This is a genomic window from Thalassobacillus pellis (assembly GCF_016908295.1).
Lineage (GTDB): Bacteria > Bacillota > Bacilli > Bacillales > Halobacillaceae > Thalassobacillus > Thalassobacillus pellis.
Genome location: NZ_JAFBDO010000002.1, coordinates 1 through 56,996, shown reverse-complemented (window position 1 = coordinate 56,996; position 56,996 = coordinate 1). Strand labels below are relative to the sequence as shown.

Here is a 56,996-nt window from a genome sequence, read left to right as displayed (position 1 = left end):
CATCAGACTAAGCATCGTCAACAACCAAACCGTTTGCTTTTTAACCATCATCCATCCCCCTAAATTAATTTTTCGGCATGACTGATATCCTGTGAGTAGGTACAGCCAATACGCGTGAAACAGCTTCTACAACCCATTGCTTCACTTCCATATGATCCACTCCTTTTGCTACCACCAACACCCCTTTGACATCTGGTTTTTTAGTCTGTATCAGTAAAGGAAGCTCCTGATCACCTTGCCTTACTAAGACCAGCTGCTGCTCCCGGGAATAATCCTCAATTTCTCTTTCCCCGCCATTTTTATCTGTTTCTGTTGTTGATTGCTTTCCAATTATCAAGTTCTTATCATATAATTTTTCCTTCGTTGCACCTAAGTTCACCATCACCTCCACTTCGCTGACACCTTTGATATTTTCTAATAATGGTGCCAGCTCTTTTTCATAGCTTTTTTCAAGTTCAGCTATCCCTTCATCTGTATCTCCTTCCGGTACTGAGTTACTGGAAGTATTGATGTTCGGCGATTTATTCATATCGATTTGGCTCTGGGAAGGGGAAGGTCCTTGAAAAATGTTGCTGACAATTATGAGTAACAGGCCAACTAAACCAATCAAGACGATATAGCCTTTTTTATTTAGTTTTTTTCCATCGTCTTTCTTAAGGATAGAGAAGAGATTGTTCCATGATTTACCCATGTTCGCCCTCCCATTGAATCTGTATTTGCTCTTTCTCTACCTGCCATAATTTTGCCAGGTATTCAATAATCGCTTCATCCGCCTGGTTGTCCTCCTTCTTGACTGGTGCATCCAGATTGATCTCCACACGGTCTATGGAATCCACTGTTCTTTCCTCCGATAAAGTAACAAGGACTGTTTCGAGTTTATCAATGTCCTTTTCACCTTTTACGAAAGTGAGCTCCAGGTCAGTCAATGCTGCCTGATATTCATCTGCGAGTTGATCTGCAGCTTGTGCTTTCATCTGGACAACCATTTGCTCTAATATATATGCATCCTGTGACGCTTCTATTTCATTTTTCTTCATTTCAATCGATTTTTTCATATCCTCTTCGGTCATTTGCTGTTGAGAAAAGACTTCTGACTGCCTGCTGATCAACTGATTAATGTCGGTATTAAACAGTTCAAAAACCGGGTTAAGAAACAGTAGCAGCAAAATCAGTGAAATCGTCAATCGAGCGTATTTTTGCATCTGTCCTGACGGAAGAAGGAAATCGATGACCATGGCAAGCAATAAAAAAATTACAATTTCCGTAACCCATTGAATGACATAAGACATGACTTTCCCCCTTATCGAACCATCATAGTCAAATTGCTGGAGGCTACGAGTATAGCTATTAGCAGAAAGAACATGAAAGTGACTGTGAGCAGACAAGCAAATATATAAAGGATATGCTTGCTGATAATGGACATGCTTTTGACGACTGGTCCATCACCGATGGGCTGGAGAATAGCGGCGGCAATCTTAAAAGTCAATGCGATGGCAAGCACTTTTAAAGCAGGAAATAAAGCCAGACCAATAATGATCACCACGCCGACCAGTCCGACAGTATTTTTCAGCAGCAAAGAAGCACCTAATATGGTATCGGTCGCATCTGTAAACAGCCGGCCGATAACTGGTACGAAGTTGCCAGTGACAAACCGAGCTGTTTTCATTGCTACTCCATCCTGAATCGCAGTAGAGGCCCCCTGGACAGAGATAACCCCGAGAAATACTGTAAGAAAAGTACCGAGGAGAGCCAGTCCCACATTACGGAGCAGTTGTGCCAATTGATCGACTTTGTATTTATCAGTCAGTGAACTTGTCATCAACAGCAATGCGGACAGGTAAAATAGTGGGAGTACAACATGAGATATCAATATACCGCTGACCTGGATCAACATGATAATTATCGGGTGAAAAAAAGAAACGGATACGAGGTGTCCAAAAGTAGCCATTATACCGAGCAGTAGAGGAAGTAATCCAATAATGAAGGACCCCATCGCATCAATTGCATCACTGGTGTAGGTTACAGCTAGATGGAAGCTGTTCAATGCAAGCATAATAAGTACGAGATAAACAATCATATAGGCGATTTTACTTACTGCTGTCTGTTCGAAGGCATTTTGTAAGGATTGCAGGACCGTAATAAACAATGTAAGGAAAATAAGGCTCCCTAATAACTTTCCATTAGCGATTAATTCATGAAATAAATACTTCAGAAATCCCATCATCCAATCGGTGATGGAAAAGTCAGGATTTTGCTTGAGAAGTTCCTGCAGGCTAGATTGCCGCAGCTCCGGCAGATAACCTCCGTATTCCTTAACTACCATCTGCCAGTAATGATTCAGCTCTTGAAAGTCAATGTTTTTAAGTAAAGGCTCAGGATTCACTTGTTGGGAAGGATTTGGCTCTGCATAGGAAACGGTGGTGCCGCCAAACAAGATTAGGAATAGCAGGATTAACATACATGAGGAGGACCTTACCATTTCAAATCCATCCCCCTTCTTCTTCATTATCCAGGGAAAAACCCTAGAATTGCTTCAATTACAGCTGTCAGTATAGGAATTGCTAAGAGTAAAATGAACACCTTGCCAGCCAATTCGATTTTAGATGCAATAGACGACAGCCCCGCATCCTTTGTGAGATGTGCTCCAAACTCTGCAATATAGGCGATGCCAATGATCTTCAAAATGGTTTCAACATAAACACCATGAATATCCGCTTTCCCAGCCATATAATCAATCAATAAAAACACATGGGATATCTGCTGGATCAATACGAAAAAGATGATTAAACCTGTAAACAAAGTCAGCATGAACGCCAGCGATGATTTCTGTTCCTTCAGCAAAAGTATCAAAATGCTGGATACAATACTTATCGAAACAATCTGAATAATGTCCATGCAAAACTACCCTTGAAATAGAAACACGGATTTAATCTGCTGGAATAAGTCAGCCAGTCCATTCAAAACGATGAATAAAACGATGATGAAACCGACTAATGTGACTACTTGGGCTATTTCCTCTTTACCCATTTGTTTCAGTATGCTATGGATCATTGCTACGATGATCCCTATCCCTGCAATTTGAAATAGTATCGATGCATCTTGTATCACGATGGATGGCCCCTTCCTTAGATGAGTAAAAGTACGAGCAGCAATCCTGTCAAAAATCCCAGTCCTTTAACAGTCTTGTTATACTGGTGGTAGATTCCGACCGCTTCCTCGAGTTCCATTTCCAGATGGCTAAGCGCTAACTGCACCTGTTTTTTCTGATACAGTAAATCATGCTGGCCAAGGGTCTGGCCAAATTGTTTCAGTATTTCTTTTTCATTATTTTCGAGTGCCGTATAGGCCCAATGGCGATCTAATTCATCAATCCATATTTGGGAAAAGTCTGAAGTAGAACGACTCTTTGCCTCTGCTATGGATCGGAAAAACCATGCAGTAGGTTCATGCAGCTGTTTGGACAGGTAGGCACATGCTTCGAGCAATGGTGTTTGACCGTATACCATTTCCGACTCCAGCATCTGCAGGGCATGTTTCCATTGCCGTATTTGCCTTGGTCGCTGCTTGAACTTCCTTGCAACTTCAAAGCCTACCCAGGTAGTTGCCGCGAGTAATAATATCGCCCCTATCCATTTCATTCGAAATCCCTCCTGATGTCACTTCAATGGGATATCCTTCTCCATTGAGCAAGGATGATTTTTTAAACGCCTTGCCTGAACTTCTTGGCTGCAGTAAGAGATATCTATCAAAGACCTGGTTACTCAATAATTGGTCAATTGAAGGTCGTTTTTTTATTTCTTCAAGACTGTTTCCATGAACTGTACAAAAAAGCGTCACACCGGCATTAATGGCTTCGTGAATAGCTATAACATCTCTTTGGTGACCAATTTCGTCAACTACCAATACATCCGGAGACATGGAACGAATCATCATCATCATTCCAGTGGATTTAGGACAGGCATCCATAACATCCGTCCTTCTCCCAACATCTAACTGCGGAATTCCGTGGATACATGCTCCAATTTCGGACCTTTCGTCAATCACAGCAACTTTTTTGGCTTCCATACTTCCCCAACCTGAACTGATATGTCTTGTTATATCCCGTAATAAAGTGGTTTTGCCCGTTTGCGGCGCACCAATTATTAACGTGTTGAGATAGCGATTGTTTTTTAAAAGACCATACATTAAAGAAGATGCTATTCCCTTTTTCTCTCTTGCGATTCGGATATTGAATGAGGAGATGTGACGGATCGCATGAATGTCGCCATCGGTTGTATTCACTTTCCCTGAAAGACCAATCCGGTGCCCGCCTTCTATGGTGATGAATCCCTCTCTCAATTCATCCTCTAACCTATATAAAGAAAACTGACTAATCTGGTTGAGAATATGGTTCTTTTCCTGCTCTGTCACCAACGTCTTGTCCAGCCATTCAAAATTATTCTGGTAGATTAATTCAATAGGTTGTCCTACTCTTAACCGAATCTCCTGTATCTCGTTCCACTTCACCATCTTTCTTATAATGAGCTGAATATTTTCCGGGAATAGATTAATGATTTCATTCATTGGAAAACGACCTTTCACCTGGTTCTTTACTGTAAATGTATGCAAGATAAACTCTTATATGACCACACCGTCACTAGAGATGTTTGGTGAGTTATTGAATTATCAGTGCAAAAATCATATAAAAAAACTGTTCCTTAAGTTTCCGGAACAGTCTCCTAAACGTTGCAGTCATTCTTCTATAGAGCGAAACAACCTGCCGAGATGTCGAATCCTCCTTCTGGGATATAGGAATAATCCTACCTGCCTCCTAAAAAAAGAAAAAACACCTCAGAAATACCTCTGAAGTGTTTTTTCTATTGAGGGTTTTTTAGAAACCCAACGATTACAAATATGAAATTTAACCTCTGGAAACATACTTTCCATCAGCAGTATTAATAACAAGTACATCGCCTTCGTTTACAAAGAAGGGTACCTGAACGATCAGTCCAGTTTCAACGGTTGCTGGTTTTGTCCCTCCACTTGCAGTATCCCCTTTAATACCGGGCTCTGTTTCAGTAACTGTCAACTCTACATTGTTTGGAAGTTCTACACCGATGACTTCACCTTGGTAAGTCATAATGCTGACTTCCATGTTTTCTTTCAAGAATTTCAGTTCATTTTCAATTTGGTTTGTCTGCATCTCCAACTGTTCAAACGTGTTGGTATCCATGAATGTATGAGCATCCCCAGATGAGTACAAGTATTGCATTTTATTGTTTTCAATATGGGCACGCTCAACTTTTTCACCCGCACGGAATGTCTTTTCCTGAATATTACCATTTCGTAAGTTACGCAGCTTTGAACGGACAAATGCTGCTCCTTTTCCTGGTTTAACATGCTGGAAGTCCACGACCGACCAGATGTCCCCATCCACTTCAATCGTCAATCCTGTTTTGAAATCGTTAACTGAAATCATATCAATTTGCCTCCTGTTTAACTGGGTTATAACGTTATTAACTCTTTTGGCGACTTACTTAAGCGTTCATTGCCTGTTACTGTAATAAGTGCGTCATCTTCGATTCTGACGCCTCCAACCCCTGGCACATAAATACCTGGTTCTACTGTTACTACCATACCCGCTTCTAAAACTTTTTCATTTCGATAAGTTAGGCCAGGACCTTCATGGACATCAAGACCGATACCATGACCTGTTGAATGCCCGAAATAGTCTCCATAACCCTTTTCCTTGATGTAATCACGTGTCAGGTCATCGGCTTCTTTTCCGGTAATCCCTGCTTTTAGCCCATCCATACCTCTTAATTGTGCCTCAAGGACTGTATCATAGATCTTTTTCTGTTCTTCACCGATTTCACCAACTGCAACAGTCCTGGTAATATCAGAACAATAACCTTTATACAGCGCACCAAAATCCAATGTAACTAGTTCCCCGGATTGGATCTCTTTTTCAGATGCCACCCCATGAGGAAAAGCCGAACGAAGACCAGAGGCAACAATAATATCGAAACTCGACGATGAAGCTCCTTGTTTTCGCATGAAGAATTCCAGTTCATTGGCAACTTCGATTTCTTTTACCCCCGGCTTGATTACACCTAAAATATGATCAAATGCAGAGTCCGCGATCTTGATTGCATCCTTCAATATACTAATCTCTTCATCCGTCTTAATCAAGCGCAGCTTTTCCACTAGTCCAGCAACCGGTACAAGTTCAGCGCTTATGTGCTTTTCGTATTGCTGATAAACCCCGTATGTAAGGTGATCTTTTTCAAAACCAAGCTTCTGAATGCCGAGTTTGCTTACCTGTTCAGATATCGCTTCGATAATCGGCTTTTTATGTTCTACTATTTCAAATCCTTTTGCCTGTTCTCCAGCCTGCTCGGTATAACGGAAGTCAGTAATTAGAATAGATTTTTCTGCTGTTAGCAAAACAACCCCTGCTGAACCGGTAAAACCTGTTAAATACCGGCGGTTTTTATCATTAGTGACCAATAAACCATCCAGTTCCATGTCCTGGATACTTTGTCTGATTCCTCTCAACTTATCCATATTAACTACTCCCTTCGCTATCTGTTTCCTCCATTAATGCTAATGCAGCCAAACGGTATCCAGAAATACCGATCCCAACGATCTGCCCCCTGCAGACAGGTGCCAGCATAGAATGATGCCGGAATTCCTCACGAGCATGAACATTGGAAATATGGACTTCTATGACCGGGGCTTGAACAGCACTGATCGCATCTCGAAGGGCGATGCTTGTATGGGTATATGCTGCCGGGTTAAAGATGATCCCCTCATATTTCCCGTCTGCCTGCTGAATCAAGTCTACAAGCTCTCCTTCGTGGTTGGATTGGAATGCTTCCACTTCAAACCCTTTTTCGGCCGCTGTTTTTTTAACCAGATGAACAATTTCCTCAAGCGTCTGGTTACCGTATACCCCCGGTTCCCTTTTCCCTAACATGTTCAGGTTAGGACCATTCAATAACAACAAACGATTCATGGCTCTCTCTCCGCAACTTTCATAAAATGTTCACACAAATCAATCTTATCATAATCATTAATTTTTGCGTAATCATTTCGCTGTGGAGACATCTGTTTCTGTCTGATTAAAATCATGGTATTCATATGAAATGGAATACCCGACAAAAGCACCGTATAAAACAAAAAGGCAAATAGTTGTGACGATCGTATCACTGCTTAAATCTGTCAGAAAAGGAACGGCAGGGAAAATCGGGTTCAACAGATAAAAGACTAGTCCCCACAAAACTACTCCGAACAGGACAGCAGGCATAAGACCATTCATTTTTTTGAATAATGAAAAATACAATAAAGCAACCCCTATGGAAATTATACCGACACCAAAAATCGCCAGCACCTCTCCCAATAGTGAACTTGTCCACTCTGTCTGCCAGAATGAACGGAACAGGAATGATGCAGCCGAAACCTCCGTAAAGTTAAAATAGTAGGCTACTGCACCGAAGGTGCTCCATAAAACCCCTCCAACAAATCCGGTAAATAAAGCCTTGTTGAAAACGCTCACCGGCTTTTCTCTTTGATTTTGTTCAAGTCTTTTTTCATCCATGAATACCCACCTCCGTTCACTAGTTTTCCCCGGACAGCTAAAAAAATCCTATACGACTTGACTTTTGTATGAGTGGGTCGAAATTCCTCATAATAAGGAGAGCGGAATGTGCAAACTTTACGTAAAACATACTAGTGATACCTTGTTATTTGCTGTAAAATAAAAGAAAGAAAGTTTCTAAATTACAACACGAGGTTGGTGTTTGCATGACAGATAAGAAAACTGCCACATACGGGGGCCAGGCGGTTGTCGAAGGCGTGATGTTCGCCGGAAAAAGCAGCTACGTGACAGCTGTCCGTAGAAAAGATGAAAGTATTGAATATTTTGAAGTAGAAAGGAAAGAATCTAAAGTAGCGAATCGTCTTAAAAAGATTCCATTTTTAAGAGGGTTGGTTTCACTCATACAAGCGAGCGCAAACGGCACGAAACATTTAAACTTTTCAACAGAAAGATATGATGTGCACCCGGACGAAGATGAAAGTATCCAACAGGAGGAACAAACTTCCAAGCTGGCAATGATCCTTGGCGTCGGAGCACTCGGTGTCTTATCGTTCTTCTTTGGTAAGCTGATTTTTACAGTAACACCCGCCCTGGTTGCAGATTTATTCGAACCGATCATATCTTCAAGAGCTGGGCAAGTGGCATTGGAGAGCTTCTTTAAGCTCATTCTGCTCCTCGCATATATTTATTTTATTTCGTTGACACCGATCATTAAACGTGTTTTCCAATACCATGGAGCAGAACATATGGTCATCAACGCTTACGAGAGTGGTTCTCCTTTGACAGTTGAAGAGGTACAGAAACAATCACGCCTTCACTACCGATGTGGTTCAAGTTTCATTTTATTTACTGTCATCGTAGGCATGTTTGTGTATATGTTTGTTGCTACAGATCCATTGTGGTGGAGGATCGTCAACAGAATCTTTCTGATACCGGTGGTTATCGGAATTTCTTTTGAAGTATTGCAACTGACCAACAAGGTTCGAAATGTCCCAGGTCTTAAGGTACTGGGCTATCCTGGATTGTGGCTTCAGCTGCTTACGACAAAAGCACCAAAAGACGACCAGGTTGAAGTAGCCATACATTCTTTTAAAAAAGTGCTCGAAAATGATGAAAACCTTCGAAAAAGTGGTATAGAGAATAGTAGGGTGATCTCATAAGCGATTCAATCACAGAAGGGAGGAACAACTCACATGCCACGCAGTCGCATGATGCCTGTCATTTATGTTTTAATCGGTCTTGCTGTCGTAGGTGTCGTAACAAGGTTAGTCACTGACACCATGGGCTTTCTCACCAATATTCTGATAATGGTTGGTTTTGCAGCGGTATTATACCTCGTCATCAGCCGTTTTGTTTTGAAAAACAGGACCTCTGACGAGATGAAAAAGTATAAACAAGCTGTCAGACAATCGAAAATGAAATACAAGGGGAAACCAAGCAAACCAAAAAGCAGCCCTAAACCAGTTTATAACCCTTCCCCTATTGCAAATAAAAAGAAACGAAAAGCACAAGCAACGCACCTGCGCGTAATCGAAGGAAATAAAAACAAAAAGAAAAACCGAGCCTCATCCTGAATGCGGCTCGGTTTTCCTATTTTCTCCAATGACCTAAAAATTTCTCGGCATGCTCCCTGCCTAAATCGATCAATTGCTCTTTTTGTAAATCTGTCAATTTGAAATCGGTAGTATCAACTGACGTGACAGGGATGAAGATGATATCAGCCCGTTTCGCTTTGGAGATATACCTTGCATCGTGGGCTTGTTTCATTGTAGAGAATAAAGCATGAAACATTTCGATCGAATTGGTAATTTTCCGTTTAGGAAAATGGCTTGGAGGATTACTCAGCTTCATGCCGAGGATTGGCCTGATGCGTATCCCGTCTCTCTTTTCTAAAGCCCAGACAGGAAAATTACTTAGCAATCCTCCATCGACAATCAATGATTTCATCGAAAATTTCCCCTGTATTTTTACGGGCATAAAAAAGTATGGAAGTCCAGCACTCATCCTTACTGCCTTAGCGACAGGAAATCTATCAGGATCAATATTATAGTAGCTCTCTAAATCATCGGGAATTACAAGTATCCTCCCCAGTGTTAAGTCTGAACAAATAACCTTTAATGATCCATGAGGCAGGTCCCGAAATGTATAAACTCCCTTTGCCGCCAGTTGGTCATATAACCACCGTTCTAAGCGCTCTCCTTTATAAAGGCCCATTCTTATATATAGCAAAAGCCACTTGGAAAATGGAAGGATACGGTCCAGCATGGGAGGGTCTACGAAGGTTTCGAAGTCGAGCTGCCTAAGTACTTGCTCCAATTCATCAAGCTTGTAGCCGGCTGCCAGAAGACTGGCTGTGATTGCACCGGCAGAAGTTCCCGCCACACGTTTGAAGGAGTATCCTTTATTTTCGACTGCCTGCAAAGCTCCTACAAATGCAAGCGCCTTAACGCCTCCGCCTGAGAATACTCCATCAATCTTCATAAGCGCCCTCCTCATGATGTCGTTTGTTCATATATAGAAAGATGAGGAGGCTTATAGAACCAAAATCCTTCAATGGGTGCATGTCTATGAATAAAAAGACACACCTTTCAATAGGTGTGTCCTGTCACGATCATGATGTTTCCTTTTCGTTATTCTCCTGTACTTTTCTAAGTCCCTTCACTCGCGATTTGTCTTCCTCAAAATATTGAAGTAAATCACCGATTCTGTCGATGGAATTCCAGCTCAAATGGTGTTCAATACCTTCTACATCTTCGTATATTTTATCTTTGTCTACACCGATCGTTTCCAGAAACTGTTCTAGCAGTTCATGGCGGTATACAAGTCTTTTGCCGATCTTTTTACCTTTGGCGGTAAGTACAAATCCTCTATATTTTTCATAATTCAGGTATTGATCGCGATCTAATTTTTGAACCATTTTAGTCACGGAAGATGGGTGGACATTCAATGCCTCGGCTATATCAGAAACTCTTGCATAACCCTTATCTTCAATGAGCATATATATCTGTTCAATGTAATCCTCCATGCTAGGTGTCGGCATGCTAATCCCCCAATACTGTGCCATTTTGGTAACAGTTGTATTCATGAAAATGATACAACAGTTTGCAGCCTGTGACAAGAATCATCACGTGAAGTAACTGATGGTGCTATCGGGGAAAAACTCTTTGGTATAGGCTGAAATTGTATCCTTCAGTTTGTCTTGGGTTTCCGTGGGATATACATATTTTCCAATGCCGTACCTTCCCCACTTATATTTACGTTCTTCTTCATTCATTTCAAGCTTTGATTTGGGATAACGCTGTTCAATCACCCGTTTAGCGGGCTTTGTGAAACGATGCTGGATAAGTTCGAAGGTAAGATTCTCTTCGTCATAGTCAACATCCTTCAATTGGTCATGAAGCTTTTGAAACATCTGATAATATCCTTCTTCCCATCCATCATGAACATAAATAGGTGCTACGATAAAACCCGATGGATATCCCGCTGCTAACACCTTCTTCGCTGCTTCAATTCTAAGATCCAGCGGGGATGTACCCGGCTCCATATATTTAATAACAAAATCGGCATTTATACTGAACCTGAATCTTGTATGACCGTTATGTTCGGCATCAAGTAAATGATCAACGTAATGATATTTTGTCACAAACCTTAACCTTCCGTATTTCTGCTGGCCGATATACTCGACGGCTTTTTTCAAGGAATGCGTCAGATGGTCAATTCCAACAATATCTGAGGTACAAGCCGCTTCAAACCTTGTTAACTCTGGCTTTCTTTCATCCATATATTTTTTAGCCTGATCGAATATTTCTTCAAGATTTACATAGGTCCGTATATATGGCTTGCTCCCCAAAGTCGTCTGCAAGTAGCAATAATGACAATGACCCATGCATCCGGTAGCTAAAGGGATGGCATATTCGGCAGAAGGCTTGGAGGTATCAAATTCCAATGTCTTTCTGACGCCTATAGCCAGCGTGTTTTTGGCGTTTTTATATTTTTGAAACTCATTTGCTCCGGGAATCCCTCTAACCTGATTGTGAGAAGTTGTTTCCCTTATTTCAATCCCCATTTCCGAAAATTTGTCATGGAGAATTTTTCCTTGCTCAAATTCTAGTGCCCGGGGTTCTATATAAACCAGCTCAGGGATAAATGGCTTTATCATGACAGGTCTCCTTTTTCTTTTTAGTATGGGTTAAAACAAGGGAAGCGATTAATGGAAATTAAAAAAGCCCTGCAGGAAAATTTATAATCAAAAGGAGACGTTTAAAATTTGTTGTTGGTTCTCAGGAATCGCTTGCCGGCGGATGCTTGCCGCGGGCACAGTCTCTCGCTATTCGTGGAATTAACCATGATATAACCGTTAATCTTTATAAACTTTAACTGCCGCCAATATAAAAAGGGCTGTCCCATAAATCTGTAATTAGACTAATTGAGGCACCTTTTCTGTTTTATTGATAATGTAGCAAGTAGGGCAGGAAAACGATTCCCTTTCCACGGCGAAGATGGCAAGTCTCCTCTGACTTTGCTCCTGGGGGCATCGTCAGCCTTACCTCTCCCGTAGGAATCTCATCTTTTCCCTGCCCAGACCGGCAATCACAATGCAAAAAAATTCTTTTTTTACATACGAAAAAACCACGATGAAAATTAATTTCATCGTGGTTTTTCACTGATAAGCATAAACCGACCCTCGCCGTGACGCTCTTTATCACTCGAAGATCGGCTGCTTTTTTAAAAACACATTAAATAAACATTCCGTTTCCAGGGGCCTTGTATATTTCTGCAAGGCTTGTTTTGGCGTTTAAAGTCCACATTTTAGCTGGGCATTACAATTTGTACATGTGTTGCACCCGCCAATATCCTCTACTTTACCTTTACGGCATACTGGGCAAGTATTACCGACCTCAGAACCGATCGTGACATCCGTTTTGGTTAATTCCTGGACCGTATCCATCAACACAACACGAGGTTTCTTATCTTCATCAAATTCCAATTCGGTTTGTTCCCCTTCAAAGTCATTCTCTTCTGCCTTAAGGGTTAATACCTGAGAATCTCGGCTGCCATCGACGTAAACAGTTCCGCCTTTAGCACCGCCTCGATATAGGCGCTGATAAACACTTTCTACCTGTTCAACAGAATAGCCTTTTGGTGCATTGACCGTTTTAGAAATAGAGCTGTCCACCCAGCGCTGGATGACACATTGTGTGTCCGCATGGGCCTCTGGAGATAACCCCATTGCCGTTACAAACCAATCCGGCAGATTGTCGGGGTCCTGTTCCGGGTGTCCGTCAAGGTATTCCCGAACAATATCTGCTTTCACTTCGATAAATTTCCCTAAACGTCCACTTCGGTAATAGGAGAAGGAGAAATAAGGTTCCAATCCAGTAGATACCCCAACCATTGTTCCTGTACTTCCAGTCGGTGCCACAGTCAGTAGATGGGAGTTACGAATTCCATATTCCAAGATATCATTACGGATATCTTCTGGCATTTGTTTCATATAGCCGGTATTAATAAACTGCTCTCGCAAAGCTTTTGTGTCCTCATTGGTTTCCCCAATTAAAAACGGGAAGCTGCCTTTTTCTTTCGCCAATTCAACAGAGGCACGGTAAGCAGTAGTGGCAATCGTTTCAAAGATTTCATCGACTAGCGCATTACCCTCTTTTGAGCCATACTCTGTTTCACAATAAATCAATAAATCGTGAAGCCCCATTACACCTAGTCCGACACGACGCTCTCCAAGTGCCTGTTTCCTGTTTTCTTCAAGGAAATACGGGGTTGCATCGATAACATTATCCTGCAGACGCACTCCTGTTTCTACAGTCTGCTTCAATTTCTCATAGTTAATGGTTTTATTTTCCTTATCCGCCATAGCCGCAAGGTTGACTGCCGCAAGGTTACAGACAGAATAAGGAGCGAGCGGTTGTTCCAGATTGTTATCGTAAAGGCTTTTTATCCTTTACTTCTTACACTTCCTATTCGTGTAAGTTCAGCATATCTTTTCATTACCCCAGCATATACTGACTGTTTGGGTAACGCTCCGGCCTCGTGGGTGGATTATATTCTCGTAAGCTCCGAGGTTCACCACCTATGCGTTGCCCCTGACCGGCTTTTTACAGCCTGCCTTCGGTTCGGATTCCCTTCTCAGGGTTCCCGCTTTATTCCGGAGTTTTTAACGTGAGGCAAACTACGCTGCGCTACCACACGGATTTGTTGCTACAACTTTTTGGCCATAAGCAGTAGCATTCGTTTTGTCGTTGGCGTTATCGATGAAGAAAATACCAGGCTCGGCAGAATAAGTTGCACAGATATTAATCAGATTCCATAGCTCCTTCGCTCTCATCCTGCGATGAATGCGTACATCGTAACCTTTTGCCTCCCACTCTCTGACATCGCCTACTTGATGCCAATGCTCGTTATATTCTTTCATTTCTTCGGCGGAATAATTTTCGACATCAGGAAAACGGAGCTGATAGTATTCATCATTTTCAACTGCATCCATGAATTCCTTAGTGATACAAACAGAGATATTCGCACCAGTCAGGAAGTCGGAATTGTGGACGGTATACGTTCCTCCTGTTAACAGCTTCTCCTCTGCTTCGCGAATCGACTGCTCGGTAAACCCGCCATAACCAGGCATACTTTTATAATTTACAACACTTTGATACAAGTCACGTTCTGTTTCTGTCAAAGGAGTGAACTTCAATTTTTCCTGAGCGAGATGCTTTATTTGCTCGTCCTCTGTATTTTCAATAAGGAACCGGAGAATTCTCGGGTTCTGCATTTTTGAAATAATGAATTCCAAAACATCCGGGTGCCAATCGGCGAGCATAATCATTTGTGCGCCACGTCTAGACCCGCCTTGCTCAACGAGATGTGTCAGTTTTGCAATATCGTCGAGCCAGGAAACAGATCCGGAAGATTTACCATTCACCCCTCTGGCAAGTGCATTTCTTGGTCTGAGGGTTGATCCATTTGTTCCAACTCCGCCACCGCGTGACATGATTTCCATTACTTGTTTTCGATGATCAGAGATTCCTTCACGGGAATCCTGAACAAACGGCATGACATAACAGTTAAAGTAAGTGACGTCCGTGTTAGCTCCTGCCCCGTATAATACACGTCCAGCAGGAATGAAATTCAAATCTGACAGCTCCCGATAAAACTCTTTTTGCCAAGTTTCCTTTTTCTCAGGAGCTGTTTCCACAGCAGCCAAACCAGTTGCATTCCGCATGGCAATCTGCTCATAGAAAATTTCCAGCGGTTTATCAATTGTATCAAGGTTACGGGTGACCATTCCTGTTTCCCGCTCTTTTTCTTTATCAAGGACATTGACGAATTCCTGCTCAACTTTTACTTTTGCCTGCTTTTTTTCCCAGTCGATTGATTCAATGAACCCTAAACCTCTTGCTGGAAAATTAGGATCCTCTTTGACAGTCAATACGACAAAATCCCCTTCCCCTAGTGTCAAACGCTCAGTATCTTTAAAAGCATAACGATCGAGCATGACCAGCCGGGATACACCTTTATGGGAGATTTGCATATCTGATGTGATTTCATGTACTTGAGGGAATTGACGAATATCCTGATTGAGTCGTTCTACATTAATTTTGGTATGAGATTCGGCAACAGTCGACATTTGAATCTCTCCTTCACTATTTATTTTATCTCTGATTGATGGTATTCTTCTTGTTGTCGGTATTTTATTAATCTATAAGTAAGATACCACACTGAGAGAATCTTAATCAATATATTGTGTTTAAATTTATAAAAAAACACCAGATATTGTGTTCAGAACGAAAAGAAAGCAATTTGTCAATCATAAAATCCGGCAATAACAGTAGAGAAAGGGAGAAAACAGAAGATATCTCGGTAATTTAATCTCTATTCAACCTTTTTTATCATTTGCAATTTTCGACAAAAATAGCGCCTGTTTTCTAAATAGAATACGCAAAAAGTATTCGTATCTCACGCCTTCCGGGGTAAAAACATTTTGAAAAGTTATGCTATCATACATATAATAGAATAGGTAATAGAAAAAATGGGGGTATATGCTAGATGGAATTATTGATTGGATTAATTGTCATTTTAATTGCGTTCGGATTGTATAGATACTTTAAAGCGCGGAAAATAATGACCACTCTGACAGAAGACGAGTTTCGTCAAGGTTACCGGAAAGCTCAATTGATTGATATTCGGGAACCGAAGGAATTCAAAGGCGGTCACATTCTTGGTGCACGAAATATACCACTTTCCCAGATGAACCATCGATTGACTGAGCTTAGAAAGGATCAACCAATCTATTTGTACTGTCAAAGCGGTGCCAGGTCAGCCAGAGCTGCAATGCTTCTCCACAAAAAAGGCTACAGGGATATCAACCAGCTGAAAGGCGGCTTTAAACGCTGGGGCGGTAAAATAAAAACAGGATAAAAAATCTTTTGAGTGGCCAACTACTGGCCACTTTTTTAGGTAAAGAAAAAGGGTTCCTTAACCAGACGGTTAAAGAACCCTTTACTATATCTTTTTTATATTAACCTTCTTTAATATAACGTAAAACCGGTTTCCGTGCTGCTGTTGTTTCATCCATCCGCTTCACAATTGTGGTATGAGGCGCCTCCTGGACAATTTCCGGATCTTCTTTAGCCTCATTTGATATCTGTAGCATTGCCTCAATAAAAGCATCCAGTGTTTCTTTTGACTCTGTCTCAGTCGGCTCTACCATCAGCGCTTCTTCTACATTTAATGGGAAGTAGATAGTCGGTGGATGGTATCCGAAGTCAAGCAGTCTTTTGGCTATATCCAATGTCCTGACCCCTAGTTTTTTTTGGCGTTTACCAGAAATGACGAATTCATGCTTACAATGCTGCGTAAATGGCAATTCATACTCTTCCTGTAAGCGCCGCATCATATAATTGGCATTCAACACTGCATATTCACTAACCTTTTTAAGCCCCTCTGCCCCCATAGTACGGATGTAGGTGTAAGCCCGTACGTTGATGCCAAAGTTTCCATAATAGGGTTTTACTCTGCCAATTGATTTAGGACATTCATAATCAAATACAAACTTATCACCTTTCTTTGCTAGCAACGGTTTCGGAAGGTACGGCACCATTTCCTCTGTAACACCTACCGGGCCGGAACCGGGACCGCCGCCGCCATGGGGTCCTGTAAAGGTCTTGTGCAGATTAAGATGGACGACATCAAAGCCCATGTCCCCTGGACGGGCATATCCTAGAATGGCATTCAGATTGGCTCCATCATAGTAAAGCTTTCCTCCAGCTTCATGAATGATTTCTGCCATTTCCAGAATATGTTCTTCAAATAAACCAAGTGTATTTGGATTTGTCAGCATCAGGGCAGCCGTATCATCTCCGACTACTCTTTTTAAATCTTCTAAATCAACGAGACCATGCTCATCCGATTTAACGGTAACTGCTTCAAAACCCGCAACAGTAGCTGAGGCCGGGTTTGTCCCATGGGCAGAATCAGGAACAATAACCTTCGTTCGATTATAGTCGCCATTTTCCTCATGAAAAGCACGAATCATCATCAAACCGGTCCATTCGCCATGCGCGCCTGCAGCCGGTTGCAGGGTGACAGTATGCATTCCAGTAATGGAAGCTAATGTCGTCTGCAAATCATACAACAATCCCATTGCCCCCTGGACACTTTCTTCCGGCTGGTGAGGGTGGATATGACTAAATCCAGTCAAACGTGCTACATCTTCATTCATCTTTGGGTTATATTTCATCGTACAGGAACCTAGTGGATAGAAACCAGAATCCACACCATGGTTCCGCTTCGACAGAGCGGTGTAATGGCGCATAATCTGCAATTCGCTAACTTCCGGCAAGTCAGCTGCCTCTTTACGTACATACACATCGTCCATTGGCAATTCAACTTCTGGTACATCCATTTCCGGAAGACTGAAACCAGTCCGGCTCTCTTGACTAAGCTCAAATATTAACGGAAAGTCTTGGTTAGCCATGTATATCCCCCAATTCTTTTACGAAATTATCCATTTCTTCTTTCGTGCGGATTTCCGTTACCGCAATCAGCATATGGCCTTCAAGCTCAGCATAATCCTGACCAAGATCATAACCTCCGATAATCCCCTTTTCCAACAGACGGCGATTAGCGGACTGGATATCCGTGTCCAGTTTTACGACGAGTTCATTATAAAATGCACCATCAAATGGAACCTGTATGTTTTGGTTTTTTAGCGCCTGCTTCATATAAGCTGTTTTCTGTATGTTGATCCATGACATCTTCTTAAGCCCCTGTTTGCCTAATGATGACATAGCAACAGAAGAGGCGAGAGCATTTAAAGCCTGATTCGAGCAAATATTGGAAGTCGCCTTGTCCCTCCGGATGTGCTGTTCTCTTGCTTGTAGTGTCAATACAAATCCACGTCTGCCTTCTTCATCAGTCGTTTGCCCGACCAGTCTGCCAGGCACTTTCCGCATCAGTTTCTTCGATGTCGCGAAATATCCACAATGCGGGCCGCCAAACTGTGCAGGAATACCGAATACCTGAGCATCCCCGACAACAATATCTGCACCGAATTCACCGGGGGGTGTCAGGTAACCAAGTGCAAGAGGATTACTCGATACAATCATCATTGCTTTCTTCTGTTCAGCCAGGATTTCTTTCACTTTATCCAGAGGCTCAATTTGCCCGAAGAAGTTCGGATATTGAATGACGACTCCTGCCGTATCCTCATCAATCTCCGCTTCAAGCGCTTCTAGATCTGTTAGTCCATCTTTGTGCCCGATTTCAACTATTTCAACTCCCGGGCCATTCGCATAAGCCTGAATGACCGCCCTTGATTCAGGATGGACTGTTTTAGAAACGATAACTTTCTTTTTCTTAGTCGTGCCTGCGCTCAAATTAACAGCTTCTGCAAGTGCAGTCCCTCCGTCATACATAGATGAATTTGCTACATCCATTGCTGTCAATTCACATATCATCGTCTGGAATTCAAATATCGCCTGTAATTCCCCTTGAGAGATTTCCGGCTGATATGGTGTGTATGCCGTGTAAAATTCAGATCGGGAAATGACATGGTCAACGATGGAAGGGATATAATGATCATATACTCCAGCCCCTAGGAAGGATGTATGGGATTTAGTATTGACATTCTTATCAGCCATCTGTGTCAATTCTTTCATGAGAGAAAACTCATTTGCCGGCGGCTTAATATCCAATTCCCCTTTAAAACGTACTTTTTCAGGAATATCGGCAAACAGTTCATCGGTGTGTTTGATACCAATCGTATCCAGCATTTCTTGTTTGTCTCTTTCAGTCATAGGCAAGTATCGAAATTCCATATGCTACTTCCACCCTTTCCTTTATCCACGCTTGTAAAATGGTGTTTTAACAACTACAGCTTTCAATTGGCGCTTTCTCACTTGGACTGTTACTTCTGTACCCAACTCCGTATATTCTTTGTTAAGCAGAGCCAGTCCAACATTTTTGCCAAGAGTCGGTGACTGGGTTCCGGTGGTCACAAATCCAATTTCCTTATCGCCATCCAGAACTTTATAGTCCGTACGCGGAATACCTTTATCAATCATTTCAATGCCGACAAGCTTACGCTCCAGACCCTCTTCCTTCTGTTGTACCAACGCTTCCTTGCCGATAAAATCAGCCTCTTTCTTCAGTTTAACCGCAAAGGAAAGTCCTGCCTCAAGCGGAGAAATCTCCGGGGACAATTCCTGTCCATATAATGCCAGGTTCGCTTCAAATCGCAAAGTATCCCTTGCTCCTAATCCGATAGGCTTAGCGCCTTCCGGTTCACCTGCTTCAAGGATTTTTCTCCAAAGAACGGGACCAGATGTTTTAGGAAGATAGATTTCAAAACCATCTTCCCCCGTGTAACCTGTACGGGATACGATAGCTTGATCATCGATTCCTTTGAAACTGACAGGAGACTCAAAACGGAAAAATTTGATTGTGGAAAGGTCAGTATCCGTCAATTTTTGCAAGATACGTTCTGCTTTTGGTCCTTGAAGGGCAAGCTGCACATAGTCATCTGATTTGTTCGTGATGGATACTCTTTCATCTTCATGCTTCTTAAGCCAGTCAAAATCCTTTTCAATATTGGCTGCATTAACAACTAACAGGTATTTTTCTTCTTCAAGCATATAAACAATCAAGTCGTCCACAGTACCGCCATTTTCATAGCACATAATAGTATACTGTGCTTTTTTTGGTTCGAGCTTGGAAACATCATTAGTGAGCATCTTTTGAAGAAACTTTTCACTTTCAGGTCCTTCTACCAAGATTTCTCCCATATGAGAGACATCGAATAACCCGGCGTCCGTACGTGTAGCTTCATGTTCTTCTTTAATACTTGAAAACTGTACTGGCAGATCCCAGCCGCCAAAGTCGATCGTTTTTGCGCCGTGTTTCTCATACTCTTCATATAAAGGTGTACGTTTTACTTCTGACATCCAATCACTCCCAATTCTTGATTTTGTAAGACAAAAAAAGACAGAAATCCCACCGTTACGTTCAAGGGATCTCTGTCCATTCACCAGAAAGTTTCACCTGTCAGGATCTAATCGCCCATAGACAAGGTTTGCTTCTTGGGTGGTTTACTAATGTAAACACTCTCCAGAGTTGCGTCACACAGAGGTCTTTTTGCCTGAGAGATTCACATGCTGTATGCTTGCTCCTTCGGCGCTACCAGGTAGTCTCTCCCCCTGCAGTCATTCGCAGTTGTATAATCTTTTCAATTGGGCATACTAACAAAAAAGATGTGAAAAATCTGTCACATTACCAATCATATTATAGCATATGGGCGATAAGGATTGAAAAGATAATTTTATAGGCTGATGTTATATAAAAAACAGGAGGGAACCGTCAAATGGAAGTGATTCGGGATGAGACATTCGGAGAACAATTAGCAGAACAGGTTTCCAACCCGGAGTCAATTTGCAGCTGGGAAAAATTCAAACTTGCTTATCAGGCGGCAGAGGACGCAACGGTCCCATCCTTTGAAGGACTTGTTGCATTAAGCCATCTTCCTCACCTTGAACTCTTACCGCACCAGAGAGATGCTGCTGAGGATATCATACACCGTATGCAAGGCCGGGCGATTCTTGCAGATGAGGTTGGACTCGGAAAGACAATAGAAGCTGGTCTTGTGTTAAAAGAATATATGATTCGCGGTATGGTTAGCAAAGTTTTAATTCTTACCCCAGCTTCACTCGTCAACCAATGGGTTACGGAACTCTATGAAAAGTTTCTTATACAGGCATATGCTCCCAGAAAGAAGCCTGCATGGAAAGAAGCCAACATAATCGTCACGTCGATTGATATGGCTAAAAGGGAACCGCACAACCGGGAAATACTGGATACTGCTTATGACCTTGTGATTATCGATGAAGCGCATAAATTAAAAAATCCAGCAACTAAAAACTTTCAATTCGTCAAAGAGCTGCAGAAAAAATACTGCCTGCTATTGACAGCCACCCCTATTCAAAATAAGATCACTGACATATTCAATCTTGTTTCCATTTTAAAGCCAGGATACCTGGGCGATTTATCGTCTTTTAAAAAGCAGTATGGTAAAAAGCTGGGTAATATGGAAGGGAATGTACATTTAAAGCAACTGGTGAATAATGTTATGATCCGTAATCGCAGGGAAGACACCGGTCTTTCTGACACAAAACGGATGGTGAAAACGGAATGGATCCAATTCACTGAAGAAGAACAACAGGTATACAATCAGCTGGAAAATATTAAAGGTACACATCCTTCCTTCACATATCTGACGCTTGCTAAAGAACTCTGTTCTTCCAGAGAAGCATGTTATATGTCCAGCAAACAGATGCTTGAAAAGATTGATGCTAATGAAAATGCAATCCATCTGAAGAATTTACTAGAAGGAATTGAACAGCTTCCCCATCATGCCAAAGCACAAAAAATGGTCGAAATCATTCAGCAAACGGATGAAAAGTTCATCGTTTTCACCGAATATCGAGCAAGTCAATTATACTTACAATGGTATTTGCAGCAGCATGGAATATCTTCCGTCCCATTCCGTGGGGGATTCAAACGGGGTAAAAAGGATTGGATGAAACAATTGTTCCGCGATCATGCACAGGTGATGATTGCAACCGAGGCAGCCGGCGAGGGGATAAACCTGCAATTCTGCCGAAATATGATCAATTATGACCTTCCATGGAACCCAATGCGATTGGAACAGCGTATCGGCCGTATCCATAGATTTGGCCAGAAACAAGATGTAAAAATTTATAACTTCGCTATCCGAAACACTATCGAAGAACACATCATGAATATGTTATATGACAAAATTCAATTGTTTGAAAATGCTATTGGAGAGTTGGATCATATACTGGAACAATTGGACATCAAAGATTTAGGCATGGAAGTGGAAGCAATCATGTCAGAGTCTACAAGCCACGGAGAAGCAAAGATTAAGCTGGACAATCTGACATCTGTCATTTCCAATACAAAAAGCCAATGGAGGTCATCCTCATGAGCGAAGCAGTACAGCATTACCAATTCATAAAGACTTTTTTTCAAGAATACGGGTGTCCGATTGTAGAAGATAATAGCGGCAGACTGGTCATCCAATTAACAGATGAAATGGATGAAGCGTTAATGAACAGACCTTTTTATTGGCACTATATTAAGAAAATGGGACGGCAAGGAGACCCGATGTCGCTTACTTTAATAACTGACCCGTCTTTGAGGGAAGAAAAAGGGGAATATATCCATTCAGGCGCACCTAGACTCCGCCAATTTTATCAATATCTGCTTGAAAATAATAAATACACGAAACTGTATGAAACAGTAAACCATTCACCTATACATGCCCCAATGATTCCCTGGCTTGTAGTTAATGTTAAAGTGCATTATTTTGGCAAACAGAAAAAGGATGAAACACACTCGGTCGGATTGAACCTCATTCATGGAACCATACTTTCCCCAGCTATGGAGAAATTAGAAAACATCGAGTTCGAACCGACCATTTCCGATTATACTTTTCCGATGACCCCATTGATTAAAGTGGCAAGTGGCTACCGAAGAATCCTTCGGTTTATTGAAGAGCATATCGAGGCACAGGACAAAACCTGGGTGCAAGAAACTTTAGTAGCCAGAGAAAAAGAAAGAAAATTAATTGAGGCATTCTTCACAGATAAGGATAACGAAGCAGAACGCCGCCAGCTGGAGAAAGAATTGGAAGATTTAATGGGACGCTTTACTCCACGCGTTACGATTGAGGTTATAAATGGCGGAATGTTCTATCTTACACAGGAAACTGCAAACACAATGATAAGTCATGAAAAAACTGCCCTCAAACGGACATGATTCCGCATTGAGGGCAGTTGTCATTTATTTTTACGAAATAGCATCTTTGCTGCCATTGGCAATATTCCAAACAATGTATGCTGCCTGGTATACCTTCCTTTTTGAGACTTACGCTTCACTTTCTCTTCTTTGGTAAGATTCATATAACGTACTAGTTCCTGGGTAACAAATTTCACATAATCATTCCCGGACATCCCAATCACTCCTGAATCATGGTTGTCCCTATTATGACCAGCAGAGCTTATTTCAATACATGGGTGATTTCATCAGCTATTGTTTCCGGTGATTTCCCATTGACTGATACCGCTACATCCGCTGTTTGTTTATACACGGTCTGGCGTGCATCAAATAAGTCCTTTTTAGCTTTAGCATCGGAATTGTTCCACAGTGGGCGCCCACTATTTCCTTGAAGTCTTTGGACAATTTCTTCCCAGTCAGCTTCCAAAAACACAACTGTCCCTTTTTTGAGAAGTTCCCTGTTTTCATTCCTCATAGGTACACCCCCGCCAGTAGAAACAATTAAGCCTGTTTCCGGAATATTTTGCAGTAATTCGGATTCTAGGAGGCGGAAGTGGGTTTCACCGAACTGCTCGAATATTTCCGGTATTTTCATGGATTGCTGTTTTTCAATTTCTTCATCCATTTCCAAACGCTTCATCGACAGCTTTTCAGATAAAATTTCCGCAACTGTTGTTTTTCCACTTCCCATAAAACCTATTAAGAAAATTGTCTTCAATTCTTTCACTCCTAATTTTTTAAAAATATTTGCAGGATTTTTCAATTTAATGTCGAATTATGTATCTTATAACTAATAAGTGAGGTGATATATGTAAGTGAAGACGTCCACTGCTACTCTTTCCACCCAGTTACTCATTTCCGCTATCCAATCCACAGCATCTGACATCCATTTCTCTCCATACCACCACAATGTAGATATCCACTTCCGTATCCATGGCAGACGAATATTCCATTCATCCATCACTAATCCAGTTTACGCTAAATTGTTATCTTACTACAAGTTTACATCCGGAATGGACATTGGAGAAATAAAAAAGCCACAGGATGGCTCGATTTCATTTCGGAATCAAGGTGAATTATATGCATTGCGATTATCAACCCTTCCTATAAAGGAAAACGAAAGCCTTGCCATCCGTATTCTCCCCCAAAGCGACATGCTTTCCCTTGATAAGCTCTTCCTTTTTCCCTCTCAGTATAATCACATTCAATCATGGCTCAACCATCAGAGCGGAATCATTCTCTTTACCGGGCCGACCGGCTGCGGAAAATCTACAACTTTGTATGCACTGCTGCAGGCGCTCATCGGGACCCACTCGTACCAGGCGATAACACTGGAAGATCCGATTGAAAAGAATTTGGAAAACATAATTCAGGTCCAAGTGAATGAACGTGCCGGTGTCAGCTATGATGCCGGGTTGAAAGCAGCCCTCCGCCATGACCCCGATCTGATTATGGTGGGAGAAATCAGAGATAAACAAACAGCGCATTTCGCTTTCCATGCTGCCCAGACAGGCCACCTTGTGCTGTCGAGTCTCCATGCAAAAGATGCTATAGGAACAATTCTAAGGTTAAAGGAGATGGGAATTAAAACCATCGACCTGGAACAAACACTGTTGTCTGTAGCTTCCCAACGCCTCCTCCCCCTTCAATGTGCCACTCATTTACCACAAAGAGCAGCTATTCTTGAGCTTTTAGACGGCGACACACTCTCCTACGCAATTAAGCACCATTCACTCCCCGATAATTATCCATTTCAATCATTCGATCATTTAAGGAGAAAAGCTTATGCGTACGGTTTTATTGCTGAAAAAGAGGTTATTTGAAAAAGTTGGATGGCAAGGGATTCCACAAAAAACACAGCTTCTTTTTATGAAACGTACCAGTCATTTGCTGGCAAAAGGGTATTCTTTATCAGAAGCCTTAGATATGCTTTCGTGGGATGCGCAGTTTCGGGACATAACGGAATCAATGCTCATTGAACTCCGTAAGGGGAATACAGTTGACGAAGCTGTCAAACAGGCTGGCTTTTCAGACAGAATAGTTTCCTTTCTTTTTTTCGCCAGAATCCATCGTAATTTGGACCAGGTTTTCCAGCAATGCAGCAATATGATTTTTCTTGAACATGAATATATACACAAATTCAGACAGATACTTCGATACCCGATGTTTTTAAGTTTTTTTCTCGTGATAATGTTGTTTATTGTCGACCAGACCATATTTCCTTCTTTTACCTCCCTGCTTAAGAACAATGGCCATTTACCCCTGTTTTTTACTGCCGCAGTCCACTTTGTCGACATCCTGTTGCTTATGTTAAATATAACCTTAGTCTCCTTGCTGGCAGGTGTGATTATCTGGATCGCCAAAAAAGACTCGCTCCCACTATTTCGTCGGCTCCAGCTATATGAGAAAACCCCTTTATTGAAAGATTACCAGCAATTGAAAGTCACTTTCTTATTCGCTACCCACTTCCATTCCCTGCTCGCTACAGGAATTTCTTTACAGGAGGCACTTCAGTTAATGGAAAAACAGGACCATTACCCGATACTTTCCTATTATGCTTCTCTCATGCTGGAGAGTCTGAGTCAAGGAGCAAGTCTTGCCCAATCCATTCAGCAATGCAACCTTCTTCGTGCTGAGCTTACCACTTTGTTTCATAAAAATGCAGATATGACTTTATTGACAAGAGACTTGGCAATGCTCGCAGATATACTGACAGAAATGACCAAAGACAAGCTGAATAAGATCTTAGGGATAATACAACCTTTATTTTTTATAATGATTGCAGGTGTAATATTGTTTATTTATGGATCAATCATGCTGCCGATGTATGAATGGATGGAAAACATTTAGAAGGGAAACCACAAATATGAACAATGAGAAAGGTTTTACTCTAATTGAAATGCTGATCGTTCTACTTATCATATCCGTGTTACTGATCATTACCATTCCCAACCTATCTGAAAATAATGAAATGGTGAATGAAAAAGGGTGTGAAGCACTGGTAAAACTCGCAGAAGCACAAGTACAGGCTTATAAGCTTGATAATGGCAGCCTGCCCGCTTCAATAGAAGAGTTAGTAACGGCGGGATATTTAGAACAGCAGAATTGCCCAAGTGGGGGAGTTTTAGGCTATGACGACGCTACCGGAAAAGTCACTGAGCCACCAGCAACCCCATAATGGCTTTACACTTATTGAGGCTATACTTGTTTTATCCATATGGTCAGTCTTATTGTTAATATTAATTCCTGTCCAGCATTCCATCATGGAAAAAAAAGAGCTTAAACAATTTCTTCATCAATTGGAAGATGATGTACTCCTGGCACAAAAATTGACGATGCATGATAATCGAATGTATGAGTTTTATATCCTCCCTTCCATGGACAATTATTACCTTTATGATCCGCTTAACCAAACAAAATTATTAGAAGCAAGAATACCAGCGCATATTAACCTTCGACTTATGACACTTCGGTCTCCTATCCGCTTTTCTTTTGATGGTACCATTAAAACTCCGGGTATTATGGAAATCAGGACAGATACGACCACATACCGTATTGTGTTCCCTTTCGGTAAAGGGAGGTTTTATATTAATGAAATATAATGGTTTCACATTATTAGAGACCATGTTTGCCTTCAGTATAATAACCATGGTTATCGTGACCATTACACCGGTGGCTATGAAGGTGAAAATGGAGGAGGCTGTACTTGCTGAGCGGAGAAATGCTTCATCTTTGATTAATAATGAATTGCAGGCTGCCATCTCAGAACCTGGCGTTCCTGTTGATAAACAAATAAAAGGGAAAAATATTACTCTCCTCATTAATTACTCTTACAAAGATAACCTCTTGAAGGTATGTGGTGGATGGAATAATGAAAAGAAAAAAAGAGAGCAATTATGCATATATGGATACAAAGAAATGTGACGGTTATACACTCATAGAGTCATTACTATGTCTTACTATGGTAAGTATTCTGTTTACCTTCCTCTTACCTATTTATAAGCTCATGGATTTACACGATTATGAAGAGGAATTAGACATCCAACAGTTTTTCACCTTTCTCGAAGAAGAAATATCCTACAATTCAATAACTGATATAAAGCCCAATGCAGTTTCTTTCACCTCAAACACAGGAGAAAATATAACCATTGAATTTTACCAGGGGTCCGTGCGCAGAACAGTAGATGGGTCAGGCCATGAGATACTCATTCACTCTGTACAGGGGATTAATTTCACCCTTTCTGGAAGCTTATTCACAGCAACTGTCACTTCGAAAGCAGGGGAAGAATATGAAAAGAAGAGTATTGTTAAAAACAATATTCCGTGAAAACGGATTTATATTTCCAGCTTCCTTCTTAATAGTCCTTCTACTGTTAGGAACCACTACAGCAGCAATCAGGTTATATGAAAACCACCAGAAGTTCACGAAATTACAGATTGAACAAATGGAACTGCATTCACTGGTACAGTCAGGGATTGGGAAGTTTAATTATGATTCACGGACCATGGAGGGTTTTCCATCAATAGGAGAGATCGTCTATACTTTTCCACACGGCAGGACAGATATTAGTTATGAAATTACAGAAAAGGGGTATTATCTCATTACGATTGCTGCTGCCACCGAAAAAGGCACGAAAACCACGATAATCAGAAAAGTGATGCCTTAAGAACATCCGGAGTATGTTTTATACTCCGGAAATTTTTTATGTATAAAAGCTTCAACTCACGTTCATAATAAAATTACCTCATAATTATTGGGCTATAGCCAAGCGGTAAGGCAGCGGATTTTGATTCCGTCATTCGTTGGTTCGAATCCAGCTAGCCCAGCTCAGTTTTTTAATCTGTCCTGTACACAGGGCGGATTTTTTTTCATATGAAAAGAGTGCCCCAAATGAGACACTCTTTCTTCTACGATATTTTAAAGGTCCAATCAGGTTTATGTTTAGTAATGCTATGAAGCCCCTCTACGTCGTATCCCACTACGAGCTTTTTACCATCAGTTAATATGGGCCGTTTGAGTAATTTAGGCTTTTTCATGACCAGGTCAATGAATTCATTCAAGGTCAACGAATTTATATCGACTTCAAGGGATTTGAATTCCTTGCTTCTAGTCGCAAGGATCTCATCTATACCTTCTGTTGTCAGGGACAATATTTGGGTCAATTCTTCCTTGTCTGGAGTTTCCTTGAAAAGGTGACGCTCCTTAAACTGGACACCTTGTTCCTTCAACCAGGACTTCGTACGTCTGCAAGAAGTACAACTAGGGTAACTGAAAAACTTCAACTGATCCATATACTTCGCTCCCTTTTGTTTTGTACCTATATTGTACAATTATTGTTTAACTATTGTATAATTATTTGCTTCACGTTTTCTAAATATTTTCAGTTTTTCATTTGTGTACGTTTTTTAACAAAATTACCTTCCTGCTATTAATTTCCAAAATAAACATTATAATTAAAGTAGAATGGAAGGGAGTAATGAAAAACATGGAAAACACGTTAAAAATAACAAATGTGTTAAGTGACCCGACAAGGTTTTATATCTATGAATACATCGTTCAAAAAAACAATGAGGTAACCGTACTGGAAATAGCAGAAGTATTCGAAATACATCCTAATGTAGCACGGCTGCATCTTTCCAAATTAGAGGATGTGAAGATGCTGATTTCCTCGTCTAAAAAGACAGGTAAAGGCGGAAGACCTAGCAGGGTATATCAACTATCTCATGAAGAAATCGGGCTCAGTTTCCCTTTCCGTGATTACAAACTACTCTCACAAATTGCAATTGAGGCTTTCTCAGAAATGGGAGAGGCTGGAAAACAGGCACTCTACAAAACCGGGGAAAAATTCGGCAAAGAAATGATGCAACGGAGCGGTGTTTCCTCTAGATCATCCCTATCTAAAGAAGAAAGATTAAAAATCATGAAAACAGCTGCCGAGATGATCGGTCTATACCCGGAATTTCGACCGGTGTCGGATTCCGTTTTCAAATTTCAAGTAAATAATTGTCCATTTAAAGATATAGCTAAAAAACAAAGTGATATTGTATGTCTGATGCATGAATTCTTTCTTAAAGGGATGTTCGAGGCATTATTCGAGGATATGATCTGGACAGAAGAGCATACTATAATGGATGGATGCGGAAGCTGTTTATATAAAGCAGAACTAAAACAAGCATAACAGGATTCATTTTACATTCACGCTTGGGTCGTTTATAATATCTATGATAGTTTCATCGAGAGAAGGAGGGGGAGAAGCATGGATCGCATGTTTCGCGTGCTTGCCTTTTGGACAGGACTATTCGCTGTCATGTTTTTTGTCGGCGAAATGATGGAATCGGCTTTATTATTCGTAGTTCAAACAGCATTTTTCATTACCGTAAGCTATTTGAAACTGTCAGAACGTATGTATATGTACATATTTGGTGCATACTTGACGGTGTTTATGATCGGATTTACGTATTACACCACCTTTATCCTGGTCCCTGGATTCCATTAAAAAAAATCCTGCTGCCCCTAGCGGTCAGCAGGATTTTTTTTGTAGTTGAGAATTATTTCTTTTGAAAAATTTTTCACTTGCACGCAAATGTCAAAAGCAGAACTGATTCCTTCCCCCATTATCAGGGAACGTATAGCCCTGTTACGTTTATTAACATAAGAAAAGGGGTTATTATCATCATGCTGAATCAACTTCCCCAAAATTCCCGTTTCCAACAGGAACTCCCTTTGTTTCATTAACGAAACAGTATGAATACCGAAACTTTCACATATTTCCTTCCATAAATCCCATTGGACGTGGTGGGTTATATCCATCGACCCGGGGGCTTCAAGGATGTTTTTAATAAGCTGATGGTTGCGATAGCCTCTCAAACTCCCTTCCCTTCTCGCCGGATGACTCCTTTCATCAGTTGTGTAACCATAATCAATTGTCAAGATGACCCCTGATTCTAAAATGGAACTGATAACTTCTGCACAATCTTCCATATAAACAGGCAATTCTGTCCGCTGCCCTTCCGATAAATGACCTAACGTATTTTCCATATAAACAGACATTTTCTTCTGGACAGGATGCATCACTTCGAAAAAATCAGATTCGTCATCTACGGCAATTCTTACCTCCTTCAAACTGTTATTTCTCTGTTCATATACTTTAACTGGCTGGGCATCAAGCCATTCATTCGAAAAAACAATTCCTTTGAAATGAGACTCCGCTCGATTGAATGAGGAGAAAGAGGAATGGATATGTATCTTCCCAGAAAGATCCCTGTTTTTTATTTTTCCCGCATGAAAATGGCTCTTTTCAATTATGTGATAGGAAAAATTTTTATCATTTTGTTCAAAAATATCGATGACATCCAACGCAAATGAACCGTCCCCGCCTCCTATTTCGCAGATAGCCAATGGAAGACCATGAAACTCATGGACATGGATGAAAAACTCTGCAAGTACGTGTGCGAAAACAGGATTTATTTTGCTCGAGGTATAGAAATCCCCTCTTTTTCCGATTTTGTCCTTAGCTGTTTGGTAATATCCTTTTTCAAAATGATATAATGCTAACTCGATAAAGGTATCATAACCGATTGAATGTTTATTGTTACTCTCAATCGCTTTCTTTATAATATCCTTCATTACTGTCCCCTTTTCCATCTTGATGACGTTATTGTAAATAAGGATAAATGGTTTTTATGAGCTTTTCATGAATAAATTTTGGGATTTCCCCCTTTTTATACATGAAACTTAGTTTAAAAATGGATTCTTACGTCTTTCTTCATCGATCACTGTCGCAGGTCCATGACCGGGATAAACTGCCGTTTTATCGGGCAGTGTAAATAATTGTTGACGAATACTAGTCATCAATTCCTCCATATCTCCTCCCGGTAAATCAGTCCTTCCGATTCCACGGTTGAACAAAGCATCACCTGCTATGACGAAGCCTTCCTCCTGAAAAACAAAAGAGACACTGCCAGGGGAGTGGCCGGGTGTATGGCGTACTTCAAAGTTAAAAGGACCTACTTTCATAGTTCCCGTTATTATATGATGTTCGGCTGCTCTTGCTGTCACTCTACCCATTTGAAAGAAAGCGGAACCATTAAACTCTGGTTTCTCCAGCCAATCTTCTTCCTCAGGGTGGATATATACGGGAATATTATAGTGATCCCTTATATCATCCACTCCTCCAATATGATCAAAGTGAGCATGAGTAAGTAAAATTGCAACGGGTTTTTTCCTTTCAGATTCTAAATACTCCACTAGTCGTCCGCTGTCCCCACCCGGATCTATAATCAGGCAGGAGTCGCCGTCAGAAATAATATAACCGTTGGTACCCAAGGGCCCAAGGGGCATTTGTACAATTTCCATAAACCTATTGACTCCTTTAAAAAGTTTTAATAAAATCATTAAGAATAACTCGACAAATACTTCCTTATACTATAAAATGTATGAGGAAGTAACGGATTCATATCCATTATAACATCCAGCTTTGAGCTATGGATACTACAGTGAAGGGTTTAGGGGGTGCTGATATTGGTAACAGCCATCATTCTATTACTGGTGACAATTCTTTGTGTGCTTGCCGTATTCCGTGAAATCAAAACTAAAAATTTCTTTGCAGTACTATTTGCAGGAGCTTCAGCATTGATTTTCGGCTGGTTCTCTGTAATGACTATTTACAGCAACTTATTTGGATAAGTGATGATTACAAAACCTTGCCTTAGCGGCAAGGTTTTTTTCATGGAATTCAATCATTTGTTCTGGACCGCATTTCTTCCGCACTTTCAATTAACTGTTGATTTTCATTATAGAAATACCGATACATAGCCAATGTAACAATCATCGCACTTAATGATACGGAAGAAAAGATACTGAGTGATATTACGAGTTGATATTTTATTGCCATCACTGGGGCTACTCCACCAAGAATCAACCCTGTCATCATACCAGGCAACTGAACAAGACCGATTGTTTTTAAACTGTCCACATTTGGAAGTAAAGAAGCATTCAATGTTTTTCGGATGATCAGATGGGAAGCCTGTTTCGGTTGAGCACCTAAAGCCAGTGCTGCCATTAAGCGACCACTGTTTTCCGTGAACTCACTTTTCATTCTTTCAAGTGCAAGTCCCATGGCAACCATGCTGTTCCCGATTACCATGCCGCTCATTGGTATGACCTCAGAGGGTTTGAAATTAACCATATCAAATACCAGCCATAAAGCAAGCACACTGCCTTCCACTACCAGTAAACCAAGAAAAATGACCACAAAAGCATTCGGCAGTTCCTTCCCCTTATTCCATGCATGGAAAGAAGCAACCAGTATCATGATACCGACCATCAAGGGAATACCAATAAAAGCATTCAAATCGAATAAATAGGTAAGTATGTATCCAATAGCAAATAACTGGATGGTTCCACGGATGGAAGACCAGACAATGTCCTTACTCATCCCCAATTGATAATAATAAGATAAAGTCAAAGGTACTAATACGAATACGATTAAAAATAATAACGATTGATTGGATACTTCCGGTGACATGACAAAGCCTCCTAGTCTTGTAAAAACTCCTGTAATGCTTTTGATTCAGGTTCCATCAGCAATCGGGAAATGTTACCGTCTTCAACTATCTTACCTTCCTTCATAAAAATCCCACGTTCTCCGAGCCTTTTAGCTTGTCTAAGATTGTGAGTGACCATGACCATAGTTAATTGATGAACTTCAATTAATTTTTCCAAGACTCCTTCGATCTCTTCAGATGTCCTTACATCCAGGGCACTGGTCGGTTCATCAAGCAGTAAAACTTCTGGTTTATTAGCTAAAGTCCTGCCTAATGACACTCTCTGCTGTTCGCCTCCAGATAACTGATCTACATCTCTGTGCAGATAATTTTCAGGCAGTTGAATTAAATCCATTAGTTCCTCCGCCCGGCTATCCTCCCACTCATCGAACAAAGAGGGACCATATTTCAGGTTATCCAGTACCGTTCCAGGAAATAAATTGGGTGCCTGCAATACTAATCCGATGTTTTTGCGTAATTGTGAAATCTCACAGGATTGAATCGGCTCACCCTTATAATAGATCTTACCCGAATCCGGATCACGAAGCCGATTAAATAAAAATAATGCCGAGCTTTTGCCTGCACCGGAAGGACCGAATAATATAATCTTTTCATTCTTTTTGATGGTAAAATTCAAATCGTTCAAAATATCCTTAGATACCCCGTGAAAATCAAATAAATAATTTTCCAATCCTATTCACCCCTCTTTTCTCATAATTAGTCTCCGTGAAAAACTAATGAATGATATGCGACCTGTGAAGCTTTTTTCAAGTTGCTTTTATATTGTGATAAAGGCAGGGGATTAATTCCCTTACCTATTTCAATCGTGTACCCTTCTTTGTTGAATACATCGATAAACCAATCCTTCATACCGGCATAGCTATCCACTGTTTGTACAGGTTCATAACCGCTTGCATTATTAAATCTCCGAACTGTCTCCCATGATTCATGTGGCTCCTTTGCTCCATATCCATAATATATGACCTCCCCCTGGGAATGAAAGCAAAGCACTCGGTCAAACTGCTCATACTCCGTTAACCGGGCCATGGCTATTGACTCCGGCTCTGTTAATGGTGCATATCCTGGAAAGTCCCTGAATGAAGGGGTTACTGGTTTTCTTTTTTGTTCTTCTTCCCAGCGGGCAGGGAATTGTTTATTCAAATCGACCCCACGTATGTTCGCTTTCCAGGAAGAATAGGTTGTATGACCATTATTGAGCATACGAACAAGGCTGACATATTCCTCTGCTTTTTTTTCACCATGAATAGAAAGATCCACCCCATCAGGGTTAACCATAGGAACCACTGATAAAGTGATGTTCTGAAAAATTTCCTCCAATGAACAGTTCGTAACCTTTTTAAATATATGTTTGTTGCTTACCAATCCCCTGATGATATCTACCAAAATCATCGATGTCATCCACTCATTACCATGAAAGCCTCCATTCCAATGAACCCTACGTGGACCATAACCTATTTTCAATTGGTATATCGGTTTTTTGAGGACAGATTCTCCTATCTTTTCTATAGCGACCGACTTATTTAAACTCAATTGATCGATATCCTGTTGGAATAAAGAAAAATCATAAGCGGTAATCACTCTTAGTCCCCCTTATTTTCTAATTAATTTCTTATTAGAAAAACTTGGCTTCTCGCCAAGTCCTTATGGCGAAAGCCTTAGTTTTAGTTATACTTTACTCCTTCGACAAAACTAATCTTACTTATAGTATAAAAAAAAGACACCCAATAGGTGCCTTATTTATCACTAACTGTTGTTTCCTTCTCCGATTGTTTTTCTCCCTGATCGAAATTGTAGAACCTGAACAGATCTCCATAAATCAGGCTATCTGATAAGGAAAGTTCTTTGTCTACTTTCTTTTTAACAGCAAGGCAACTTTCAGCCTCTGTATCGCTTACCTCTTCTCCAGTTTGGCGATCGTAGCAAACTTCGTTCTTATAGACATATTTGTCACTGACGAAGCTCCCGTCCCTCATGGCAATAAATTTTTTACGGTCCTCAGTAAACAAGTCAGTCCCGAAGGTCAGGTCATTCTCAGCTGGAATACCAAGTAAATGAAGCAATGTTGGTTTCACATCAACTTGACCGGCTATTTTATCATAGGTTTTCCCTTGATCATAGCCTGGGATATGAATCATAAACGGAACACGCTGGTTCTGGACGTGTTGATAACCATCAATCTCTTTTCCCAAAAACTGACTCATTGCGGCATTATGATAATCACTTATCCCGTAATGATCTCCCATTAAAACAATAATGGAATCTTCGTATAAACCGGCGTCTTTTAAATTCTGGAAAAACTTTTCCAATGCTTCATCTGTATAGCGTGCTGTAGGAAAGTAATGATTCAAAGTTCTCGAATTTGAATCATACAAATCCAGGTTAGATTTATCTTCCGGCAGTTCAAATGGGAAATGATGAGTCAAAGTAATGAATTTACTATAGAATGGTTGCTTCTGATCCTTTAAATACTTGATTGATTGTTCAAAAAAAGCTTTATCTTCTAAACCCCATCCAAACGTATTTTCTTCTGTTTCCTCAAAAGATTTTTCGTCAAAAAACTTATCATATCCTAAATTGTCATACATGACATCCCGATTCCAAAAGCTTTTGTTATTAGCATGGTAAACGGAGGTGTAATAATTGTTCTCATTCAAAATTTCCGGGAGTGAATTGTATTCATTGGCTGCATGGGTGAAGTATACTGCTCCACGTGGCAGCGGATATAAGGAGTTTTCAACGATAAACTCAGAGTCTGATGTTTTACCCTGGGCCGTCTGGTGATAGAAGTTAGGGAAGAAAATGGTATCTTTCCGCTCCTTCAGATCATTCATGAACGGTGTCACTTCTTTACCGTTAATTTTTGCATCCAGCACAAAATTCTGCATGGATTCTACGGAAACAAAAATAACGTTTTTCCCTTCTGCAACCCCGAACAAGTCAGATTTCTGATCACTTTCCGTATTTTCACGAATGTAATTCTCTACTTCACTGATTTCACTGCCATCCGCAAACACCCGTTGTGCCTTTGTTTTCGTATGCATGGTGGCATCATATAGATGATAATTAAATATTCCGATGTTCTTCACCAGATATTCCCGGTCAAATGCTCGCACAAACAGCATAGGTCGTTCCATTTCGGCAAGAACAACGTTCGTTGTCATCAGCAGGAATGTCACAGCAGTCACAGTAATTTTTCCTGCTTTAGAAAAATTGACTGACCAACTATCCATATTCTTACTCAAATACCAGATGATAACTACGTCAATGAAAATAAATATATCCTGGAAATGAATCAATGACAGGAGACTTCCTCCAAGATCCGCAGCATTATTTCCCTGAAACAAAACAGGAATCGTTATGAAATCGGTAAAATTACGGTAGAATACCAGATTCAAATACAATATCATTGTTCCAACCAATGCTGTCCAGCGCAAATACTTCATCTGACGATGCGGTTTCAGCCATACGCTGATCGCAAAAACAAGATAAGCACTCACAAATGGATTCAGAAACAGGATCAGTTCCTGCATTGGATTCTCAATACTTAAATTGAGCATGAATCTATATACCAAATATGTTTTCAGTCCAAAAAATATCGTTGCAAGGATGAATAAAGGTACTTTCCATCTAAAGGCTTGCATATATATATCCTCCTCTTACAAAGGCGCGAATCAAAAATAAAATAAGACATACCTTTGCTTTACAGTATCCATTTATCATTCTTATTAAACCATTCTTTATATATGACGAACATTCTACCATAAAAGTTTCATATTTTTGGACAAACTTCTTTTATCCTTGAAAAAACCCTTGTAACACCAGCCGTCAATAATAGAAAGTAATTATAATTCAATCACTGAAGAAAAGCAACGGTCCTAAGACGCAGGACATAAAAAAGCTATTACATAATTTCCTCTAAACATGTAACGGGAAGCATTTTCCGTATTAATGTAAACTCCTTAGCGAATCAAAAAAAAACACCACTGAACATGTAATATACTCAGAGGTGTTTTCCAAAGTAATGGGCTTGTAAGGCAGTTCCTATCCTATATGTTCTTTAACAAGGAAAGCGCCACCAATGACTCCTGCATCATTTCCAAGCTCTGCCAGTACAAATTCCGCAGCTTCGTTCGTACGTGGCAAAGCGAAGCGGGTAAAGGATTCCCTGAGCGGTTGTAGGAGCTGTTCTCCAGCCTGAGAAACACCTCCACCAATGACAATCTTGGAAGGATTACAGACAATGGCCAGATTAGCAATTGTCATCCCAAGAATGTCGGCTACATCATTTACAACATGAATAGCCTCCTTGTCTTTCTGAGCAGCAGCTTCAAAGATATCTTTAGCAGTCAACACTCCATTAGTTTCCTTGATTTCTTCTAAGCGTGTATCATTTCCTTCATTGATCCTACGCTCTGCCAATCTGACCATACCAGTTGCCGAAGCCACCGTTTCCAGACAACCAGTTTTTCCACAATTGCAAGGAGCGCCACCTTCGGGAATAACAGTGATATGGCCTATTTCACCCGCTGTTCCATTAGCGCCATTAATGATCGAACCATTTGCGATGACTCCTCCGCCTACTCCGGTGCCGAGTGTGATCGCTAGCAGGTTCTCTACATTGTTACCTGAACCTTTCCAGTTTTCACCTAAAGCAGCCAGATTGGCATCATTTTCAACATATACTGGTAAGTCAGTCAAATCCCTCAGAATTTTACCAAGCTCATAATCTTTCCATCCAATGTTTACAGCTTGGTGGACAAAGCCTGTTTCTGTATTGATGAATCCAGGTGCTCCTGCTCCAATTCCCATTACTTGCTCTTTCTCGAATCCTGCTCCCATGAGTTTATCATGAATGGAACGGGACATGTCCTTTGGAATATTTACACCGTTATCCTCTGTATCGGTCGGTATCTCCCATTTCTCTTTTATTTCTCCCACTTCCGTTATAAAAGCAAGTTTGATTGATGTACCACCTATATCAGCGCCTATGTAATATCTCTCCATTATACATTCTCCCCTTCATGTCTATCCCGCTCTCTGGCTGCTTCGTTTCTTAACAATAATAGTGCCAGTTGAAATTCTTCGTTAGAAATGCACTGGGATTTATATAATTCCTTAAGTTCTTCTTCCATCAACTCAAGATCTGCAAGTCGATCTCCAACGTAAATAATAGTACCGAACTTTTTCAGTAACTGCTGTATATCATATATAGTCTTCATTTAAAAATCACCTGCTTTGTATTATACCAATCCACTTAGAGAAATAAAATAAGAAAGTCCTCCAGACATGTTCAAAAAAAGACCCAAAAGCATTTTACCGCCAGGAGCGAAGGACCCTTCCCTTTCCGCGGACGAGCACCCGAGCTTCCTCGCGAAACCCACGCTCGGCGATCTCGGCTCCCTCGTTCTTCCGCAGGAGTGGAAGGGTCCTCGCTCCTTGGAATTTCTTTAAAACAGAAAAGTGGGGTCGGTAAAGAGCAATCTCCCCGTCACCATACGGTGGTTCATAGCCTGAAGTACGATTTCATCGAAGACTTCCTGAAAGATTTAAATCGTGTTAGACGATTTCAACTGATCGTGTTTCCGGAACCAACGCTTCAATCGTTACCAATTCCATTTCGTTTCGCTCTTTCTTTGATTGAAACAAACAAAGACACAGGAATTAGGGAAAAACACCAAAAAATTCAGGTTGTCGAGACTTTCTCGACAACCTGAGGGTTTGATTTTTAAAGAATCACACTTTTTAAATTGGCCATTGTTAAGTTTATAACAAGATACGGTTATATCATGTTTGATTGCACGATTTGGCTTCATCATTTGTCCGGATCTTTGGGATGAAGGAATGCTGGTCTTCTGTTTTTTAACGGGATAGGGGAACGGAGCAGTACATCTCTCAGCGCCCTTGCGTTGAAAGGAAAAAACGGCCAGAAATATGGCGTATTGAAAGTATTCATTCTCGCTAAATTCAATATCCATAAAGTAATACCTACTACATAGCCAATTACCCCGAATGCTGCTGTCAACAAAAGCAGTATTATTCGTATGAGCCTGTTTGCTAAACTTAGCTCATAACTAGGTGTAGTAAACGTTCCAATAGCTGCTATGGAAAGATACAGGACAACTTCATTCGTAAATAAACCAACTTCGACTGCAACCTGTCCGATTAAAATCGCTGCGACCAGACCTAACGCTGTGGCTAGGGCGCTTGGTGTGTGAATAGCTGCCATTCTCAGCATATCGATTCCGAGTTCAGCAACAATAAACTGGATCAAAAGAGGAATGGCCCCTACCTCTGTAGGACCAATAAACTTCAAAGCTTCTGGTAGCAATTCGGGCTGTACGGAAAATAGATAATATAACGGCAGTAAGAATAAGGCTGCCATAACTGCAATAAACCTGACTAGACGAAGATAGGCACCTACGACTGGTTTCTGTCGGTATTCCTCCGCATGCTGAAGGTGATGCCAATAAGTAGCCGGTGTAATCATTACACTCGGAGACCCGTCAATCATGATTAATATGTGCCCTTCATACAGATGTGCTGCAGCAGTGTCCGGACGCTCTGTGTATCGGACATTCGGATAAGGATTCCAGTGATGTTCACTTATATATTCGTCTACGGTTTTTTCAGCCATAGGAAGGGCATCAGTATCAATTTTCTTCAATATCGATTTCAGCTTCTTCACTCTGCTATCTTCTGCTATATCTTCTATATAACATATGCAGATATCCGTTTTTGACCTTCTGCCAATTTGCATATATTCCATCCGTAACGAGCGGTCTCTCACTCTTCTTCTTGTCAAAGCTGTGTTAAAAACAATGGTTTCCACATACCCGTCTCTTGCCCCCCTGACCACACGTTCCAGATCAGGTTCCTGTGGGCTGCGGACAGGGTAGGTTCTAGCATCAATGATGATGATTTGATCAAGCCCCTCTACAACAAGAAGGGTTGGCCCTCCCAGCATCCAATCAGTTGCAGCGATCAAGTCATCTTTTTTACCAAGCTCGACATAAGGAAGGTGCGTTTTCAATAATTTTTCCAGAGGTTCTGGTTCCAATTGCTCCGGCTCCAGACGAGAAAGAAGTTTCATCAGGAAGTGGAGAATTTCATCTTTGACAAAGCCATCTATCATAAACAAGGCCATATTACGTCCTGCATAATGCAGATCCAATTGGATGATATCAAAACTCTTGCCGACACCCAGACGTTCATGGATAAAGTCAATGTTCTTCTGATAATCCTTGAATACCGGCTGTTTTTCCTGCTGTTCCTTTTTCATACAATCACCCCATCAGCTATTGCTTTACTTTATTGTGTACTGATAAAGGTGAAACATGCATTTAATCCAGTGAAGCCTGAATATAAGCCATCAGAAGACGGTATGTCTGCCACAAGGAATCCGTATGAGTACGTTCGAAGGAATGAGAGGCATCTATTCCTGGACCAACCAGGCCATGTCTGATATCATACCCTGCTCTTACTGCCGCAGAAGCATCTGATCCGTAAAACGGATAAATGTCGATTTGATAATCGATTTGTTCTTTCTCAGCCAAAGAAACCAGTTGTTTTTTCAGCCCGAGATGATAGGGACCAGAAGAATCTTTTGCACAAATAGAGACATCATGTTCTGTTGATGTCTGTCCTTCCCCGATAGCCCCCATGTCTACTGCTATATAATCAACGGTTTCAGCCGGGATTCCCGCATTCGCACCATACCCGATTTCTTCGTTATTGGAGAAAAAGAAATGGGTGGTATAAGGAAGTTCTATATTTTCAGAAGTTATTTCCTCCAGCATATGAAGTAATACGGCTGCACTTGCCTTATCATCTAAATGACGTGACTTTATATAGCCACTGTCCGACATTTCATACCTGGGGTCAAAGGAAACAAAGTCTCCGACACGTATGCCTAGTTCTTCTATATCTTCTTTATTAGACACCTGTTCATCGATTCGAACCACGATATGAGCATCATCACGCTTTTCCTTAGGTAAGTCGTGATTTACATGGACAGAAGGATTTTGCATCAGGATGGTACCTCTGTATTCTTCTCCATCTAATGTATGAATGGTACAATACTCTCCTTCCACACTATTCCATCTGAACCCGCCGATCATAGAAAGGTGAAGTTTTCCGTCCGATCTGATTTCCTTCACCATAGCACCTAGCGTATCAACATGGGCGGTAAGAATTCTATGTCGAGCATCATCCTTACCTCTGATCGTTGCTATAAGTGCGCCTTTATTCGTCTGTTTCATTTCTATTCCATTTGTTCCGATTAAATTGGCACAATACCGCATGATTTTCTCTGTATCCCCGGAAGGACTAGGGATAGAGACCAGATGTTTCAAATGATCTACCATATGATTAATATGTTTTTGCATGTTAATTCCTCCATTTCCATTCATAAATTATATTATCCATCATATAACATGTAGAAAGACGTGCGATCAAAAAGGGGACAAACTTATGAGCAAATATGTATGGTTCGGGTTGATGATAGCTGCCGTAGTGATCGTTTACTTCAACTTTCTTTCACCTCTTCTCAATCCTTCCATAAATGTAATCAAATATTTTCCGATTGATGAAACGAAAGAATTTCAATCTGCAGAAACCACTTTGACGTTTAATTCAGAGAAGGATTCCGATGAATATGAGGTCCAGTGGGCAATGAGGTCTGATACCCGTGATAAAATGTACTTGAGACAAGATGTATCCCTTTTATATGTTAATGGCCAATTAAAGGGTATCATGAATAAATGGCGTGAAAACACAAATCTGATTGAACAACAGTCTATTTTAAATGGCGAAGACAGCAGCCTCTATCAGGCAATTACGATCCATCATGGTGAAATCCATTATCCAGAGGATATTATTAAAAGCATCCAGACTCTGACACATGATCAACTCTATGTCATCGATTCACCTCATACTGCATTAGAATCCTTTCATAAACCAGAAACAAATGAGCATAAAGAATGGGTGGAAACGATAAACCATTCTGTCCAGCAGCAGTTAGATTACCAATGGGATGCCCTCTTATCATATTTCAACATACCCGTTGAAAGGTATGTCGCCGTCCCGTTGACCAAATTATACCAATACCAGGAAGACCCTATCCCTGGAGTGGATAAAGAAGAGTCCAAGCGAATCCTTGGGCAACTGTGGGAAGGACTATATAAGAATTATGTGATGGGGATTTCTGATTCAAAATCAAGCGGGCACCCAATCCAGAGCTATGTTCCCTTAATTCTTTTTGATAAAGAAGGGAAACACCTGCTTGTACTCTTTGAAGACGACCAGGGAAATAAGGAGCAGCTTATACAATATTACTCTGATAACCTTTCATAAAAGTCCCGGAATTTCTCATTGTCTGGCATCAGGTTAACGGCTTTATTTGCATGGCTCAATGCCGAATTACGATTCCCAAGCTCAAATTGGACCAATGCCAGATTATAATGGGCTTCAGCCATATCCGGATCTATTTCGATCACATGCTCCAAGTCTTGCCTGGCAGCCTTCAAATCCTGTAGTTGAAAATGGGCATAAGCCTGGTTGAAAAGAAGGTACGATTCATACTCGCCCCCTCTTTCCATTGCTTCTTCCGTGAATGATATGGTTTCTTTATATTTTTCTTCCTGGAGCATCTGTTGTGATATTTCTACTTCTGCCGCCGTGTGGGGAGTGTCACCTGACTGCTGATACCCATAAAAACCAAGTCCTATTAATACAGTAAGGTAAAGTAACAAACTTGCAGCCTGCCTGATGGGCTGTATATTTTTTGGCAGATTCACAGCAGCACTGGCGATGAAGCCTCCTGCCAGTCCCCCTAAATGAGCACCATTATCAATCTGAGGAACACTTAAGCCCAGAATGATATTAAGAACAATGATGAATATTAAATTTCTTCCCATTGTTCGGAAGAAAACCTGCTTATGCATTACACCGAAATACAAGAGCGCCCCAAATAATCCAAAAATTGCCCCCGATGCACCAGCAGCCACATGAGGATTAAAAGCAAAACTTGAAATTCCTCCGACCATTCCAGCCAGAAAATATATCAGGAAAAAGCGGGTGGTTCCATAAATTCTTTCGACCGCAGTGCCAAGATAATATAAGGCAAGCATATTCATCATAATATGCAGAAGACCGATATGCAGAAACATGGATGAAATAATACGCCACCATTCTCCATCGACAATTGCAGGATTGTATTTCGCCCCGTATTCAATCAAGTTGACTACTGATGTGCTTCCCCCATTCATTTCTAAATAAAAATAAATAAGTATATTGGCGATAAGAAGCAGTTTTGTCAGCAAGGGTTTACCATAGTTAAATAAACCCTCCTGCTCCTTTCTTTTTTTATTTCTCTGAAACAATATTTCGTCCTTAAGGTAAGGAAGCTGATGCTCTATCTCTGGTACATCTGATGACCATACGATTACTTCCGGTTCCAGCTTCAGCTGCTGGTATAATTTTTTTTGTCGCTCTTCCCTTGTATCCTGATTAAGATAATGGACATTCAAATGTATTTCTTTTTTTCCTTTTACCTTGAGCGGTCGCTCCAGCCCATCCCAATTGTCAACAGGTCCGAATTCAGACACATAAACAGCGTGTACGAGTAACTCTCTTCCGAGAAACATATGTTTATTCTGCTCGATGTGCTGATGAATTCTGGCAATATCCTTTTTAAGCTGATTGGACCAGTCAAATTGCCCCCGGTATAGACGTACAACATGATTCTTTCGCTCAACTTCTTTTTCTAGCCATACCTCACTGTTCTGTTCATTGATGTGGAGTATATCAAACCCATGATTCACAATTAGATCATGGGTAAGTTTCCAAAAGTAAAATTCTTCCTCAATGTACATTTTCCGGCTCCTTCCTCCTCTCATCATATCATGACCGCCACCAGGGAGAAATGAGAAGGTTTCCAGCTACTTCTATTAAGAAAAACGAGACTGTTCCAAGAAGGAATGGCAGTTCTCCTCAGACAGTCTCGTTTTTGATTATAAAAAAGTTTGACGGAAAAATCGTTCTCTTACTCCAGGTATATTAACGAGGAATATTGCGATGAATTTCCTCAGTACTTGGACAGCCAGTAACTGATTAATAAGACGGAAACGGTATTGAACCAATAAGTAAAGGAGCAGCAATCCTGCTGCAGTGACAAGCAATGCTCTCATATAGACACCCTTTCCCTGATGATATGCGATGTCTATAGTTTTTCACCGTTCGCACCATTTATTCTTAAAAAAATTTCTCCCCCAAAGGAATCATCGTCTTTTTTAATACCTCAGCTGAATGAGTGAACTGGTCGTTTTCAACATCACTTAAATCAAGATCCATGACTTCCCTTATGCCTGAACGATTTACAATAGCAGGAACGCCTATATAAATATCATCCTGTCCATACTTTCCTTTGAGATAAGCAGAAACAGTATGGACCGAATTTTCATTATGGAGAATTGCTTTTGTCAGTCGTACCAGACCCATCGCAATTCCATAATAAGTGGCACCTTTTCTTTGGATGATATGATAGGCAGCATCCCTTACATTTATGAAAATGTTGTCCAGATCCTCCGTCTTATACAGGTCCGGGCGATCTTTGATGCGATCATAAACGGACCGTCCACCGATGTTAGCATGACTCCAAACAGGCAACTCAGAATCCCCGTGCTCACCCATGATATAGGCATGGACATTTCTTGGGTCAACATCAAAATAATCACTTAACAAATATCTCAGCCTGGCAGTATCAAGAATTGTGCCTGACCCGATTACTCGATTGGAAGGAAGTCCGGAGAATTTCCAGGTCATATATGTGAGAATATCTACAGGATTTGTGGCAACAAGGAATATACCGTTAAAACCACTTGCCATCACCGAGTCAACGATTCCTTTGAAAATCCTGCTGTTTTTCTCAACGAGATCGAGTCTTGTTTCACCCGGTTTTTGGTTAGCACCAGCTGTAATGACAATCAGGTCAGCGTCCTCACAGTCCCGATAATTTCCAAACCATATTTTCTTGCTGGCAGGAGCAAAGGGTAGACCGTGATTAAGGTCCATGGCATCTCCTTCTGATTTATCCTTGTTCAAGTCAATCATAACAAGCTCATCAGCTACCCCCTGATTTAATAAAGCAAAAGCGTAACTGGAACCGACAAACCCTGTTCCAATCAATGCAACTTTATTCACGCGCTCCATCTTACCTGCCTCCTTTTGGTAACCTGTTAATACTGGACTCAGTAAACAAACCCCTTATCCGTGATTAAATGTTGGATAGGTATATCAAAATTTTCATAGGGAAGTTCTTTTACTACTTGCTCTTCAGAGGCCAGGGCGACAGTTTCACCTTTATAATCAGATAGATAACGATCATAAAACCCTCCTCCATACCCAATCCGATACCCTTTCAAGTCAAAAAGTAATCCAGGGACGAGCAGCAGATCGATATTTTCTTTCCTGACAAAGGCAGTTTTCTCAGGGTTTGGCTCTTTTAAACCAAAGTAAACTATTTCTAATTCGGAAAAGTCTGTAAGTTGATGAAAGTGAAGTTCTTTTGGGGCGGGATCACATTTCGGGACTACTATGGTTTTTCCCTGGGCCCATCCAGTTTCAATTAAAGGATAAGTAGACCATTCATGCTCCTGAGAAATTGTCATTCCTATGGTCTCTGCCTCATTCCATAGCTTGGAAGAAGTCAAATGTTCTTTTAGGGAATGCTCAAGCTTCTTTTTCTCATCATTCGAAAAGCTGGCCAGAATTTTTTTCCCTCGTGCCCGTAATTGATCTTTTTGCATGAGAGCACCTCCATTTATACAATGTCTAATCCTTAATATTTACGTGAGCTGTTATATTGTCTCATATCCCCTATGTAAGCATAACTGTAAAATTATATTTGTGTAATAAAAGCATTTTTTAAAAAACTGTATTTCCGATAAAAAAAACAGTAGGATTTAATACCCTACTGTCTTACTTAGTCTCGCGATGCAACGTATATTTGCGCAAGCGCGGGCTGTATTTTTTTAGCTCCAAACGCTCAGGATTCGTACGTTTGTTTTTGGTGGTAATATAATTACGATCGCCTGTTTCAGTACAAGCCAGAGTAATGTTCACACGCATGTTTATCCCTCCAAATCTTATCTTTTCATGCCAAATTTCACATTGATAATATCAGACTTATCTATAATAGCAGAACTAGTCCAAGCTTTCAAGCATACAAACGGTAAAAACACACGGATAAATCATAGAAATATCAGCCTTACTGTGATATAAATGTAAATATATACTACATAGGAGTGAACGAAATGCTAGAGGCAATCATCGCTATTGGCGTTACCGGAATTGTGCTATTTATCCTTTCATTTTTTATGCATGATAAAATAAAAGATTTAGAAGGTCAAGTAGAAGAAATATCAATATCCTCTATGCAGGAGAATTATCACATTAAACAGAAACTCAGAATATTAGAAGAAGAGCTGCTGACAGATGATTTAACTGCAGGGATGGAATTACAGCAAACAAATATAAACTCAAAGCAACCGCTGATTACCACTATTAGAGAAATGCGGGAAAAGGGATATTCCATCAGCCAGATTGCTGAAAAGACCAGGATGAGTGACCATGATATCCTTTCCATCATTCATCAATTCAAATAAAAAAGGAGCTGCACATGAAACATCTCATTAGGACTTTTGCACTCGGGTTGATTACATCGTCAGCTATTATAGGAATTTTTTACACTTTACAAGAGGATCATTCGAGTGCAGCAGAAACAGATATTAATTTAGAAGAAATGATAGCAATGATAGAAAATCGAGGTTTTGAAGTGGTTGAAAAAGGCACTGGAGAGAAAAATGATAAGGCTGGCCATATAGCAAAGCCTGTCCCGCCTGAACCTGAAGAAAGCGGCAAGCCAGAAGAAGTACAAAAAACATATGTTATTTCGATAGAGAAAGGAATGACCTCTCAGGACATTAGTAAAGATCTATTTGAGGCGGGAATGATAAAGGATAGTAGTATGTTAAATGACTATCTTCAGGATAATAATTTAAGCAGAGAGGTCCAAATCGGTAAATTTGAAATAACCAACAAGATGGAAATAGAAGAAATAGCAAATGCAATAACGAGTAAATAAGACCGTATCTTAATATAGATGTGCTTATAGACAAAATTAAAGCTGCCCAGGAGGGCAGCTTTATTTAATCATTTAAATCATAAGTTTTTCCTTTGACAAGATAGAAAATATTTTCGCCGATGTTTGTAATGTGGTCGGCAAACCGTTCTATGAAGCGGGCCGAGAATGCCATTTGCATGACATGCTGGATTTGTTCAGGATTCACTGCAGTCTGCTCAAGCATTTCACGGATAAGGCTGCCATATTTATTGTCAATAATATCATCCATTTCTCCGAGTTTCTTAGCGAGAGTGATATCTTCATTCTCGAATGCTTTAATGGAAAGATCAAGCATGTCAAGAGCAACATCCGCCATTTCCTGGATCTCGGGAGATACATGGATAGTATGATCCTCTCCTAAGTGTATGGTAGCTTTAGCGATATTGGTCGCGTGATCAGCCATACGCTCCAAATCAGAAGAAATTTTTAATGCAATAATTAACCTGCGCAAGTCAGTAGCCACCGGCTGCTGTTTAGCGATCATTAGAATTGCTTCTTCATTGATTTGTTCTTCTTTTGCATCCAGTTCTGAATCGTCCTCCATAATTTCCCTTGCCGTGTGTATATCCTTGTTATATAAGGCATCGACCGATCTTCTTAAAGCTTTTTTCGTTCCAATTGCCAGTTCTTTTATATGATCTCTTAATGTGTTTAAATCCTCTTCAAATTGCATGCGAAATGTCACGTTGGTATTCCCCTTTCTCACACTTCTTATCCGAAACGGCCAGTAATATAATCTTCTGTCCGTTTATCACTTGGGTTAGAAAACAATTCATCTGTGTCGGTAAATTCAATCATATCTCCGTTCAGGAAAAAAGCAGTCTTGTCGGAAATACGTGCAGCTTGCTGCATGTTATGCGTAACGATAATGATACTGTACTCTTTCTTCAATTCCTGAACCAATTCCTCTACCTTTGCAGTTGAAATCGGATCTAAAGCAGACGTAGGTTCATCCATTAAAATGACATCAGGCTCTATAGCAAGTGCCCTGGCAATGCAGATACGTTGCTGCTGACCACCGGAAAGCCCGAATGCTTTTTCGTTTAGACGGTCTTTTACTTCATCCCAGATAGCTGCTCCCCGGAGACTTTTTTCAACTATTTGATCCAGCTGAGCTTTTTTCTTAATACCATGAATTCTTGGACCATAAGCAACATTATCATAGATAGATTTAGGAAAAGGGTTTGGCTTTTGAAACACCATACCAACTTTAGTACGTAAATCTTCAACTCCAAACGATTCACTGAAAATTTCTTTCCCTTTATATTTTATAGATCCTGAAGTTTTCACACTTGGTACCATTTCAACCATCCGGTTCAACGTCTTCAAATAAGTGGATTTTCCACAGCCTGACGGACCGATGATGGCCGTTACCTGATTTTCTGGCACTTTCATGTTCACTTCATATAAAGCCTGCTTACTGCCATACCATAAGTTTAGGTCACTTACTTCAAACACATGTTTCGCTTTTTTGCCTTCTTTGTTATTTTGACCGCCTTTTGTATCTGGTTTTATATTAACGTTTTCCTGAGTTGTGATGGTCATATCAGAACCCTCCGCATCCAAGATTAATATCTATTTTGAAATTTGTTCCGAATCCAAACAGCTATTGCGTTCATCAGCAGTAACACCGTCAACAGTACAATGATCCCTGCTGCTGCGACCAATTGCCACTCTTCCTGTGGTCTGCCGGTCCAGTTGTAAATCTGAATCGGCATGACGGTATATTTAGATAATAAAGAATCAGGAATAGAATAAATCGCAGTTGCTGCGCCAACGATAATCAGGGGAGCTGTCTCACCAATCGCACGTGACAAAGAAAGGATGGTACCTGTCAATATCCCCGGTAATGCTGCCGGCAGGACTACACGCAATACCGTCTGCCATTTGGATGCTCCCATGCCATAGGAAGCTTCTTTAACATCATTCGGGACAGCCCGCAAAGCTTCCTGGGCAGCAACGACTATTACAGGAAGTACTAATAACGACATTGTCAAACCGCCGGCGATAAGGGTATAACCCATTTGAAATAAATAGACAAAAAATGTCAGACCAAGCAATCCAAATACAATTGACGGGACTCCTGCAAGATTTTGAATATTAGCCTGAATGAAATTTGTGAATCGATTTTTCCGAGCGTATTCCTCTAAATAAATGGCTGTACCAACGCCAATGATAATCGTAATTGGAGCAACGATGGCCATCAGCATGAGCGAGCCAATCAACCCTGCAAAAATACCCGCTTTATCTGGGTATGGAGCAGGAAAGTTCGTAATAAAATCCCAATTCAAATGACCAGTTCCTTGAGTCAATACACGATACAATAACATGGAAAGGAAGATTAATCCTACTGTGGTTGATAGGAAAAATAACACCTTGAACACTTTATTCAGGAGGACTCTTCCACCACTTCTTTTTTGAATGTTTTGGTGATTAATCAGTTGCATCAGTATTCCTCCCTAAACCTGCGAGAAATCCATTGAGAAAGTAAATTCATCAACAGTGTAAACACAAACAAAGTCATACCTACAGCGTAAATACTGTAGTAAATGGTAGAACCAAATGTAGTATCTCCTGTAGCCCCCTGAACAATGAAAGCTGTTAACGTTTGAATCGATCTTGTCGGGTCAAAAGTCAAGGCAGGTGATGCCCCGGCAGCTATCGTTACAATCATTGTTTCACCAATTGCCCGGGAGATAGCAAGTACAATAGAGGCAACTATTCCGGAAAATGCTGCTGGGAGTACCACCTTCATTGTTACTTCAAAGCGGGTTGCCCCCATGGCAAGAGCTCCTTCACGCAAGGAATTAGGCACACTGCTCATTGCATCTTCGGACAAAGAAGCAATCATTGGAATAATCATAATACCCACTACGACCCCTGCACTTAAAGCGTTGAAGATACTTAACTCCATGAAATTCTGAAATAATGGTGTCATAAATGTCAATGCAAAAAAACCATAGACAACCGTCGGTATTCCAGCTAACACCTCTAACGTAGGTTTAATGATTTTCCTCACACGATCACTTGCATATTCACTCAAATAAATGGCTGACATCAAACCTAAAGGCACAGCTACGATAACAGCTATAACTGTAATTAACAGTGTCCCGGTAATCAAAGGTAGGACACCAAAATGGCCAGTCCACGGTGACCAATCCGTACCAGTAAGGAAGTTTAGGATGTTCACCTCACTGAAAAAAGTAAATGATTCCCTTAATAAGGTGAACACAATTCCAATTGTGGTCAACACACTGATGACTGCACATAGAAGCAATAAAAACGGAATTACTTTTTCAAACTGCTTGGTTACATTTCGTTTTTGCTTTTTCTCCTGTATAAGCTTCTGGACATCCATTTGTTTCTCTTTCCCCAAAGCTTTGCCCATGATAAAACTCCTTTCATCCAATAGAACCGGTCTATGCTATCCCCCGCCCGGTCAAAGCTTGAATCACAGGCTAAGGTGAGGCTATTTTGGCCTCACCTGTTCCGCCTATGTCGTTTTTCTCAAATTACTTAGTAATTTCCTTAATCATATCAAGCTGCTGCTGATACTTTTCTTCCGGTAGTGCAACATAGCCCACTTGCTCAGCAGCTTCTCCTGCATTTTTCAAAGTGAATTTCACAAAATCGGCCACCTGTTGTTTTTCTTTTAGAGATTTCAGATTGACATAAGTGAATAATGGACGAGAAAGCGGTGTATATTCACCGGATTTAATGGTTTCTGGAGTAGGTTTTACCGGTTTACCTTCGCCATTATCAATGCCAAGAACCTTCAAGCTGTCCTTATTCTCTGCGTAATATGCATAACCAAAGTAACCGATGGCATAAGGATTGTCTTTTATTCCACGTACCAGCATATTGTCATCTTCTGAAAGTGTGGTATTTTGTCCTTCTTTCATTGGCTTGTCCTCTAGGATGACTTCATTGAAATAATCAAATGTACCTGAGTCATGCCCTGGACTGAAGATCTTGATTGGTTCATCAGGCCATTCCGGGTTAATATCAGACCACTTAGTAACACCGGATTCAGCACGGAAGATCTTTTGCAATTGTTCAATTGTAAGGCTGTCAACAAAGTCGTTTTTCTTGCTGACTACGACTGAAAGTCCGTCTTTCGCTAACTCTAATTCTTTATATTCGATTCCATTTTCTTTTGCAATTTGTTTCTCTTCTTCTTTGATTGGACGGGAAGCGTTACTAAGATCTGTTTCGCCTCTCGTAAATTTCTTGAATCCTCCCCCAGAACCAGAACTGTTTACTGTAACATCCACTTCCGGGTTCTTTTGGTTGTATTGATAAGTCAATGCTTCCATGATCGGGAATACAGTGGAAGAACCATCAATGACAATAGATCCTGAAACTGATTCTCCTCCCCCACTATTATCTTTTGAAGCATCACTTGGAGCGTTTCCGCACGCCGCAAGTGCCCCGAACACAAGCATCATGGTAGAAAACAGTACTAACGTTTTTAATCTTTTCATGTCAATTCCCCCACTGACTGTATTTGTCGGCTAGGCCAACTACACTATTTATAATAGGGAAAAAGTTTTAATTCGGTATGAATAAAACGTAAAGGTTATGTAAATATCGATTAACAAAGGAATTCCAGCCGAAAAAAAGTGACACCCTAAGGTATCACTCTTCTTGTTCACTGTCTTTTTTATTTTTATCATCTGTAAGGTTCTTATCTACTCCGTTTTTCATACGCTCTTCTTTCATTTCAAAGTATGCATCCAATATGTCCTTACTGATATATCTGTTGATCATATGAGCTGCATCTACACCTACATGTGGCACGATTACAGAAAAAGCGACTTCCGGGTCATCTGCCGGTGCGTATCCTACCATGGTGAGGTTTACAGTGGAAACCTGTTCCGTTTCTCCGTTTGGCTTTTCTATATATTTAAAATTTTCAGCTGTGCCTGTTTTTCCGGCAGGATTGTACTCTGCGTCCTTAAAAGTAGAATAAGCAGTACCACCGGGACGTTGGAATGTATACTTAAAACCGATTTGAACCCTGTCTATATACTTCTGAGGCATATCGATTCTATTTAATACATTTGTGTTTATATTTTTCTCTACAGGACCTAATTCCCCGTCATTGGATGGTTCCCTGATTTCTTTAACAATATGCGGCTGGATACGATACCCATCATTTGCAATCGTGGAGACATATTGGGCAAGCTGGATACCGGTATATGAGTTATACTGTCCGATGGCAAAGTCGAGCAATAAACCGGGCGTTTCAGGATTCCCTATATATCCTACTGACTCATAGGGAATATCAATTCCTGTTTTGACACCCAGCCCAAATTGGTTAAAGTAATACAAAAAACGCTGATAAGTATTTGCTTTAAAATCCAGCCCGGTGTTCGGAACATAAGTATCGCCTCCAAGACGAATAGCTGCCAAAAACATATAGACGTTAGAAGATCTCTGTAATGCCTCTATATCATCGACATAACCGATTCCAGATGTCCAGGAAGATTTTTTATTATCTCCTACATACAATGTCCTATCCAGAATATTTTCCCCGGGTTTCATTACTCCTTCTTGAAGTGCGGTCAATACCGTAGCCCCTTTAATTGTAGAGCCTGGAAGGTGCTGCGCTTGAGTAACTTTATAAGATGTATCACGGAATAATGGCTCGTCACCTTCACGGTCCCGGTTGTAAGTTTGGCTGGATAAGGCAAGTACTTCACCTGTCTGCGGGTCCATCATGGCAACCATTGCATCTTCTAATGTACGGTTATCATAAGGCTCTTCGGATATAGCTTCATGTAACCGATTTTTCACTATTTCATCGACTTTTTTCTGCAATTTCATATTAATGGATAGAACCAGGTCACTTCCGCGCGAACCTTCCCGGATCACTTCTTGACTGATCACTTCTCCATCTTTATTAGTCACGTATCTAACTTTCTCTTTCGTTCCTCTTAATACGCTTTCGTATTCTTCTTCAAGCCCGCTGATGCCTACCCGGTCATTTCTGCTATAGTCTAAGGAAAGATAGTACTGCAGATTGCTCCTTGGCAAACCCTGTTCTCTTGTTGTAATACTTCCAATATAATTACGGAATATACCTTTAAAAGGGTAAGTGCGATTCCAATCTGTAGTAACATTTATCCCCGGAAGTTCATTTAGATGTTCAGCTACAGTGGCATATTCTTCGATAGTAATGTTTTCATTCTTGATGACATGAGGGGCAAGGACGGATGCCTGATCAAGCTCCTTTTTAATGGCAATAACCTCAAGGACTTCAAGGTCGAAGTTCTTGACTTCTTCTTTCTTGATGCGATCAAGCATGAGCTGATATTCTTCTCCATTGTCCAGTTTTTCTATTTCCTCTGCCTTCAAGCGGGATTTAATTTCTTCCTCATTCAATAAGTAATAATATTCTTTACGGTCACGTAATCGGACTATATCCTTTATTTCTTCTTCATTTCCCATACTGATGTATTCACTTAACTTTCTCGCAAGCTCTAACCTGTCTTCTGCCTGTATACCTTTAGGCGGTGTATATGTAATGGAACGGAGAGGCTCATTATCAACGATAACCCTGCCGAACCGATCATACATTTTCCCCCGTGGTACAGGGGTATTGATGGTTGTGTGCTCCGTCTTATTAATCTCTTCTTGTGCATCCTCTCCATAAAGGATTTGAACCACTCCAAGTTGCAGAATCAAAGAAGAAAATAACACAAAAATAACAAAAAACAATATATTCATTCGTAAAGGAAGATGTGAACTTTTCTGCCTGGTCTGTTTGTTTTTCCCCATCGTCCTCCCCCTTTGTTAGAAAATCCACTTTTAGATTATAACATCTTCTACACTGTTAGAATAGAAAGGATATGGAAATCAAGGGTTTTTGCTTGTATTGACTGTTGTATCTGTAACAAAAGCCTGCTCCGATTTTTCTCGCTGCTTTAAATTAATATCTTTGATAAAGAAGTAAATCCAGAAATGGCCAGACCCTACCAATAACAAAATGAACGGGATAGCTTGTTCTGCTGGGAAGAGGGTTATTCCAAGCAAAAATATGGAAATAGATGCTACCCTTCCTATATTCAAAAATAATTCCCTAACGACTATATACTCGATCCTCATTTCGGCAGCATTCCAGGCTTTGCCTATGACGTCATAGGTCAAAGAAATATAAGGGACATATAAAATGGGATAGGATATCCCAATTACTGCTGCATAAATAAGTAAAGAGGTAAAATTCATATTTAAAAGCAAAATCGATAAGGAAAGATAAAGGGAAACCCCTCCAGCAAAAATCGCCCATTTCCTCATGCGTGGCTTGATCCATTTTGTCGCTAGAAAATAAAGAATGAACGCACTACCTGAATAGACCAGGTTGAAGGTTCCTAACGAAAGTTCACTTTGGGTTGCTATATAAACCCATATAGAAATTACAAAGAAAAACGTTCCTTCCCTCAGACCCTGGAATACGTGGGCATGCAGAATCTTCCCCCAGTTTTTATTTGATTTTCTTTCTCTAATTATACGTTTAAAAGAAAAAGTCCCCTTAGCTCTTCTTCTTCCCAAGAAGAAACTAGTCACTACTGCACAAATGAATAATACAAAGGATATGGTGAATATCACCGTATAGCCGGTAAAAGCAGTCAGACTGGTAATTATAAAACCGGCAAGTATCGGACCGATCATACCTCCAAATGATTGAAGCAGTCCAAGAAACCCATTAAAAAAATCCCTCGTTTCCGGTTCGGTAATTTCAAAAGTCAGGACATTAAATGCCAGCCAGTAAAAACCATACCCTACTCCCAGTAATGCCCCTAAAAGAATATTAAAGCTTGCGGCCCTCTCGCCTACAAGTAATACGGTGAGGAAAAACAAGGAAAGGAAAATAACACCTGCTCTTAGCACGATGACCCGATCGACTTTCTTAGCGAAACGCCCAGCGGCAATAAACGTAATTGGCTGGAGCACATAGATGCTTAGATTATATAAGGCAATAGCAGAATACTCACTGGATTGCTTCCAAAGATAAACATTGACAAAGGTATTGGATAAAAATATTCCTAATGAATATAATCCGCCAATCAGCAGTAACAGCATCAGATCTTTATTTACCTCAGTTGGCCCTAACAGGGAACGCATGATTTTGTTCATATCTCCAATCTCCTTTACTGTCCTGCTTAGTTTCCTCAAATAGATTGGAGATATACAATTTTTTAACGGGAGTATGATGTATTTGCACCTTGAGGACAGTGGGGAAACAGTATGTAAAGATTATTTAATCTTAGAAAAAGGATTATAAAAAAGCTGCCGAGAATAACTCGACAGCTTCTAAAAACATAATATTTACTTAGCTTCCTGGTAACGCTTTGATACTTCTTCCCAATTAACAACGTTCCAGAATGCACTTACATAATCAGGACGCTTATTTTGATACTTGAGATAATAAGCATGTTCCCAAACGTCTAAACCTAAGATAGGAGTTTTACCTTCCATTAACGGTGAATCCTGGTTCAATGTGTCAATTAGTTCAAGATTACCATTATTGACAACTAACCAAGCCCAGCCAGATCCGAAACGACCAGTTGCAGTTTTACCGAATTCTTCTTTGAAGCTTTCGAAACTGCCAAACTTTTCGTTAATCGCATTAGCTAAATCACCTGATGGCTCTCCACCACCATTTGGAGACATAATCGTCCAGAATAGGGAGTGGTTGGCATGTCCCCCACCGTTGTTGCGAACTGCAGTACGGATATTTTCCGGAACTGCATCTAGATTAGCCAAGAGATCATCAAGAGATTTGCTTTCGAGATCTTTTTGACCTTCCAGTGCGTTATTCAGTTTCGTAACATAGGTGTTGTGGTGTTTTGTGTGATGGATATTCATGGTTTCTTTGTCGATGTGTGGTTCTAGTGCGTCATAAGCGTAAGGTAGTTCTGGTAGTTCAAAATTAGCCATAATGAAATTCCTCCTTTTTATAATATGTAGATCAGCTGCTTTCACTTTTTCTGAAAGCCTCTAATCCAACATTACCAAAGCGATTTTCAGGTTGCAAATCTTTTGCATGAGGAAAATCCCTCACGTATTTAACATATCCCGTCAGAAATATTTTCAAACTTTTAATTATACCCGGATCATCCACATACTTAATAATCAAGAGAATAAAGGCCAGAAGAACCTTGCTCTTAGACAAGAACAAAAGCGGTTGCTCACCCCCGACAAGCTTAAGCCAACCCTCGCCGTGACGTCTCTGTCACAGAGAGGATTGGCTTAGGAACGCGAGGGGGTAGGCGCTGAAGCTGGAAGAAGACCTCTGCAAAAGGTTTACCCCCAATAAAAAAATGCCTTTTCCAGGCATCTGTGTTTAAAAAGTGGCTTGGGACGGAATCGAACCGCCGACACACGGATTTTCAGTCCGTTGCTCTACCGACTGAGCTACCAAGCCATAGTATTGTTATTTTGTGTGATGACAATGCTTGCGAATTATGATTATCATTCAAGCATTTTTTTAGATTTATAAAATATGGCGGAGGAGGAGGGATTCGAACCCCCGCGGGCCGTGAAGCCCCTGGCGGTTTTCAAGACCGCTCCCTTCAGCCAGACTTGGGTACTCCTCCGCAAAAAATGGTGGACCCTGCAGGACTCGAACCTGCGACCGATCGGTTATGAGCCGATAGCTCTAACCAGCTGAGCTAAGGGTCCACATGGGGCGACCGGTGGGGATCGAACCCACGTATGCCGGAACCACAATCCGGTGCGTTAACCACTTCGCCACGACCGCCATGTGTTAAAGTATAAAATTTTGTATGTATGGTGTCGGCGGAGGGGATCGAACCCCCGACCTCACGGGTATGAACCGTACGCTCTCGCCAGCTGAGCTACGCCGACCTGAATGGCTCCACCGGTAGGATTCGAACCTACGACCAATCGGTTAACAGCCGATTGCTCTACCACTGAGCTACGGTGGAATAATATTAATATGTAAATCATTGAACTATAACCAATTATCTATGTGCTCGTCGTGTTGCATGCTCTGCAGTGATGTCGCACTCCTCGCAAAGCCTTCCAGGGAGTTAGTTCAAGATGCTTCGGCTTAGCTACGGTGGAATAATATTAATTTGTAAATCATTGAACTATAACCAATTATCTATGTGCTCGTCGTGTTGCATGTTCTGCAGTGATGTCGCACTCCTCGCAAAGCCTTCCAGGGAGTTAATTCAAGATGCTTCGGCTTAGCTACGGTGGAATAATATTAATATGTAAATCATTGAACTATAACCAATTATCTATGTGCTCGTCGTGTTGCATGCTCTGCAGTGATGTCGCACT

General features: G+C 40.8%; 62 protein-coding genes, 7 tRNA genes, 2 pseudogenes and 2 riboswitches (1 of these 73 running past the window's edge). Of the genes and pseudogenes, 19 read left to right on the top strand and 52 right to left on the bottom strand.

Features of this window, described 5'->3' with window-relative positions; all coding sequences use genetic code 11:
- From JOC33_RS06080 to JOC33_RS06025, 12 genes are all read right to left on the bottom strand, one after another.
- Positions 1-51: the 5' portion of a SpoIIIAH-like family protein gene (locus JOC33_RS06080; RefSeq protein WP_338054479.1), read on the bottom strand. The gene continues 492 nt to the left of window position 1, outside the view; the window shows 51 of its 543 coding nt (coding positions 1-51); it begins with the start codon at positions 49-51; the stop codon falls past the left edge of the window.
- 13 nt (positions 52-64) lie between these two features.
- On the bottom strand, positions 65-691 hold the full coding sequence (spoIIIAG, locus tag JOC33_RS06075; RefSeq protein WP_205091620.1) for a stage III sporulation protein AG: 627 nt from the start codon (positions 689-691) through the stop codon (positions 65-67).
- Positions 684-1,289 (bottom strand): stage III sporulation protein AF, encoded by a 606-nt coding sequence (gene spoIIIAF, locus JOC33_RS06070; protein WP_205091619.1) that lies wholly within the window; start codon positions 1,287-1,289, stop codon positions 684-686. Before spoIIIAF ends, spoIIIAG begins: the two co-directional genes overlap by 8 nt.
- Before the next feature lie 11 nt (positions 1,290-1,300).
- Entirely contained in the window at positions 1,301-2,479 is a 1,179-nt protein-coding gene (gene spoIIIAE, locus JOC33_RS06065; RefSeq protein WP_205091618.1) for a stage III sporulation protein AE, read from the bottom strand.
- 26 nt (positions 2,480-2,505) lie between these two features.
- The gene (spoIIIAD, locus tag JOC33_RS06060) at positions 2,506-2,895 is read right to left on the bottom strand and encodes a stage III sporulation protein AD (protein WP_205091617.1); all 390 of its coding nucleotides are present in this window, start codon (positions 2,893-2,895) and stop codon (positions 2,506-2,508) included.
- A 6-nt stretch (positions 2,896-2,901) separates the two neighbouring features.
- On the bottom strand, positions 2,902-3,108 hold the full coding sequence (gene spoIIIAC, locus JOC33_RS06055; protein ID WP_205091616.1) for a stage III sporulation protein AC: 207 nt from the start codon (positions 3,106-3,108) through the stop codon (positions 2,902-2,904).
- A gap of 17 nt (positions 3,109-3,125) precedes the next feature.
- On the bottom strand, positions 3,126-3,638 hold the full coding sequence (gene spoIIIAB / locus JOC33_RS06050; RefSeq protein WP_205091615.1) for a stage III sporulation protein SpoIIIAB: 513 nt from the start codon (positions 3,636-3,638) through the stop codon (positions 3,126-3,128).
- Positions 3,583-4,563: a stage III sporulation protein AA gene (gene spoIIIAA / locus JOC33_RS06045; RefSeq protein WP_205091614.1), complete on the bottom strand. Its 981-nt coding sequence runs from the start codon at positions 4,561-4,563 to the stop codon at positions 3,583-3,585. The genes spoIIIAB and spoIIIAA overlap by 56 nt, the downstream gene beginning before the upstream one ends.
- Before the next feature lie 337 nt (positions 4,564-4,900).
- A complete protein-coding gene (gene efp / locus JOC33_RS06040; protein ID WP_205091613.1) occupies positions 4,901-5,458 on the bottom strand; it encodes an elongation factor P in 558 nt (185 codons plus the stop codon).
- A gap of 26 nt (positions 5,459-5,484) precedes the next feature.
- Complete coding sequence (locus tag JOC33_RS06035) at positions 5,485-6,546, bottom strand: M24 family metallopeptidase (RefSeq protein WP_205091612.1); 1,062 nt, start codon at positions 6,544-6,546, stop codon at positions 5,485-5,487.
- A gap of 1 nt (position 6,547) precedes the next feature.
- Positions 6,548-6,997 carry a type II 3-dehydroquinate dehydratase gene (gene aroQ / locus JOC33_RS06030; RefSeq protein ID WP_205091611.1) on the bottom strand — a complete coding sequence of 150 codons (450 nt, stop codon included), beginning with the start codon at positions 6,995-6,997 and terminating at the stop codon, positions 6,548-6,550.
- Positions 6,998-7,069: 72 nt separating this feature from the next.
- The gene (locus JOC33_RS06025; protein WP_205091610.1) at positions 7,070-7,579 is read right to left on the bottom strand and encodes a YqhR family membrane protein; all 510 of its coding nucleotides are present in this window, start codon (positions 7,577-7,579) and stop codon (positions 7,070-7,072) included.
- Positions 7,580-7,785: 206 nt separating this feature from the next.
- Here JOC33_RS06025 and JOC33_RS06020 point away from each other — a divergent pair, with 206 nt between their 5' ends.
- The gene (locus JOC33_RS06020) at positions 7,786-8,739 is read left to right on the top strand and encodes a DUF1385 domain-containing protein (RefSeq protein ID WP_205091609.1); all 954 of its coding nucleotides are present in this window, start codon (positions 7,786-7,788) and stop codon (positions 8,737-8,739) included.
- A gap of 33 nt (positions 8,740-8,772) precedes the next feature.
- Positions 8,773-9,153 (top strand): SA1362 family protein, encoded by a 381-nt coding sequence (locus JOC33_RS06015; RefSeq protein ID WP_205091608.1) that lies wholly within the window; start codon positions 8,773-8,775, stop codon positions 9,151-9,153.
- Between the two features lie 16 nt (positions 9,154-9,169).
- On the opposite strand, the gene JOC33_RS06010 is transcribed toward JOC33_RS06015, so the two are convergent.
- The 5 genes and pseudogenes from JOC33_RS06010 to JOC33_RS05990 form a co-directional block, all read right to left on the bottom strand.
- Positions 9,170-10,060 (bottom strand): patatin-like phospholipase family protein, encoded by an 891-nt coding sequence (locus JOC33_RS06010; RefSeq protein ID WP_205091607.1) that lies wholly within the window; start codon positions 10,058-10,060, stop codon positions 9,170-9,172.
- A 130-nt stretch (positions 10,061-10,190) separates the two neighbouring features.
- Positions 10,191-10,619 (bottom strand): transcriptional regulator MntR, encoded by a 429-nt coding sequence (mntR, locus tag JOC33_RS06005; RefSeq protein ID WP_205091606.1) that lies wholly within the window; start codon positions 10,617-10,619, stop codon positions 10,191-10,193.
- 84 nt (positions 10,620-10,703) lie between these two features.
- Positions 10,704-11,738 (bottom strand): spore photoproduct lyase, encoded by a 1,035-nt coding sequence (gene splB / locus JOC33_RS06000; RefSeq protein ID WP_205091605.1) that lies wholly within the window; start codon positions 11,736-11,738, stop codon positions 10,704-10,706.
- Between the two features lie 636 nt (positions 11,739-12,374).
- Positions 12,375-13,502, bottom strand: a pseudogene (locus JOC33_RS05995) (vitamin B12-dependent ribonucleotide reductase); the annotation flags it as partial.
- A gap of 270 nt (positions 13,503-13,772) precedes the next feature.
- A pseudogene (locus tag JOC33_RS05990) lies at positions 13,773-15,212 on the bottom strand (vitamin B12-dependent ribonucleotide reductase); the annotation flags it as partial.
- A 419-nt stretch (positions 15,213-15,631) separates the two neighbouring features.
- On the opposite strand from JOC33_RS05990, the gene JOC33_RS05985 reads away from it, so the two are divergent.
- On the top strand, positions 15,632-16,003 hold the full coding sequence (locus tag JOC33_RS05985) for a rhodanese-like domain-containing protein (RefSeq protein WP_205091603.1): 372 nt from the start codon (positions 15,632-15,634) through the stop codon (positions 16,001-16,003).
- 100 nt (positions 16,004-16,103) lie between these two features.
- Here JOC33_RS05985 and gcvPB read toward each other — a convergent pair whose 3' ends face one another.
- The 3 genes from gcvPB to gcvT are packed head-to-tail and all read right to left on the bottom strand — an operon-like array spanning position 16,104 to position 20,028.
- Complete coding sequence (gene gcvPB / locus JOC33_RS05980) at positions 16,104-17,561, bottom strand: aminomethyl-transferring glycine dehydrogenase subunit GcvPB (RefSeq protein WP_205091602.1); 1,458 nt, start codon at positions 17,559-17,561, stop codon at positions 16,104-16,106.
- Positions 17,554-18,903 carry an aminomethyl-transferring glycine dehydrogenase subunit GcvPA gene (gene gcvPA, locus JOC33_RS05975; RefSeq protein ID WP_205091601.1) on the bottom strand — a complete coding sequence of 450 codons (1,350 nt, stop codon included), beginning with the start codon at positions 18,901-18,903 and terminating at the stop codon, positions 17,554-17,556. Before gcvPA ends, gcvPB begins: the two co-directional genes overlap by 8 nt.
- 21 nt (positions 18,904-18,924) lie before the next feature.
- A complete protein-coding gene (gene gcvT, locus JOC33_RS05970) occupies positions 18,925-20,028 on the bottom strand; it encodes a glycine cleavage system aminomethyltransferase GcvT (RefSeq protein ID WP_205091600.1) in 1,104 nt (367 codons plus the stop codon).
- Positions 20,029-20,098: 70 nt separating this feature from the next.
- Positions 20,099-20,197, bottom strand: a riboswitch (glycine riboswitch).
- 3 nt (positions 20,198-20,200) lie between these two features.
- A riboswitch (glycine riboswitch) is annotated at positions 20,201-20,290 on the bottom strand.
- A gap of 154 nt (positions 20,291-20,444) precedes the next feature.
- Here gcvT and JOC33_RS05965 point away from each other — a divergent pair.
- Both JOC33_RS05965 and JOC33_RS05960 read left to right on the top strand, forming a co-directional pair.
- A complete protein-coding gene (locus JOC33_RS05965; protein WP_205091599.1) occupies positions 20,445-22,085 on the top strand; it encodes a DEAD/DEAH box helicase in 1,641 nt (546 codons plus the stop codon).
- Positions 22,082-22,918, top strand: a complete 837-nt coding sequence (locus JOC33_RS05960; protein WP_205091598.1) for a YqhG family protein — start codon at positions 22,082-22,084, stop codon at positions 22,916-22,918. The genes JOC33_RS05965 and JOC33_RS05960 overlap by 4 nt, the downstream gene beginning before the upstream one ends.
- Before the next feature lie 20 nt (positions 22,919-22,938).
- Here JOC33_RS05960 and JOC33_RS05955 read toward each other — a convergent pair whose 3' ends face one another.
- Both JOC33_RS05955 and JOC33_RS05950 read right to left on the bottom strand, forming a co-directional pair.
- On the bottom strand, positions 22,939-23,112 hold the full coding sequence (locus JOC33_RS05955) for a YqzE family protein (protein WP_205091597.1): 174 nt from the start codon (positions 23,110-23,112) through the stop codon (positions 22,939-22,941).
- A 47-nt stretch (positions 23,113-23,159) separates the two neighbouring features.
- A complete protein-coding gene (locus tag JOC33_RS05950; protein WP_239534046.1) occupies positions 23,160-23,654 on the bottom strand; it encodes a shikimate kinase in 495 nt (164 codons plus the stop codon).
- A 97-nt stretch (positions 23,655-23,751) separates the two neighbouring features.
- Here JOC33_RS05950 and comGA point away from each other — a divergent pair, with 97 nt between their 5' ends.
- From comGA to JOC33_RS05910, 8 genes are all read left to right on the top strand, one after another.
- Positions 23,752-24,759, top strand: a complete 1,008-nt coding sequence (gene comGA / locus JOC33_RS05945) for a competence type IV pilus ATPase ComGA (protein WP_205091596.1) — start codon at positions 23,752-23,754, stop codon at positions 24,757-24,759.
- Entirely contained in the window at positions 24,722-25,786 is a 1,065-nt protein-coding gene (locus JOC33_RS05940; RefSeq protein WP_205091595.1) for a type II secretion system F family protein, read from the top strand. The genes comGA and JOC33_RS05940 overlap by 38 nt, the downstream gene beginning before the upstream one ends.
- A gap of 16 nt (positions 25,787-25,802) precedes the next feature.
- Entirely contained in the window at positions 25,803-26,114 is a 312-nt protein-coding gene (gene comGC / locus JOC33_RS05935) for a competence type IV pilus major pilin ComGC (RefSeq protein WP_205091594.1), read from the top strand.
- Entirely contained in the window at positions 26,068-26,538 is a 471-nt protein-coding gene (gene comGD / locus JOC33_RS05930; RefSeq protein WP_205091593.1) for a competence type IV pilus minor pilin ComGD, read from the top strand. Before comGC ends, comGD begins: the two co-directional genes overlap by 47 nt.
- On the top strand, positions 26,528-26,860 hold the full coding sequence (locus JOC33_RS05925) for a type II secretion system protein (protein ID WP_205091592.1): 333 nt from the start codon (positions 26,528-26,530) through the stop codon (positions 26,858-26,860). The genes comGD and JOC33_RS05925 overlap by 11 nt, the downstream gene beginning before the upstream one ends.
- Entirely contained in the window at positions 26,808-27,263 is a 456-nt protein-coding gene (comGF, locus tag JOC33_RS05920) for a competence type IV pilus minor pilin ComGF (protein WP_205091591.1), read from the top strand. The genes JOC33_RS05925 and comGF overlap by 53 nt, the downstream gene beginning before the upstream one ends.
- Positions 27,226-27,603, top strand: coding sequence for a hypothetical protein (locus JOC33_RS05915; RefSeq protein WP_205091590.1), 378 nt, complete (start codon positions 27,226-27,228; stop codon positions 27,601-27,603). Before comGF ends, JOC33_RS05915 begins: the two co-directional genes overlap by 38 nt.
- Positions 27,604-27,691: 88 nt before the next feature.
- Positions 27,692-27,763, top strand: a tRNA-Gln gene (locus JOC33_RS05910).
- 81 nt (positions 27,764-27,844) lie between these two features.
- Here the strand turns inward: JOC33_RS05910 and JOC33_RS05905 are convergent.
- A complete protein-coding gene (locus JOC33_RS05905) occupies positions 27,845-28,228 on the bottom strand; it encodes a Spx/MgsR family RNA polymerase-binding regulatory protein (protein ID WP_205091589.1) in 384 nt (127 codons plus the stop codon).
- A 194-nt stretch (positions 28,229-28,422) separates the two neighbouring features.
- On the opposite strand from JOC33_RS05905, the gene JOC33_RS05900 reads away from it, so the two are divergent.
- On the top strand, positions 28,423-29,115 hold the full coding sequence (locus JOC33_RS05900) for a helix-turn-helix transcriptional regulator (RefSeq protein WP_205091588.1): 693 nt from the start codon (positions 28,423-28,425) through the stop codon (positions 29,113-29,115).
- A gap of 78 nt (positions 29,116-29,193) precedes the next feature.
- Positions 29,194-29,433, top strand: a complete 240-nt coding sequence (locus JOC33_RS05895) for a DUF2626 domain-containing protein (RefSeq protein WP_205091587.1) — start codon at positions 29,194-29,196, stop codon at positions 29,431-29,433.
- Between the two features lie 17 nt (positions 29,434-29,450).
- Here the strand turns inward: JOC33_RS05895 and JOC33_RS05890 are convergent, their stop codons facing one another.
- Positions 29,451-30,563 (bottom strand): SAM-dependent methyltransferase, encoded by a 1,113-nt coding sequence (locus tag JOC33_RS05890; protein WP_205091586.1) that lies wholly within the window; start codon positions 30,561-30,563, stop codon positions 29,451-29,453.
- 108 nt (positions 30,564-30,671) lie between these two features.
- A complete protein-coding gene (locus JOC33_RS05885; RefSeq protein ID WP_205091585.1) occupies positions 30,672-31,292 on the bottom strand; it encodes an MBL fold metallo-hydrolase in 621 nt (206 codons plus the stop codon).
- Positions 31,293-31,448: 156 nt separating this feature from the next.
- Here JOC33_RS05885 and JOC33_RS05880 point away from each other — a divergent pair, with 156 nt between their 5' ends.
- Positions 31,449-31,622, top strand: a complete 174-nt coding sequence (locus JOC33_RS05880; protein ID WP_420825699.1) for a DUF2759 domain-containing protein — start codon at positions 31,449-31,451, stop codon at positions 31,620-31,622.
- Positions 31,623-31,671: 49 nt separating this feature from the next.
- Here JOC33_RS05880 and JOC33_RS05875 read toward each other — a convergent pair whose 3' ends face one another.
- From JOC33_RS05875 to JOC33_RS05840, 8 genes are all read right to left on the bottom strand, one after another.
- Positions 31,672-32,463 carry an ABC transporter permease gene (locus JOC33_RS05875; RefSeq protein WP_205091583.1) on the bottom strand — a complete coding sequence of 264 codons (792 nt, stop codon included), beginning with the start codon at positions 32,461-32,463 and terminating at the stop codon, positions 31,672-31,674.
- 11 nt (positions 32,464-32,474) lie between these two features.
- Entirely contained in the window at positions 32,475-33,173 is a 699-nt protein-coding gene (locus JOC33_RS05870) for an ABC transporter ATP-binding protein (protein ID WP_205091582.1), read from the bottom strand.
- Positions 33,174-33,199: 26 nt separating this feature from the next.
- Positions 33,200-34,081 (bottom strand): M14 family zinc carboxypeptidase, encoded by an 882-nt coding sequence (locus tag JOC33_RS05865; protein ID WP_205091581.1) that lies wholly within the window; start codon positions 34,079-34,081, stop codon positions 33,200-33,202.
- A gap of 155 nt (positions 34,082-34,236) precedes the next feature.
- Positions 34,237-36,144, bottom strand: coding sequence for an LTA synthase family protein (locus JOC33_RS05860; RefSeq protein WP_205091580.1), 1,908 nt, complete (start codon positions 36,142-36,144; stop codon positions 34,237-34,239).
- A 400-nt stretch (positions 36,145-36,544) separates the two neighbouring features.
- Entirely contained in the window at positions 36,545-37,507 is a 963-nt protein-coding gene (locus tag JOC33_RS05855; protein ID WP_239534045.1) for an ROK family glucokinase, read from the bottom strand.
- Positions 37,507-37,722 carry a YqgQ family protein gene (locus JOC33_RS05850; RefSeq protein WP_205091579.1) on the bottom strand — a complete coding sequence of 72 codons (216 nt, stop codon included), beginning with the start codon at positions 37,720-37,722 and terminating at the stop codon, positions 37,507-37,509. Before JOC33_RS05850 ends, JOC33_RS05855 begins: the two co-directional genes overlap by 1 nt.
- A 593-nt stretch (positions 37,723-38,315) precedes the next feature.
- The gene (locus tag JOC33_RS05845; RefSeq protein WP_205091578.1) at positions 38,316-39,782 is read right to left on the bottom strand and encodes a spore germination protein; all 1,467 of its coding nucleotides are present in this window, start codon (positions 39,780-39,782) and stop codon (positions 38,316-38,318) included.
- A 61-nt stretch (positions 39,783-39,843) separates the two neighbouring features.
- Complete coding sequence (locus JOC33_RS05840; protein ID WP_205091577.1) at positions 39,844-40,887, bottom strand: M42 family metallopeptidase; 1,044 nt, start codon at positions 40,885-40,887, stop codon at positions 39,844-39,846.
- Positions 40,888-40,972: 85 nt separating this feature from the next.
- On the opposite strand from JOC33_RS05840, the gene JOC33_RS05835 reads away from it, so the two are divergent.
- Entirely contained in the window at positions 40,973-41,854 is an 882-nt protein-coding gene (locus tag JOC33_RS05835; protein ID WP_205091576.1) for a hypothetical protein, read from the top strand.
- Here the strand turns inward: JOC33_RS05835 and JOC33_RS05830 are convergent.
- From JOC33_RS05830 to rpmG, 5 genes are all read right to left on the bottom strand, one after another.
- Entirely contained in the window at positions 41,833-43,374 is a 1,542-nt protein-coding gene (locus tag JOC33_RS05830) for a rhomboid family intramembrane serine protease (RefSeq protein WP_205091575.1), read from the bottom strand. The two genes, JOC33_RS05835 and JOC33_RS05830, sit on opposite strands and share 22 nt — an antisense overlap.
- Before the next feature lie 138 nt (positions 43,375-43,512).
- Positions 43,513-43,689 carry a hypothetical protein gene (locus JOC33_RS05825; RefSeq protein ID WP_205091574.1) on the bottom strand — a complete coding sequence of 59 codons (177 nt, stop codon included), beginning with the start codon at positions 43,687-43,689 and terminating at the stop codon, positions 43,513-43,515.
- 64 nt (positions 43,690-43,753) lie between these two features.
- A complete protein-coding gene (locus JOC33_RS05820; protein ID WP_205091573.1) occupies positions 43,754-44,710 on the bottom strand; it encodes an L-lactate dehydrogenase in 957 nt (318 codons plus the stop codon).
- A gap of 38 nt (positions 44,711-44,748) precedes the next feature.
- Positions 44,749-45,306, bottom strand: a complete 558-nt coding sequence (locus JOC33_RS05815; RefSeq protein ID WP_205091572.1) for a 5-formyltetrahydrofolate cyclo-ligase — start codon at positions 45,304-45,306, stop codon at positions 44,749-44,751.
- A 172-nt stretch (positions 45,307-45,478) separates the two neighbouring features.
- Positions 45,479-45,628: a 50S ribosomal protein L33 gene (gene rpmG / locus JOC33_RS05810; RefSeq protein WP_028783218.1), complete on the bottom strand. Its 150-nt coding sequence runs from the start codon at positions 45,626-45,628 to the stop codon at positions 45,479-45,481.
- Between the two features lie 185 nt (positions 45,629-45,813).
- On the opposite strand from rpmG, the gene JOC33_RS05805 reads away from it, so the two are divergent.
- Positions 45,814-46,164, top strand: coding sequence for a hypothetical protein (locus tag JOC33_RS05805; RefSeq protein WP_205091571.1), 351 nt, complete (start codon positions 45,814-45,816; stop codon positions 46,162-46,164).
- Between the two features lie 14 nt (positions 46,165-46,178).
- The gene (locus JOC33_RS05800; protein ID WP_205091570.1) at positions 46,179-46,643 is read left to right on the top strand and encodes an endolytic transglycosylase MltG; all 465 of its coding nucleotides are present in this window, start codon (positions 46,179-46,181) and stop codon (positions 46,641-46,643) included.
- 64 nt (positions 46,644-46,707) lie between these two features.
- Here the strand turns inward: JOC33_RS05800 and phoU are convergent, their stop codons facing one another.
- From phoU to JOC33_RS05730, 14 genes are all read right to left on the bottom strand, one after another.
- Entirely contained in the window at positions 46,708-47,367 is a 660-nt protein-coding gene (gene phoU / locus JOC33_RS05795) for a phosphate signaling complex protein PhoU (protein ID WP_338054478.1), read from the bottom strand.
- Between the two features lie 26 nt (positions 47,368-47,393).
- Positions 47,394-48,227: a phosphate ABC transporter ATP-binding protein PstB gene (gene pstB, locus JOC33_RS05790; protein WP_205091569.1), complete on the bottom strand. Its 834-nt coding sequence runs from the start codon at positions 48,225-48,227 to the stop codon at positions 47,394-47,396.
- Positions 48,228-48,250: 23 nt separating this feature from the next.
- Positions 48,251-49,129: a phosphate ABC transporter permease PstA gene (gene pstA, locus JOC33_RS05785; protein ID WP_205091568.1), complete on the bottom strand. Its 879-nt coding sequence runs from the start codon at positions 49,127-49,129 to the stop codon at positions 48,251-48,253.
- Positions 49,129-50,070, bottom strand: a complete 942-nt coding sequence (gene pstC / locus JOC33_RS05780; protein WP_205091567.1) for a phosphate ABC transporter permease subunit PstC — start codon at positions 50,068-50,070, stop codon at positions 49,129-49,131. The genes pstA and pstC overlap by 1 nt, the downstream gene beginning before the upstream one ends.
- Positions 50,071-50,194: 124 nt before the next feature.
- Complete coding sequence (locus JOC33_RS05775) at positions 50,195-51,166, bottom strand: PstS family phosphate ABC transporter substrate-binding protein (protein ID WP_205091566.1); 972 nt, start codon at positions 51,164-51,166, stop codon at positions 50,195-50,197.
- Positions 51,167-51,320: 154 nt separating this feature from the next.
- Complete coding sequence (locus tag JOC33_RS05770) at positions 51,321-53,465, bottom strand: peptidoglycan D,D-transpeptidase FtsI family protein (RefSeq protein ID WP_205091565.1); 2,145 nt, start codon at positions 53,463-53,465, stop codon at positions 51,321-51,323.
- A 78-nt stretch (positions 53,466-53,543) separates the two neighbouring features.
- A complete protein-coding gene (locus tag JOC33_RS05765; protein ID WP_205091564.1) occupies positions 53,544-54,821 on the bottom strand; it encodes an MFS transporter in 1,278 nt (425 codons plus the stop codon).
- A 192-nt stretch (positions 54,822-55,013) separates the two neighbouring features.
- Positions 55,014-55,625 (bottom strand): superoxide dismutase, encoded by a 612-nt coding sequence (locus tag JOC33_RS05760; RefSeq protein ID WP_205091563.1) that lies wholly within the window; start codon positions 55,623-55,625, stop codon positions 55,014-55,016.
- Positions 55,626-56,039: 414 nt separating this feature from the next.
- Positions 56,040-56,112, bottom strand: a tRNA-Phe gene (locus JOC33_RS05755).
- Between the two features lie 79 nt (positions 56,113-56,191).
- A tRNA-Ser gene (locus JOC33_RS05750) sits at positions 56,192-56,284 on the bottom strand.
- An 8-nt stretch (positions 56,285-56,292) separates the two neighbouring features.
- Positions 56,293-56,369: transfer RNA gene (locus tag JOC33_RS05745), tRNA-Ile, on the bottom strand.
- Positions 56,370-56,372: 3 nt separating this feature from the next.
- A tRNA-His gene (locus JOC33_RS05740) sits at positions 56,373-56,448 on the bottom strand.
- 30 nt (positions 56,449-56,478) lie between these two features.
- A tRNA-Met gene (locus JOC33_RS05735) sits at positions 56,479-56,555 on the bottom strand.
- Positions 56,556-56,560: 5 nt separating this feature from the next.
- Positions 56,561-56,635 (bottom strand) — tRNA-Asn (locus JOC33_RS05730).
- Positions 56,636-56,996 lie beyond the last annotated feature (361 nt).

Coding starts and splice junctions, on each gene's coding strand:
- JOC33_RS05815 (WP_205091572.1), bottom strand. CDS start 45,306: ATGCAAAAAGATCAATTACGGGCACGAGGGAAAAAAATTCTGGCCAGC.
- JOC33_RS05890 (WP_205091586.1), bottom strand. CDS start 30,563: ATGAAGGATATTATAAAGAAAGCGATTGAGAGTAACAATAAACATTCA.
- mntR (WP_205091606.1), bottom strand. CDS start 10,619: ATGCCGACACCTAGCATGGAGGATTACATTGAACAGATATATATGCTC.
- JOC33_RS05840 (WP_205091577.1), bottom strand. CDS start 40,887: ATGCAAAAACATATTAATCATATGGTAGATCATTTGAAACATCTGGTC.
- efp (WP_205091613.1), bottom strand. CDS start 5,458: ATGATTTCAGTTAACGATTTCAAAACAGGATTGACGATTGAAGTGGAT.
- JOC33_RS05900 (WP_205091588.1), top strand. CDS start 28,423: ATGGAAAACACGTTAAAAATAACAAATGTGTTAAGTGACCCGACAAGG.
- spoIIIAG (WP_205091620.1), bottom strand. CDS start 691: ATGGGTAAATCATGGAACAATCTCTTCTCTATCCTTAAGAAAGACGAT.
- pstC (WP_205091567.1), bottom strand. CDS start 50,070: ATGGGCAAAGCTTTGGGGAAAGAGAAACAAATGGATGTCCAGAAGCTT.
- JOC33_RS05760 (WP_205091563.1), bottom strand. CDS start 55,625: ATGGCTAATTTTGAACTACCAGAACTACCTTACGCTTATGACGCACTA.
- JOC33_RS05940 (WP_205091595.1), top strand. CDS start 24,722: ATGCGTACGGTTTTATTGCTGAAAAAGAGGTTATTTGAAAAAGTTGGA.
- spoIIIAA (WP_205091614.1), bottom strand. CDS start 4,563: ATGAATGAAATCATTAATCTATTCCCGGAAAATATTCAGCTCATTATA.
- JOC33_RS06010 (WP_205091607.1), bottom strand. CDS start 10,060: ATGAAGATTGATGGAGTATTCTCAGGCGGAGGCGTTAAGGCGCTTGCA.
- spoIIIAB (WP_205091615.1), bottom strand. CDS start 3,638: ATGAAATGGATAGGGGCGATATTATTACTCGCGGCAACTACCTGGGTA.
- pstB (WP_205091569.1), bottom strand. CDS start 48,227: ATGACCATCACAACTCAGGAAAACGTTAATATAAAACCAGATACAAAA.
- comGF (WP_205091591.1), top strand. CDS start 26,808: ATGAAAAGAAAAAAAGAGAGCAATTATGCATATATGGATACAAAGAAA.
- gcvPA (WP_205091601.1), bottom strand. CDS start 18,903: ATGGAATTTCGATACTTGCCTATGACTGAAAGAGACAAACAAGAAATG.
- JOC33_RS05765 (WP_205091564.1), bottom strand. CDS start 54,821: ATGAACAAAATCATGCGTTCCCTGTTAGGGCCAACTGAGGTAAATAAA.
- pstA (WP_205091568.1), bottom strand. CDS start 49,129: ATGCAACTGATTAATCACCAAAACATTCAAAAAAGAAGTGGTGGAAGA.
- JOC33_RS05905 (WP_205091589.1), bottom strand. CDS start 28,228: ATGGATCAGTTGAAGTTTTTCAGTTACCCTAGTTGTACTTCTTGCAGA.
- splB (WP_205091605.1), bottom strand. CDS start 11,738: ATGATAAAGCCATTTATCCCTGAGCTGGTTTATATAGAACCCCGGGCA.
- JOC33_RS05885 (WP_205091585.1), bottom strand. CDS start 31,292: ATGGAAATTGTACAAATGCCCCTTGGGCCCTTGGGTACCAACGGTTAT.
- JOC33_RS05965 (WP_205091599.1), top strand. CDS start 20,445: ATGGAAGTGATTCGGGATGAGACATTCGGAGAACAATTAGCAGAACAG.
- JOC33_RS05805 (WP_205091571.1), top strand. CDS start 45,814: ATGCTAGAGGCAATCATCGCTATTGGCGTTACCGGAATTGTGCTATTT.
- JOC33_RS06015 (WP_205091608.1), top strand. CDS start 8,773: ATGCCACGCAGTCGCATGATGCCTGTCATTTATGTTTTAATCGGTCTT.
- comGD (WP_205091593.1), top strand. CDS start 26,068: ATGACGACGCTACCGGAAAAGTCACTGAGCCACCAGCAACCCCATAAT.
- gcvT (WP_205091600.1), bottom strand. CDS start 20,028: ATGTCAGAAGTAAAACGTACACCTTTATATGAAGAGTATGAGAAACAC.
- JOC33_RS05800 (WP_205091570.1), top strand. CDS start 46,179: ATGAAACATCTCATTAGGACTTTTGCACTCGGGTTGATTACATCGTCA.
- JOC33_RS05835 (WP_205091576.1), top strand. CDS start 40,973: ATGAGCAAATATGTATGGTTCGGGTTGATGATAGCTGCCGTAGTGATC.
- spoIIIAF (WP_205091619.1), bottom strand. CDS start 1,289: ATGTCTTATGTCATTCAATGGGTTACGGAAATTGTAATTTTTTTATTG.
- rpmG (WP_028783218.1), bottom strand. CDS start 45,628: ATGCGTGTGAACATTACTCTGGCTTGTACTGAAACAGGCGATCGTAAT.
- JOC33_RS06035 (WP_205091612.1), bottom strand. CDS start 6,546: ATGGATAAGTTGAGAGGAATCAGACAAAGTATCCAGGACATGGAACTG.
- JOC33_RS05830 (WP_205091575.1), bottom strand. CDS start 43,374: ATGTACATTGAGGAAGAATTTTACTTTTGGAAACTTACCCATGATCTA.
- spoIIIAE (WP_205091618.1), bottom strand. CDS start 2,479: ATGGTAAGGTCCTCCTCATGTATGTTAATCCTGCTATTCCTAATCTTG.
- JOC33_RS05955 (WP_205091597.1), bottom strand. CDS start 23,112: ATGTCCGGGAATGATTATGTGAAATTTGTTACCCAGGAACTAGTACGT.
- JOC33_RS05845 (WP_205091578.1), bottom strand. CDS start 39,782: ATGAAAAAGGAACAGCAGGAAAAACAGCCGGTATTCAAGGATTATCAG.
- JOC33_RS05850 (WP_205091579.1), bottom strand. CDS start 37,722: ATGAAGACTATATATGATATACAGCAGTTACTGAAAAAGTTCGGTACT.
- JOC33_RS05960 (WP_205091598.1), top strand. CDS start 22,082: ATGAGCGAAGCAGTACAGCATTACCAATTCATAAAGACTTTTTTTCAA.
- JOC33_RS05925 (WP_205091592.1), top strand. CDS start 26,528: ATGAAATATAATGGTTTCACATTATTAGAGACCATGTTTGCCTTCAGT.
- spoIIIAD (WP_205091617.1), bottom strand. CDS start 2,895: ATGGACATTATTCAGATTGTTTCGATAAGTATTGTATCCAGCATTTTG.
- JOC33_RS05875 (WP_205091583.1), bottom strand. CDS start 32,463: ATGTCACCGGAAGTATCCAATCAATCGTTATTATTTTTAATCGTATTC.
- JOC33_RS05855 (WP_239534045.1), bottom strand. CDS start 37,507: ATGGAGAGATATTACATAGGCGCTGATATAGGTGGTACATCAATCAAA.
- JOC33_RS05820 (WP_205091573.1), bottom strand. CDS start 44,710: ATGGAGCGCGTGAATAAAGTTGCATTGATTGGAACAGGGTTTGTCGGT.
- gcvPB (WP_205091602.1), bottom strand. CDS start 17,561: ATGGCTAACCAAGACTTTCCGTTAATATTTGAGCTTAGTCAAGAGAGC.
- JOC33_RS05985 (WP_205091603.1), top strand. CDS start 15,632: ATGGAATTATTGATTGGATTAATTGTCATTTTAATTGCGTTCGGATTG.
- JOC33_RS05825 (WP_205091574.1), bottom strand. CDS start 43,689: ATGAGAGCATTGCTTGTCACTGCAGCAGGATTGCTGCTCCTTTACTTA.
- comGC (WP_205091594.1), top strand. CDS start 25,803: ATGAACAATGAGAAAGGTTTTACTCTAATTGAAATGCTGATCGTTCTA.
- aroQ (WP_205091611.1), bottom strand. CDS start 6,997: ATGAATCGTTTGTTGTTATTGAATGGTCCTAACCTGAACATGTTAGGG.
- JOC33_RS06020 (WP_205091609.1), top strand. CDS start 7,786: ATGACAGATAAGAAAACTGCCACATACGGGGGCCAGGCGGTTGTCGAA.
- JOC33_RS06025 (WP_205091610.1), bottom strand. CDS start 7,579: ATGGATGAAAAAAGACTTGAACAAAATCAAAGAGAAAAGCCGGTGAGC.
- JOC33_RS05860 (WP_205091580.1), bottom strand. CDS start 36,144: ATGCAAGCCTTTAGATGGAAAGTACCTTTATTCATCCTTGCAACGATA.
- JOC33_RS05770 (WP_205091565.1), bottom strand. CDS start 53,465: ATGGGGAAAAACAAACAGACCAGGCAGAAAAGTTCACATCTTCCTTTA.
- JOC33_RS05775 (WP_205091566.1), bottom strand. CDS start 51,166: ATGAAAAGATTAAAAACGTTAGTACTGTTTTCTACCATGATGCTTGTG.
- JOC33_RS05895 (WP_205091587.1), top strand. CDS start 29,194: ATGGATCGCATGTTTCGCGTGCTTGCCTTTTGGACAGGACTATTCGCT.
- JOC33_RS05915 (WP_205091590.1), top strand. CDS start 27,226: ATGAAAAGAAGAGTATTGTTAAAAACAATATTCCGTGAAAACGGATTT.